The organism is Paenibacillus uliginis N3/975, from assembly GCF_900177425.1.
Taxonomy (GTDB): domain Bacteria; phylum Bacillota; class Bacilli; order Paenibacillales; family Paenibacillaceae; genus Paenibacillus_AQ; species Paenibacillus_AQ uliginis.
In genome coordinates, this window is the sequence record NZ_LT840184.1 from 1863096 (window position 1) to 1920766 (window position 57671).

General features: G+C 47.2%; 51 protein-coding genes, 1 rRNA gene and 1 riboswitch (2 of these 53 cut by a window edge). All 52 genes read left to right on the forward strand.

Annotation, left to right across the window (positions count from 1 at the left end; all coding sequences use genetic code 11):
* Window positions 1-39, forward strand: partial view of a hypothetical protein gene (locus B9N86_RS08805; protein WP_208918682.1) — the end only. The gene continues 195 nt to the left of window position 1, outside the view; 39 of the gene's 234 nt are visible here — the last part of the coding sequence; its start codon lies off the left edge, out of view; the stop codon is at window positions 37-39.
* 422 nt (window positions 40-461) lie between these two features.
* Window positions 462-1895 carry an SWIM zinc finger family protein gene (locus B9N86_RS08810; protein ID WP_208920175.1) on the forward strand — a complete coding sequence of 478 codons (1434 nt, stop codon included), beginning with the start codon at window positions 462-464 and terminating at the stop codon, window positions 1893-1895.
* Window positions 1896-1920: 25 nt separating this feature from the next.
* A complete protein-coding gene (locus tag B9N86_RS08815; protein WP_208918683.1) occupies window positions 1921-3786 on the forward strand; it encodes a HEAT repeat domain-containing protein in 1866 nt (621 codons plus the stop codon).
* Window positions 3787-3800: 14 nt separating this feature from the next.
* Window positions 3801-4904, forward strand: a complete 1104-nt coding sequence (locus B9N86_RS08820; protein WP_208918684.1) for an ATP-binding protein — start codon at window positions 3801-3803, stop codon at window positions 4902-4904.
* Complete coding sequence (locus B9N86_RS08825) at window positions 4901-7252, forward strand: DUF5682 family protein (RefSeq protein WP_208918685.1); 2352 nt, start codon at window positions 4901-4903, stop codon at window positions 7250-7252. The genes B9N86_RS08820 and B9N86_RS08825 overlap by 4 nt, the downstream gene beginning before the upstream one ends.
* Window positions 7253-7254: 2 nt before the next feature.
* Window positions 7255-8466, forward strand: coding sequence for a VWA domain-containing protein (locus B9N86_RS08830; protein WP_208918686.1), 1212 nt, complete (start codon window positions 7255-7257; stop codon window positions 8464-8466).
* Between the two features lie 27 nt (window positions 8467-8493).
* Window positions 8494-8934 (forward strand): GNAT family N-acetyltransferase, encoded by a 441-nt coding sequence (locus B9N86_RS08835; RefSeq protein ID WP_208918687.1) that lies wholly within the window; start codon window positions 8494-8496, stop codon window positions 8932-8934.
* 164 nt (window positions 8935-9098) lie between these two features.
* Window positions 9099-11396 (forward strand): helix-turn-helix domain-containing protein, encoded by a 2298-nt coding sequence (locus B9N86_RS08840; RefSeq protein WP_208918688.1) that lies wholly within the window; start codon window positions 9099-9101, stop codon window positions 11394-11396.
* 168 nt (window positions 11397-11564) lie between these two features.
* The gene (locus B9N86_RS08845) at window positions 11565-12470 is read left to right on the forward strand and encodes an ABC transporter permease (RefSeq protein WP_244563015.1); all 906 of its coding nucleotides are present in this window, start codon (window positions 11565-11567) and stop codon (window positions 12468-12470) included.
* A 13-nt stretch (window positions 12471-12483) separates the two neighbouring features.
* Window positions 12484-13380, forward strand: coding sequence for a carbohydrate ABC transporter permease (locus B9N86_RS08850; protein WP_208918689.1), 897 nt, complete (start codon window positions 12484-12486; stop codon window positions 13378-13380).
* 35 nt (window positions 13381-13415) lie between these two features.
* On the forward strand, window positions 13416-15086 hold the full coding sequence (locus tag B9N86_RS08855; RefSeq protein ID WP_208918690.1) for an ABC transporter substrate-binding protein: 1671 nt from the start codon (window positions 13416-13418) through the stop codon (window positions 15084-15086).
* 24 nt (window positions 15087-15110) lie between these two features.
* Complete coding sequence (locus tag B9N86_RS08860) at window positions 15111-16421, forward strand: alpha-L-fucosidase (protein WP_208918691.1); 1311 nt, start codon at window positions 15111-15113, stop codon at window positions 16419-16421.
* Window positions 16418-17290, forward strand: coding sequence for a sugar phosphate isomerase/epimerase family protein (locus tag B9N86_RS08865; protein ID WP_208918692.1), 873 nt, complete (start codon window positions 16418-16420; stop codon window positions 17288-17290). The genes B9N86_RS08860 and B9N86_RS08865 overlap by 4 nt, the downstream gene beginning before the upstream one ends.
* Window positions 17291-17529: 239 nt before the next feature.
* The gene (locus tag B9N86_RS08870) at window positions 17530-17994 is read left to right on the forward strand and encodes a GNAT family N-acetyltransferase (RefSeq protein ID WP_208918693.1); all 465 of its coding nucleotides are present in this window, start codon (window positions 17530-17532) and stop codon (window positions 17992-17994) included.
* 71 nt (window positions 17995-18065) lie between these two features.
* Window positions 18066-18584: a GNAT family N-acetyltransferase gene (locus tag B9N86_RS08875; RefSeq protein WP_208918694.1), complete on the forward strand. Its 519-nt coding sequence runs from the start codon at window positions 18066-18068 to the stop codon at window positions 18582-18584.
* A 221-nt stretch (window positions 18585-18805) separates the two neighbouring features.
* Window positions 18806-19405 (forward strand): superoxide dismutase family protein, encoded by a 600-nt coding sequence (locus B9N86_RS08880; RefSeq protein ID WP_208918695.1) that lies wholly within the window; start codon window positions 18806-18808, stop codon window positions 19403-19405.
* Between the two features lie 124 nt (window positions 19406-19529).
* Window positions 19530-19646 (forward strand): 5S ribosomal RNA (gene rrf, locus B9N86_RS08885).
* A 60-nt stretch (window positions 19647-19706) separates the two neighbouring features.
* On the forward strand, window positions 19707-20609 hold the full coding sequence (locus B9N86_RS08890; protein ID WP_208918696.1) for a hypothetical protein: 903 nt from the start codon (window positions 19707-19709) through the stop codon (window positions 20607-20609).
* 271 nt (window positions 20610-20880) lie between these two features.
* The gene (locus B9N86_RS08895; protein ID WP_208918697.1) at window positions 20881-21870 is read left to right on the forward strand and encodes a serine hydrolase domain-containing protein; all 990 of its coding nucleotides are present in this window, start codon (window positions 20881-20883) and stop codon (window positions 21868-21870) included.
* Between the two features lie 99 nt (window positions 21871-21969).
* Window positions 21970-22905, forward strand: coding sequence for a PhzF family phenazine biosynthesis isomerase (locus B9N86_RS08900; RefSeq protein WP_208918698.1), 936 nt, complete (start codon window positions 21970-21972; stop codon window positions 22903-22905).
* Window positions 22906-22977: 72 nt separating this feature from the next.
* Window positions 22978-23130, forward strand: a complete 153-nt coding sequence (locus tag B9N86_RS08905; protein WP_244563016.1) for a VOC family protein — start codon at window positions 22978-22980, stop codon at window positions 23128-23130.
* A gap of 76 nt (window positions 23131-23206) precedes the next feature.
* A riboswitch (adenosylcobalamin (AdoCbl) riboswitch) is annotated at window positions 23207-23358 on the forward strand.
* A gap of 139 nt (window positions 23359-23497) precedes the next feature.
* Window positions 23498-23635: a hypothetical protein gene (locus B9N86_RS08910; protein ID WP_208918699.1), complete on the forward strand. Its 138-nt coding sequence runs from the start codon at window positions 23498-23500 to the stop codon at window positions 23633-23635.
* A gap of 111 nt (window positions 23636-23746) precedes the next feature.
* On the forward strand, window positions 23747-24889 hold the full coding sequence (locus B9N86_RS08915; RefSeq protein WP_208918700.1) for a 1-propanol dehydrogenase PduQ: 1143 nt from the start codon (window positions 23747-23749) through the stop codon (window positions 24887-24889).
* A gap of 196 nt (window positions 24890-25085) precedes the next feature.
* Window positions 25086-25439 carry an ethanolamine utilization microcompartment protein EutS gene (eutS, locus tag B9N86_RS08920; protein ID WP_208918701.1) on the forward strand — a complete coding sequence of 118 codons (354 nt, stop codon included), beginning with the start codon at window positions 25086-25088 and terminating at the stop codon, window positions 25437-25439.
* Window positions 25440-25450: 11 nt separating this feature from the next.
* Complete coding sequence (locus tag B9N86_RS08925; protein ID WP_208918702.1) at window positions 25451-25882, forward strand: EutP/PduV family microcompartment system protein; 432 nt, start codon at window positions 25451-25453, stop codon at window positions 25880-25882.
* A gap of 71 nt (window positions 25883-25953) precedes the next feature.
* Window positions 25954-26526, forward strand: coding sequence for an ANTAR domain-containing response regulator (locus B9N86_RS08930; RefSeq protein ID WP_208918703.1), 573 nt, complete (start codon window positions 25954-25956; stop codon window positions 26524-26526).
* Complete coding sequence (locus tag B9N86_RS08935; RefSeq protein ID WP_208918704.1) at window positions 26519-27937, forward strand: sensor histidine kinase; 1419 nt, start codon at window positions 26519-26521, stop codon at window positions 27935-27937. Before B9N86_RS08930 ends, B9N86_RS08935 begins: the two co-directional genes overlap by 8 nt.
* A gap of 135 nt (window positions 27938-28072) precedes the next feature.
* Window positions 28073-29503 (forward strand): ethanolamine ammonia-lyase reactivating factor EutA, encoded by a 1431-nt coding sequence (gene eutA / locus B9N86_RS08940; protein ID WP_208918705.1) that lies wholly within the window; start codon window positions 28073-28075, stop codon window positions 29501-29503.
* Between the two features lie 29 nt (window positions 29504-29532).
* A complete protein-coding gene (locus tag B9N86_RS08945) occupies window positions 29533-30897 on the forward strand; it encodes an ethanolamine ammonia-lyase subunit EutB (protein WP_208918706.1) in 1365 nt (454 codons plus the stop codon).
* 18 nt (window positions 30898-30915) lie between these two features.
* Window positions 30916-31872, forward strand: coding sequence for an ethanolamine ammonia-lyase subunit EutC (eutC, locus tag B9N86_RS08950; protein ID WP_208918707.1), 957 nt, complete (start codon window positions 30916-30918; stop codon window positions 31870-31872).
* 21 nt (window positions 31873-31893) lie between these two features.
* Window positions 31894-32547, forward strand: a complete 654-nt coding sequence (gene eutL / locus B9N86_RS08955; RefSeq protein ID WP_208918708.1) for an ethanolamine utilization microcompartment protein EutL — start codon at window positions 31894-31896, stop codon at window positions 32545-32547.
* Between the two features lie 12 nt (window positions 32548-32559).
* On the forward strand, window positions 32560-33282 hold the full coding sequence (locus B9N86_RS30605) for a BMC domain-containing protein (protein ID WP_208918709.1): 723 nt from the start codon (window positions 32560-32562) through the stop codon (window positions 33280-33282).
* A 26-nt stretch (window positions 33283-33308) separates the two neighbouring features.
* Complete coding sequence (locus tag B9N86_RS08965; RefSeq protein ID WP_208918710.1) at window positions 33309-34775, forward strand: acetaldehyde dehydrogenase (acetylating); 1467 nt, start codon at window positions 33309-33311, stop codon at window positions 34773-34775.
* Between the two features lie 75 nt (window positions 34776-34850).
* Window positions 34851-35141 carry a BMC domain-containing protein gene (locus tag B9N86_RS08970; protein ID WP_021252529.1) on the forward strand — a complete coding sequence of 97 codons (291 nt, stop codon included), beginning with the start codon at window positions 34851-34853 and terminating at the stop codon, window positions 35139-35141.
* Window positions 35142-35274: 133 nt separating this feature from the next.
* Complete coding sequence (locus B9N86_RS08975; RefSeq protein ID WP_208918711.1) at window positions 35275-36075, forward strand: cobalamin adenosyltransferase; 801 nt, start codon at window positions 35275-35277, stop codon at window positions 36073-36075.
* A 10-nt stretch (window positions 36076-36085) separates the two neighbouring features.
* Entirely contained in the window at window positions 36086-36712 is a 627-nt protein-coding gene (eutD, locus tag B9N86_RS08980) for an ethanolamine utilization phosphate acetyltransferase EutD (protein ID WP_210190697.1), read from the forward strand.
* Between the two features lie 27 nt (window positions 36713-36739).
* A complete protein-coding gene (locus B9N86_RS08985; RefSeq protein ID WP_208918713.1) occupies window positions 36740-37444 on the forward strand; it encodes an ethanolamine utilization protein in 705 nt (234 codons plus the stop codon).
* Between the two features lie 15 nt (window positions 37445-37459).
* On the forward strand, window positions 37460-37735 hold the full coding sequence (locus B9N86_RS08990; protein ID WP_208918714.1) for a EutN/CcmL family microcompartment protein: 276 nt from the start codon (window positions 37460-37462) through the stop codon (window positions 37733-37735).
* The gene (locus B9N86_RS08995; protein WP_208918715.1) at window positions 37728-38270 is read left to right on the forward strand and encodes a BMC domain-containing protein; all 543 of its coding nucleotides are present in this window, start codon (window positions 37728-37730) and stop codon (window positions 38268-38270) included. The genes B9N86_RS08990 and B9N86_RS08995 overlap by 8 nt, the downstream gene beginning before the upstream one ends.
* Before the next feature lie 24 nt (window positions 38271-38294).
* Window positions 38295-39404 carry an ethanolamine utilization protein EutH gene (gene eutH, locus B9N86_RS09000; RefSeq protein WP_208918716.1) on the forward strand — a complete coding sequence of 370 codons (1110 nt, stop codon included), beginning with the start codon at window positions 38295-38297 and terminating at the stop codon, window positions 39402-39404.
* A 266-nt stretch (window positions 39405-39670) separates the two neighbouring features.
* Window positions 39671-41269 (forward strand): spore germination protein, encoded by a 1599-nt coding sequence (locus tag B9N86_RS09005; RefSeq protein WP_208918717.1) that lies wholly within the window; start codon window positions 39671-39673, stop codon window positions 41267-41269.
* Window positions 41270-41292: 23 nt separating this feature from the next.
* On the forward strand, window positions 41293-42495 hold the full coding sequence (locus tag B9N86_RS09010) for a Ger(x)C family spore germination protein (protein ID WP_208918718.1): 1203 nt from the start codon (window positions 41293-41295) through the stop codon (window positions 42493-42495).
* A gap of 6 nt (window positions 42496-42501) precedes the next feature.
* On the forward strand, window positions 42502-42744 hold the full coding sequence (locus B9N86_RS09015) for a hypothetical protein (RefSeq protein ID WP_208918719.1): 243 nt from the start codon (window positions 42502-42504) through the stop codon (window positions 42742-42744).
* Between the two features lie 14 nt (window positions 42745-42758).
* A complete protein-coding gene (locus tag B9N86_RS09020) occupies window positions 42759-43868 on the forward strand; it encodes a GerAB/ArcD/ProY family transporter (RefSeq protein WP_208918720.1) in 1110 nt (369 codons plus the stop codon).
* 135 nt (window positions 43869-44003) lie between these two features.
* Window positions 44004-47273 (forward strand): DEAD/DEAH box helicase, encoded by a 3270-nt coding sequence (locus tag B9N86_RS09025; protein ID WP_208918721.1) that lies wholly within the window; start codon window positions 44004-44006, stop codon window positions 47271-47273.
* Between the two features lie 34 nt (window positions 47274-47307).
* Window positions 47308-47838 (forward strand): HXXEE domain-containing protein, encoded by a 531-nt coding sequence (locus tag B9N86_RS09030; RefSeq protein ID WP_208918722.1) that lies wholly within the window; start codon window positions 47308-47310, stop codon window positions 47836-47838.
* 227 nt (window positions 47839-48065) lie between these two features.
* Window positions 48066-49454: an ABC transporter substrate-binding protein gene (locus B9N86_RS09035; RefSeq protein WP_208918723.1), complete on the forward strand. Its 1389-nt coding sequence runs from the start codon at window positions 48066-48068 to the stop codon at window positions 49452-49454.
* A 111-nt stretch (window positions 49455-49565) separates the two neighbouring features.
* On the forward strand, window positions 49566-52457 hold the full coding sequence (locus B9N86_RS09040; RefSeq protein ID WP_208918724.1) for an extracellular solute-binding protein: 2892 nt from the start codon (window positions 49566-49568) through the stop codon (window positions 52455-52457).
* A 15-nt stretch (window positions 52458-52472) separates the two neighbouring features.
* Window positions 52473-53417: a carbohydrate ABC transporter permease gene (locus tag B9N86_RS09045; RefSeq protein ID WP_208918725.1), complete on the forward strand. Its 945-nt coding sequence runs from the start codon at window positions 52473-52475 to the stop codon at window positions 53415-53417.
* Window positions 53414-54292 carry a carbohydrate ABC transporter permease gene (locus tag B9N86_RS09050; protein WP_208918726.1) on the forward strand — a complete coding sequence of 293 codons (879 nt, stop codon included), beginning with the start codon at window positions 53414-53416 and terminating at the stop codon, window positions 54290-54292. Before B9N86_RS09045 ends, B9N86_RS09050 begins: the two co-directional genes overlap by 4 nt.
* Before the next feature lie 19 nt (window positions 54293-54311).
* Window positions 54312-56375, forward strand: coding sequence for a YIP1 family protein (locus B9N86_RS09055; RefSeq protein WP_244563017.1), 2064 nt, complete (start codon window positions 54312-54314; stop codon window positions 56373-56375).
* Window positions 56376-56379: 4 nt separating this feature from the next.
* Window positions 56380-57671 carry the 5' portion of a DUF5696 domain-containing protein gene (locus B9N86_RS09060; protein ID WP_208918727.1) on the forward strand. 1282 nt of this gene lie beyond the right edge of the window, so the window shows 1292 of its 2574 coding nt (coding positions 1-1292); it begins with the start codon at window positions 56380-56382; its stop codon lies beyond the right edge, outside the window.

Genomic DNA, 57671 nt, shown 5'->3' on the forward strand with positions numbered 1-57671 from the left:
GTGACACTCGCGGACGGAGGTTCCGTTATTTGCACCTGATACCCCTGAATTCCTTTGATCGATGGAGAATAGCGGATCTCCTGTCCGCGTACACACCCAAAAAGTCAAAAATAGAGAAATAGTGGAACGTCAGTCCTTATGCATCAGCAAAAATAGTGTGTTAACGTAGCGGCAGCCAACTGACCGTCAACATTTAGAATTTACACGTAACCTGAGGGCTACCTTACAACGAATAAAGAGGGGCCATAGCTCATTGAATCTTTTGAGACAGTCCCTTTAATCCCTTTTGTAATACCGTGATTATCCATTCGAAGAAAGATAAGTCTGGAAAATAAGAATGAGTGTTCTTAAATAGGTCTTAAGAAGGGTACGGAGATTACCAGAGATTAGGTATGATTTAAGGTAAAGGATATTACTATTATTTATGTTCCAGTAGCGATTTGATGTAGGAGGGTATGAGTTTGGTTGAAATTACAGAGACATGGATTGATTCGCTTGCACCGAATAGTGCAGCCATTAAGAATGGGCAGGGCCTTGTTAAAAAGGGGCGGTTCTTGCAGCTGAATCACTCAGAGGATAAAGTCGTACTGTTCGGTACATGTGCGGGCAGCGGTAGCTCTCATTACCAACCGTCCGCTGATTTTGCGATACCTGAGAAACCGGTCATGCGCTGTACATGTCCTAGCAGACAGTTTCCCTGCAAGCATGTGCTTGGGCTGCTATATGCTTATGCAGATGGTGCAGCGTTTACGCCTGGTGTGGTGCCGGAAGATCTGGCGGCGAAGCGGGAGAAGGCTGAGAAACGGGAAGAGCGGAAGATCAAGGAAGCTGCAGAAGGGGTAGCACCCAAGCCCAAGAAGGTTAATAAATCCGCACTTAAAAAGAAAATCACCACTCAATTGGAGGGCTTAGACGTACTGGAGAAGCTGATCCACTCGCTTATCCGGAACGGGCTTGGCACCATGGATAAAAAAGAATTGAAGCTGATTAAAGATCATGTAAAGCAAATGGGCAACTATTACTTGTCAGGTGCTCAGAATGAGCTGCGCCGTTTGTCGCTGCTGTTGTCGGATTCAGAGGATCAAGAGACGGCCTATACATATGCTGCCGAGCAGCTTGCGGTCATGAACGCTTTTATTAAAAAGGGGCGACTCTATTTAACCGCGAAGCTGGAAGATCCGGAGATGGCGCTTGATCATGAATCGACGATCGAAGAGTGGCTAGGGCACGCGTGGCAGCTGACTGAGCTGCAAAGCTTCGGATTGGTTAGTGAGCAGGTGGAACTGATCCAGCTTTCTTTTCTCAGTTATGCGGATGATGCGCGTCAAGAGTATGTGGACATTGGATACTGGATTCAGAAGGACAGCGGAGAAATCCACCGTACGATTCAGTACCGTCCTTATAAAGCTGCAAAGCGGATGCGTGAGGATGACAGCTTCTTCGAAGTAGCTGCAATCCCTATGTTATACCGATACCCGGGTGATATGAACCGACGGGTGCGCTTTGAAGAGATGATCTCAAAGCCAGTGACAACACAGGATTTGGAGTGGATTAAAGCCTTTTCAGCCAATTCATATGCAGAGGCTGTTAAAAAGGTGAAGAATCAACTGAAAAATCCACTAAGTGATAAAAATCCGGTTATGCTGCTACAAGTTTCCCGGGTCTGCCAAAACACAGATGGGCAGTATGCCATTACTGATGGATCCGGTCAGTCGATTGGATTGGGAGATGTGTACTTAGAGCCTACGGTACCTTTGCTGCGATATCTTCCGGAGGAGAAATTGAGCGGGGTCTCCATGCTTGTTATGTTTGAGCATTGCCTTGTTACAGGCCGCCTGTTGGCACAACCGCTAACCATAATCACGGAGACGGAACTGATCCGGCTGCTGTACTAGAGCAGTTAACGAAAGGGGAACGACAATGAGTACAGCATTACTACAGGAGCTTAACCAGGAGGTTAGGCGTTTATATATTGCAGGAAGTGAACTGGCTGTCGACGATTTCCGACTGAAACGGCTGCTGCCGCAGTTCCAGCAGTTAGGAGAGCGGGCTCCTGTGTTTAAAAGATTGGGTGAATGCATTAGCGCGCTGATTGAACCTGCATCCGACAAGGACTCTCGCTCCGCACAGCTTCTTCAGGATTTGAACTTATTGCTCAGTTCGGTCTTGCATACGCAGGGAACAACGAACCCGGAAGGCGAGCTTACGCCTGTTAACAGCCGTCCTATTTCGCTGTCATCACATTTGTCATATCGTAAGCTTTCCGCTGTCCAAGTGGCTCTAACCACAAAAGGCGGCGGGCGATATGAGATCATCGTTGATGCTTGGAAGGAAGGTTTGTTTCAGGATCTCCGTCTCGTCCACCTTGCTATTGAAGCGTTGAATGATCCCTATGTAGAAATATCAGAGCTTGCTGGTAATCATATTTTGCCATCATATGGTCCCGAGATTGTCCCTTTCCTCGTTGAGAGTTTTGATCCGAAGGGTGGAAAGTCGGAATCCCGCAAGCTGCAGGTCATAGCGAAGACAGGCGGCAAGGATGTGCTTGATCTGATCTATCAAGCCACCGAAACGGGAACGGATGATGTGCGTTCTGCGGCTATCAAGCTGCTAGCAGGCTATGAGGAATATGAATCCGATCTGATTGAATGGAGCCGGAATAAGAAGAAAGTGATCCGTGAAGCCGCATATGATGCGCTTGCTGAGAACGGTTCAGATACGTCTGTGGAGAGGTTGTATGAAGCTTCCTTAGGAAAAGACAAAGAGTTGGTGAATCCAGTACTGGCTAAATGCAATTCCGCCCTGTTAACAGACTGGCTTGTCCGTGATTTATCTGCTGAGCTTCAATCTGTTTCTGAAGTGAAAGATGATAAACAGAAGATTGAGGAAATCTGGTCTAGGGTGAGGTTACTTCTATGGGCAATGGGTGATAAACAGAGTCTACAGCTGGAAGAGTTGTACCGGGATGTGCTCAACCAATATTCCTTGTATATGACCTCTTTAGGTTGGGGGTATCTTGTGAATGAAGCGGTAATCTATATGGGTCGGATCGATACCGAGGAAGCCAGGGAACTGCTTCATGAAAATGCGGAGCAAGATTTGAAGCATTTCAAACACAGTGATTCCTATGTTAATAAAGTGTTCAGTAAAACCCATCGTGTGCTCTCGCCTGAACGCTTATATGAACAGTATGAGGAAGTCCTGGTTCAAGGCTTTGCATCCTCTACTCTAAGCAAAGTGGCCAAAGAGCGGAAAAAATTGCTGGGCACCATTGGGGATTTGGTTATCCACCGGGAATACAGAGCTTATGAGGATATCGTGTCTTTTGCGGACAAAGGAAGCTACACCTATTATGTTGAGATGCTGCCGCAGGAGCAGATGGAAATGAGCTGGGATCATAGATGGCTGGAGCTTTTTATTGAGCAGGATGAATTTACACTAGTAAGCGCGTTTGCTCGGCAAGGACATAAGGCTGCGGAAGTGTATTTGCTGGAAAAGCTGAAGAACTCTCCCGAATTCCGCAACCGGTTCGCCAATCTGATAATCATGGGGTTGATTCGTTCGGGAATGAAGGACGAAAATTTATATGAAGCTTTGGTTACTGCCCTGGAAGATGAGCGGAACAAGGATTGTTATGAGATTGAACCCTTTATATTCAAGCAGCTATGTCGTCTACCATCCAGCTATTATGACCGCGTTCAAGCGATATTACCTAACTTTAAGGCTAATGCTGAAGATCAGCTTCAATATGTGCTACGGAATATGAAAGGCTTAGTCAGAACATAAAAGGAGTGGAATAGATGGCAGCAGGTCAAGAGCAATTACAGGATATCATGCGTCAACCCGCGGAAATATTGTTTCGTCATGAATTGGAGGCACTTCGTAAAGAGGACACCGGCAAAATCCCGGCAGGGTGGCAAATGTCACCTCAGTCTGTACTTAAATTCATTGTTGGCGGGAAAGCAGGAAAGACAGATATCACCCCTAAATATATTGGTAACAAACGGTTGATTGAGATGGCGATTGCGACACTGGTAACCGATCGAGCGCTATTGTTAATAGGAGAACCGGGAACCGCCAAATCATGGTTGTCAGAAAATCTGTCGGCAGCTATCTATGGGAATTCGGGTCTGGTTGTACAGGGAACAGCCGGAACCAGTGAGGAGCATGTCCGGTATTCTTGGAACTATGCGATGCTGCTTGCACAGGGACCAACACCTGAAGCACTGGTGCAAAGTCCTATCATGCGGGCTATGGAAGCAGGAGGAATTGCCCGTTTCGAGGAGATTTCCCGTTGTGCATCAGAGGTACAGGATGCTCTCATTTCCATTTTGTCCGAGAAGACGATATCAGTGCCTGAGCTTGGCAAAGAAATGAACGCCCGAAAAGGCTTCTCCATTATTGCGACCGCGAATACAAGAGATCGGGGGGTCAATGAGATGTCGACGGCGCTCAAGCGGCGGTTCAACATTATTGTTCTTCCTGCTCCTGCGGATCTGAATACAGAAATTGAAATCGTGAAAAAGCGTGTATCTGAGATTGCTGGCTCTTATGACTTGCAGGCTGCTGCTCCTGCAGATGAAGCACTGCTCAAGGTCGTTACGATATTCCGGGAGCTGCGCAGCGGTATGACCTTGGATAAAAAAGAGAAAGTGAAGTCTCCAGCAGGAGTTATTTCAACGGCGGAAGCCATTTCACTGCTGACGAACAGTATGGCTCTGGCAGCTAGCTTTGGCAGCGGTGAGCTGACGGATGAAGATCTGGCTGCAGGACTTCAAGGCGCGATTGTTAAGGATGACGATAAGGACCGGCTGGTGTGGAAGGAATATCTCGACAATATTATGAAGAAACGCGGGGCGCAGTGGCGGGGTCTGTACAATGCTTGCAAGGAGATAAACCAGTGAATGCTGCTGGCGTACATATTTTTGGAGTTCGGCATTTGTCTCCCGCCGGTGCTAAGCATTTATTAGATTTTCTGGACGATATCCGCCCAACGGCCGTGCTTATTGAAGGACCGTCTGATGCGACATCTGAAATCCGTCATCTGACCAACATGACGACCAAACCTCCCGTAGCCATACTGGCGTTTACCGAGGATTTACCTGTAAGGACTGTTCTGTGGCCTTTTGCGGTTTATTCTCCGGAGTATCAGGCAATGAAGTGGGCACAGAAACAGGGTGCTTATACCGCATTTATTGATCTGCCGTCATCGTCGGCGGTATGTATGCAGGATCTGCGTTCAAACGTAGTGAGAGATACCCCTGATGGGGGAGAAAATGAGGGAACATCTGCAGAGTCAGTTGCAGCAGAACCTATGGATGAAAGTCAGCCTGCGGAGAACTCGATATACGGTCAGATCGCTGAACTGGCCGGAGAATACGATTACGATATGTATTGGGAACGCAGTTATGAGCACAACCTGAATACCGGCGCTTATCAACAATCCATACTCGCTTTTTCGAAGCAAATGCGGGAGCTTTCGGAGGAGAAGGAACGGCGTGAAGATACATTGGAATATGCCTACAATGCCATCAGAGAGTCCTATATGCGTCGGCAAATTGTTGAAGTGATCGAAGCAGGGCATAAACCGGAACAAATTGTGGTCGTGTGCGGGGCATACCATGCTTCTGCCCTTACGGATCTGTCTGACCGGATGGACGATGAGGAATTGAAAAACCTGCCTTCCCGCGGAACAAAGCTGACGCTTATGCCTTATTCCTACTACAAGCTCTCATCCCTCTCAGGTTATGGTGCCGGAAATATAGCTCCTCAATATTTTGAGATGATGTGGGATCGGATGGTTCAAGGATCGTTTGCGGAATTGCCGCATCATTATTTGTCTATGGTTGCGGGTTCGATGAGAAAGAATGGAACGCATCGCTCAACAGCGGAAGTTATTGAAGCGGTTCGGCTCGCGGAGTCCCTCGCGGCTCTACATGGAGGTAGTGCACCGACACTTCGTGATTTGCGGGATGCGGCCCAGACTTTGCTTGGACGCGGGGAACTTGCGGTTGTTGCAGAGGAGCTTGCGCGGACGGACATCGGCACATCTATTGGGGAGCTTGCTGAAGGCGTCAGTCAAACACCGATACAGGATGACCTGAACCGCCAACTTAAGAGATTGAAGCTGGAGAAATATAAGTCGGTTGTAGCCAATGATCTGATACTGGACTTGCGCGAGAACCGGAGGGTAAAGTCGGAAGAGTCGGCCTATCTTGATCTGAACCGTTCTTTTCTGTTTCATCGATTGAAACTGCTCGGGATTGATTTTGTAAGTGCCAGGCCGAGCGGGCAAGAGCAGGCTGCATGGGCAGAACATTGGGTTGTAAAGTGGACGCCAGAGGTTGAGATTCAGATTGTGGAGTCGACGCTGCTCGGGGAGACGGTAGAAGTCGCCTCAGCTTATGTGCTTCAGCAGAAGCTGACGGACTGCAGTTCGATTGAGGAAGCCTCATCTCTGATCCGTATAGCTTATGAATGCGGGATGATACACCAGATGGAAGAAGGACGTCAGACCCTGCAGAGACTTGCTGTGGACAGTCGGGATGTGATGGGGATCGCCGCAGCATCCAGAGAACTGTCTATTCTTATCCGCTATGGCGGCATCAGGCGGATGGATACGCAGCCGCTTGTACCACTGCTGCAGCAGTTGTTTATGCGCGCTTGCTTATTTTTGCTGGATGGAAGTCAGTGCAGTGATGAAGTGTCGGGTTCGATGATTACCGCCTTAAATGAGCTGAATAGTGTGGCTATGGAGCATGTGGAGCAAGTGGATGAAGGGCTGTGGCTGCAGGAGCTGCAGCACTTGTCGGAGCGGGATGATCGAAATCCACGTCTATCAGGATATGCCTGCGCTATTTTGATGGAGCGAAATGCGATTTCGGCTCAGCAATGTGCGGAGGAAGTGTCGCGAAGATTGTCTCCCGGCATTCCGGCAGATCTTGGAGCAGGATGGTTCGAGGGTATGTCGATGCGCAATCGGTACGGGCTTCTATCGCGGCTCAGCCTGTGGGAGCAGCTGAATGAGTATATTTTATCTCTCGAGGATGATGAATTCACACGTGCGCTTGTTTTTTTGCGTCGGGCCTTCAGTACGTTCTCTCCGAAGGAGAAAACGATGATTGCCGAGCTGCTGGGTGAATTATGGGGTGTGAATTCAGAGCAGGCTGCCGAGATTCTGACCGGCGACTTGAAGGAGGAAGAAGTAAAGATGATTGACGATTTGAATGATTTTGATTTTGAGGATTTTTGACGATGAGTACGATGTCAGATCCCACGATGATATCACGATGGCGACTCATACTCGGCCAGTCGGCGGAAACACAGTTAGCGGGCTATAGCCCTGAAGGAAATATACAGCTGTCGGAGGAAGAGTTGATTATGGACCGGGCGCTGGCAGCCATTTATGATAATACGGATAGCGCAGCGGAAGCCGGAGGCGCGTCCTCTGGTCAGAGAGGAGCGGGACAAGGAAAATCAGCCCCCCGCCTCGCTCAGTGGTTAGGGGACGTTCGGTCATTTTTCCCGGAGGATGTCGTATCTATCATTCAGAATGATGCTATGGAGCGGAAGGGATGGAAGCAGCTGTTGTTTGAACCGGAGGTTCTGGCCACGGTCAAGCCGGACATTCAATTGGTTGGCACGCTGTTGTCACTGAAAGGCAAAATTCCCGAGAAGACGAAGGATACGGCTCGTTTGCTTGTAAAGGCAGTCGTGGATGAACTGGTCGAGCGGATGCAGGAAGATATCCGCCGAGCGATTACCGGCGCGTTGAACCGTAGGCAGCATACGCCCCTTCCTTCGCTCAGCGGCATAGACTGGAAGCGGACGATTCAGCGGAATTTGAAAAATTATGATTCTGACCGTAGACAGATCGTGCCGGAGAGATTTTACTATTTCGACCGGGCAAAGCGCAGCAAAGAGTGGACCGTCATTGTGGATATCGATCAGAGCGGATCGATGGCGGAATCCGTCATCTGGGCTTCGGTTATCGGCTCTATATTTGCAAGTATTCCGTCGCTGGACACCCGTGTGGTTGTATTTGATACGGAAGTCGTCGACTTGACTGAGCAGTGTGCCAATGATCCGGTGGATATGCTGTTCGGAATTCAGCTCGGCGGCGGTACGGATATTCATAAATCAGTAGCTTATTGTGAGCAGTTTATTGAAGAACCGAAGAAGACACTGTTTATTATCATCTCGGACCTGTACGAGGGCGGTAATCAGGCAGGTCTGATCCGGCGTATGCGTGAATTGCGGGAATCGGGAGTCAAAACGATGTGCCTGCTCGCGTTGTCCGATGAAGGCAAGCCATTCTACGATGAGGGGGTCGCTAAATCATTGTCTCGTGATGGTACGCCGTGTTTCGCATGCACTCCTGCGCTGCTCCCGCAGCTGGTGGAAGGAGCGCTTAAAGGGCAGGACCTGGCTGAGCTCGCGAAGCGGCTCGGCACAAAGGGAATTTAAATTGGTATAGCTAAGGGGCCAATGAAGATGATCGATTTGAAGTTAATTACGGATGAGAATAAAGAGGAATGCCTGCTTCTAAGGCCGCAGAAATTTCAAGAGAGATTTGTTGCTTCCAATGCAAACTCTTTAAAGAAAGCGGAGCAAGAGCCTACCTCTAGACCCTACGGTATTTATGCCGAGAATGTCATGGTTGGTTTTGCTTTATTTGATGAAGAGCTTTATCCTGACGACGGCTATTTCTGGATCTGCCGATTTATGATCGATGAAAGATACCAGCGGAAAGGGTACGGAAGAGCGGCACTTGGAGAAATTTTACGCAAAATGAAGAGCCATCCTACATGCACCAAGATTCGAATATCTCACGTGCCCGATAATTCTGTGGTGAATCATCTGTATAAACAATTTGGATTTGTGGAGACCGGAGAAGAGATCGACGGAGAGACCGTGCTGGATCTCATGGTCTGAACAAACGAATCAAACTAAGTCTGAAAAGGATCTGCCCAAGGACTTTATATCCTGGGGCTAGATCCTTTTTATTTTCGTTAAAACAGCACCTCGCTTGCTACTGACGGCGCTCAATAACTTTGTTATATTGAGAATACCGCTAGCTCTGAGAAGGAGGAAAATCAGTGAAAGATACGTCCGGCAAACAAGCATCATTACTTATCCGTTTTTTTGTTCCTTATGCGCTAATTCTGTTCAGCGCGCTGCTTGTCGGCTGGTTCGCCTATAATAAGACCTCCGACCTTGTCGAGAGCGAGACGATGAAGAGCAGTACCGCCGTATTAGGCCAAATCCGGGAAGCATTGGACCGGCGTCTTGCCGAAATCGAGACAATTGCGCGGCAGATGTCCAGTGAACCGAAGGTACAATCTTTTCAATTCGTTAAAGACCCTTTCGGAGGCAAGAATCCATACAGTTTATGGGACTTGGAGAAAAGCCTGTTTGACTACCGTATGTTCAATCATTTTATTGTGGATTACTATGTTGCTTTCAAAAACAATGGGATGTTTATCTCCCCACGAAAAGTATATACGATGAAGCAGTTTTATGACCTGCAGCTTCATTATGACGGTCTTACGCAGGAAGAGTGGCGGAGCCGGCTGTTTGACACCTATCACTATAAAACCTATATGCCGGGTACCCCGGTCGTATATGAAGGGAAACATTATTCCGTTGTGAGCTTTATGCAATCTTTTGGGCTTAAAGGCAGCGGGGGGGTAATCACGGTTCTCATCAACAATGAGCAGATTCAAGAGATGCTTCGAAACATCGATTCTGAACAGGGAGGATTCGCCTATATTGCTGACCAGAACGGAAACTTGATCAGCCACATCGGATTGGACGAAGATTCGATTAATTTGAAAGCGCTTCCCACAAAAGGGGGCTTCTCCCAGCTGACATGGAATGGTCAGGAAATGCTTGTGACCGAGACCACATCTGCTTATAACGGGTGGACGTATGTATCCGCACAGCCGAAAGCGGTTGTACTCGAAAAAGCGTATTACATTAAAGAGCTTACGTTAACCGTATTTCTGCTTGCGCTTATTCTGGGCCTCATGATCGCAGCCTATTTTGCTTACCGGAGCAGTCGCCCGTTTCTCAAACTGTTGCAAATGCTTCCGGTTTCCCGCACGGAGGACAACCCTCATGTACTTCGTAACACGGTGGATTATATCCGCAGCTCGGTATCTGATCTGATCGAAAGGCATGATGCTCTGAAAGGACGGCTTGACGAGCAGCTTCCGCAAATGCGGAGTGTTTTTTTCGATAGGCTACTTAAAGGAGGATATACCTCTATGCAGGATGTAGAGGCGGCTTTGGAGCATTCGCGGATCGATCTCCGTAGTTCGCAGTATGCTGTCGTTATTTTGCGTCTCCGTGGCTACCATGCTCCTTATAATGAAGAAATATTGACAGAGATGGATATCGTGAAGCTGGGTATCCGTGACCGGATTGAGGAGTCTTTACATCACTGTGTCATCGTGCATGATTTAGGAGAGAACTTGTTGGCGCTAATGCTGCATGATACAGAAATCAACTCGGATGATTTTATGATTAAGATGAGGTCACTGCTGAGAGAAATTTATGAAGATCTTACAGGAGAAACGGGTGCTGGACTTTATTTGGCTGCTGGCGGCGTACAGACCCGGCTGACGGAGTTGTACCGGTCTTTCAGTGAAGCCAAATTTGTTCTGCAGCATGCCAGTTGGCATGAGAGTGATCCGATTCTTTACCATGAGGATATAGAATTAACGGTTCCCAGCTATTTTTATCCTTCAGATGTGGAGTTACGATTGATTCAGCTTGTAAAGTCGGGCAACAAAGCGGAAACAGAACAGCATCTTCAACAAATTCAGGAGAAAAATGCGGGGGATCGGCAGCTGCCGTTGGTCGTGGAAAGGTTGTTTGCTCATGAATTATGCGGCACATTGATAAAGTGCTGTGAACAAGCTGCGGGTGCTGACATAGCCGAAGAAGCGGAAACGGTATTAAAAGCTTCGGATCCGGTGCTTCCTCCTGCCGAGGCCATCGAAATGTTATGTGCTTCCCTGCTGAGTCTGTGCCTTAAGAACGAAGAGCGAAAAAAAAGCCATAATGATGATTTAACAAATCGTCTGATTGCTTATATCGATGTGCATTATCCGGAAAGTGAATTATGCTTGACCGTATTGGCTCGTGAAGCGCGTACCTCAGAGGCGTACGTGTCGTATTTCTTCAAGGAACAAACAGGACTTAATTTCTCCGATTACTTGGAGAACATTCGCATGCGAGAGGCCAAGCGGCTCTTATTAGAGAGTGGTAAGCCAGTCAGCGAAATTGCGGCCTCTGTTGGCTACTTATCGCTAAATACGTTCAGCCGGGCGTTCAAGCGTGCCAATGGCATCAGCGCGACGGAATATAGGCGAAATCATGAGGCTGGATAAGGTATTTTCTAAAGAAAAGTTAAGTTCATGAATGCTGAATAATGGAGATTCTAAAGAACGGAATAACTTTAAAAATGAGATGATTTACGCAAAAACCAAACCCATCTATACTTCAAATCACCGGACCGGTCGGGTTGACCATTTTATAGATTGGGGTGATAGGCACTGATGGGCTGGAAGAATATAAGAGTCAAATGGCAGCTGTACGCACTCTTCTCACTGCCGCTGTTGTACATTATCATTTTTAAGTACGTGCCTATGTACGGAGCGTCGATTGCCTTTAAAGAATTTAATGTAACCAAGGGAATCGGAGGGAGCGCGTGGGTAGGTTTCGCTCATTTTGAGCGGTTCTTCCACTCACACGAGTTCTGGAGACTGCTGCGGAATACTCTATCCATTAGCTTTTACACGCTGATTGCCAGTTTTCCGTTCCCGATTCTGCTTGCGCTAGGACTGAATTATGTAAGAAACAAGAGATTCAAAAACATGGTTCAGATGGTGACGTACGCACCATATTTTATTTCACTCGTTGTTCTTGTCGGTCTGCTCCTTCAGTTTCTGGATCCTAGAACAGGGCTGATTAACACCATTCTTGGTTGGATCGGCATCGGACCGTTTCATTTTATGGCGGAGGCGTCCTGGTTTCAGTCTATCTATGTCTGGTCTCATGTATGGCAAAATGTCGGATTTTCCTGCATCATATTTTTGGCAACGCTTGCAGGGATTGATCCTGCACTACATGAAGCGGCTGTTATCGACGGAGCAACCAAAGTGCAGCGTATGCGGCATATTGATCTGCCGGGCATTATGCCGATCGCGGTTATTTTGCTCATACTGAACACGGGGCAAATGCTGGAAACAGGCTTTGAAAAAATACTGCTTATGCAAAATGCGCTGAATTTGCGTTCGTCGGAAGTCATTGATACGTATGTGTACAAGGTCGGATTGGTCTCTCAGGCCATGAACTTTTCATACGCCACAGCGATCGGTCTGTTCAAAGCGGTCATTGGATTCATTCTGCTGCTAATTGTTAATCAAACAGCCAAACGGCTTAAACAGGAAAGCTTATGGTAGGGGGGCGAAACATATGCAATCGAAGACAATAAAAGAATCGGGCTCCGACCGCCTGTTTACGATCTTTAATTATGTCATGCTCTCCATTGTTCTCATCGTTGTTCTTTATCCGCTAATTTATGTTGTAAGCGCTTCATTCAGCTCGAGCAGTGCGGTGCTGTCCGGTAAAGTGTGGCTTTGGCCCGTTGAACCGACGCTGGAAGGCTATAAAGCTGTATTTAAAAATGCCATGGTCGTCAAAGGCTTTATGAACACCATTTTTTACACATTGGCCGGTACTGCCATTAACTTGGTGCTTACCGTCATGGCGGCATACCCGCTCTCACGCAAAGACTTCAAGGGACGTAATGTCTTTATGCTGCTGTTCGTATTCACGATGCTGTTTAACGGAGGACTCATACCGACTTATCTGATCGTGAAGGATCTTAACATGATCGACACCGTGTGGGCCATGTTGATCCCGGCGGCACTGTCCGTGTGGAATGTCATTATTATGCGTACTTATTTCCAGACGACGATTCCTAGTGAACTGCTGGAAGCGTCCCAATTGGATGGATGCTCGGATTTCCGCTTTTTGCGAAGTATTGTACTACCGCTCTCGGGTCCCATTCTGGCAGTCATTGCATTGTTCTACGCTGTCGGACATTGGAATCAATATTTCAACGCCATGATTTATCTGAAACGGGCGGATTTGTATCCGCTGCAACTGGTGCTACGCGATATTCTCGTTCAGAACGAGGTTAATATCGAAATGCTCGGTGATGCCAAGACCGCAGCAGCCCGCCAAGGTTTGCGGGAATTGCTGAAATATTCACTGATTGTAGTGACCTCGGTTCCGCTGCTTGTTGTGTATCCGTTTCTTCAGAAGTTTTTTGTTAAAGGCGTTATGATCGGTTCCATAAAAGGATAACGTTCCATTTCCATTTGAAATCAGGGAGGGTCATTATGAAAAAAAGATTAAAGGTAGCATTCAGCGCATTTACGGCACTCAGCATTCTGCTGGCCGGCTGCTCAGGAGGTACGGATAAGGCTGGAACGGATAAAGAGAAGGACAGCGCAGCGCAGGCGGTAAAGCTGTCGGAGCCAGGTTCCTACCCTCTTGTAGCGGAGAAGGAGACCTTGAAGGTCATGGTTAGAGGAAACCCATTGGTCGAAAATTTTGCAACGAATGAATTTACGAAGTGGTACGAAGAGAAGACGAATGTGCATATTGAATGGGAGGTTGTACCGGAGCAAAGTATGCAGGAGAAGCTGAATCTTGTGCTGGCAAGTGAGGATTATCCGGATGTCATTATGGGGCTGAACATTTCTCCTTCGCAGCAGATGATTTACGGCTCACAGGGTGCTTTTATACCGCTGAATGATTTGATTGAGAAGCAGGGAACACAGACGAAAAAAATGTTCCAGGATTACCCAGAAATTAAATCGACGATTACCGCGCTCGACGGCAACATCTACGCCCTTCCAGAAATCAACGATTGTTACCACTGCTCCATGAGCCAGAAAATGTGGATTTATGAGCCATGGCTCAAAAAGCTGAATCTTGAAATGCCGAAAACGACAGACGATCTGTACAATGTGCTGAAAGCATTTAAAGAGCAGGATCCGAACGGGAACGGAAAGGCGGATGAAATTCCGCTGTCCATTTCGCCAAAATCATGGAGATCCTCGATCGATGCGTTCCTTATGAACTCTTTTATCTACAACCCGGTTTACGGATCAAGCTATAAACATATTTTTGTTAAAGACGGGAAAATGGACGTGGCTTATAACAAACCGGAGTGGAAGGAAGGGCTTCGTTATATGAATAAGCTGTATCAGGATGGTCTGATCGCTCCGGAGTCGTTCACGCAGGATGATAACCAACTGATTCAGATTGGCGAAAATCCGGATACGGTAATTCTGGGCGCGTCTACAGGAGGACATCAGGGTGTCTTCACCCAACTGCTGGGTGATAGTGGACGATGGAGTGAGTATAAGGCGGTTCCTCCATTAAAGGGTCCCAGCGGTGTTCAGTATGCAGCTAACGATACAACGGCTTTAACACCGGGTGCCTTTGTTATTACGAAAAAAGCGAAAAATCCAGAGCTTGCCTTGCGCTGGGCTGACGGTTTATATGAAAAAGAGCATACGCTTCGCAGCGTTTATGGACGTCCGAATGAGGAGTGGCGTGATGCAAAAGAAGGGGAGAAAGGAATTAACGGTGAACAGGCTGTATGGTCCGAACTGAAATCTTTCGGTACCGTTCAGAACGTAAACTGGGCTCAGACAGGACCAGCTATGCGTACCAATGAATTCCGTCTGAGTGCGGTAGCAAAAGGTGACGATGATTTAGAGGTAATTCTGTACAACGAGACGAAGAATAAATATGAACCATATGAGCCGAAGGATGTTTCCACGGTACCGCCTCTCTTCTTGACCAATGAGCAGGCTTCAGAGGTTGCAGATCTGGCTAAAACTGTAAACGATTACGTAGACGAAATGATCGCACGTTTTGTCATCGGAGATGCTGATTTGGACAGCGAATGGGACGGATATGTTCAGCAGTTAGAGGCCATGAATCTCGCACGCTACTTGGAAATTTACCAGCAAGCTTATGATGCAAAAAGCAAATAACAGCAGATGGAGGGATTTTAATCAATGAATCCGAGATTTAATAGAACCGCTACGCTCATGAACGACCGTTTCGGGCTGTTTATTCACTGGGGACTGTACGCCATATCGGCAAGAGGAGAATGGGTAAGGAGCCAGGAGCGCATCTCAAATGAACAATATCAGTCTTATTTCGAGGAATTTGATCCATCACGCTATGATCCGCGCAGCTGGGCAAAGGCCGCAAAAGCCGCAGGTCAGAAATACGCGGTAATGACAACCAAGCATCATGATGGCTTCTGCCTGTTTGACAGCAAGCTGACGGAATACAAGGCGACTAACACACCTGCGGGAAGAGATTTGATTCGGGAATACGTTGATGCATTCCGTGAGGAAGGCATTGCCGTCGGATTTTATTACTCTATCATCGACTGGTATCATGACGACTATCCGGCCTACGGTGACCGCATTCACCCGATGCGCGGGGTTGAGTCTTTCAAAGATAAGGAACAAGATTTCAATCGCTATCTAGACTATATGCATGGTCAAGTGAAAGAACTGCTAACGAATTATGGGACAATCGATATCATGTGGTTTGATTTCTCTTATGACGATATGACCGGAGAAAAATGGCGGGCGACAGAGCTGATGGAAACGATCCGATCCTTGCAGCCGGATATTGTCATTGATAACCGGCTCGGCGGTAACATTATGGCAGCTGAACCGGAAGTATATGCTGGTGATTTTTATTCACCTGAACAGATTATTCCTCCTCGCGGGATTGTGAATGAGCTTGGAGAGCCCGTACCTTGGGAGGCATGCATTACGCTGAACGGAAACTGGGGTTACCATGCCACTGACAATGCATATAAGTCACCACGCCAGGTTGTAAGGGCACTAGTGGAATGTGTCAGCAAGAACGGAAACCTGCTGCTGAATGTCGGACCCGATGCGGAAGGGGAAATACCTCAGGAATCACTTGAGATTTTATCCAAGGTCGGCGAATGGATACGCCGTAATGGAGACAGCATTTATGGCTGCGGAATAGCGGAGCTGGATAAGCCGGAATGGGGGCGTTATACACAGCGGGGAAATAAGTTGTATGCCCACGTCTTTGATCGCGGCATTGGCCCTATTTATTTCCAGGGATTGAAGGGAAGAATCAAAAAAGCGCGTCTGCTCTCGGACGGAAGTGAGCTTCGAGTGGAGACGCCTTGGATGGCGGAGCAGTATTCCGACACGGGAAGCGGTGCTTTTATCCACCTGGCTGGCGGAGAACTTCCGGATGAGCTGGATACTGTCATCGAACTCGAACTGATCGATAATGAGTCTGCTGCTCAGGGCGGTGAACAGTCATGAGAGTGGGGGTCAGCACCTATAGTCTCTTGAACGCAATTAAATCGGGAGAGATGACGGTACTGGATGTGATTGACTGGATCGCTGAAAACGGTGGGGAGCATATGGAAATTGTTCCTTATGGCTTCACTCTGGAGGATCAACCCGAGCTTGCGGATGCTGTTCGGGAGCGTGCAGCAAAGGTCGGAATTGGGTTGTCCAATTATTCGATGCCTGCGAATTTTGTGCAGGAGGGAGAAGAGGCCTTTGAGACTGAGATGGAGCGGGTTAAGCGTCATGTGGATACCGTTCACAGGCTTGGCATGAAGCATATGCGTCATGATGTAACGTTATTTACCCTTCCGCCGGAGAAGCATGGTATCAATTACCTAGAGGACAACTTGGAACAGATCGTGAAGGGATGCCGGATCATTGCTGATTATGCCGCTCAGTTCGGCATTACAACAACGATTGAGAACCATGGAGTCAGTGTTCAGGCCAGCGACCGGGTACAGCGCGTGCTGCAGGCGGTTGACCGTCCGAACTTCAAGACGACTCTCGATATAGGCAATTTCTTATGTGTCGATGAACAGCCGCTCATCGGTGTGAAACGCAACTTAACATACGCCTCACTTATCCATGTGAAGGATTTTTATATTCGTCCGTTCGATCAGAACCCGGGCGGCGGTGACTGGTTCCGTACGTCACACGGCAACTATTTGCGCGGTTCCATCTTTGGTCAGGGGGATATCGATGTACGCAGAGTGCTGCGCATGATCAAGAAATCCGGTTATGATGGAGATATCACACTGGAATTCGAAGGCATGGAAGAGTGCCGCGAAGGTACACGGATTGGTCTCGAAAATCTGAGACGTATTTGGGATGAAGTGTAATCACTTAAGCTAGCTAGGATGGGCTTCTGCTATTATAGTTTGATTATATTAAGCGGATTATTTTAAAATTATGGGCTAACCGAGAATTCTTGGTTAGCCTGTTGGTTTTGTTGCGATCTATGAAAGAATGGAATATTTAAAGAAATCCTTCATGATGTATAATTTAGGAAATGATGATGGACATACATATCGAATAGATGCCGATAAACCTGACTGAAGGAAGTAGGGGGATGAATGATATGAAAATTCGTTTGGCAACCGCGAAAGATATCGATCAGCTAGTTAGAATGAGGTGGGATTTCACCAACGAATATAACGAAGTTAAGATAGCGGAAGAGCATTACGAAGATTTTTATGAAGAGTGCAGGGTGTTTTTGGATCAAGCTATTCAGGGGGATAAATGGTTTATCTGGGTGGCTGAAGCGAATGGAAAGATTTTATCGCACATCTTTATCGAATTAATAGATAAAGTGCCTAGACCGGGAAGAAAGACAGAGCCTTTTGCCTATATGACAAATGTGTATACACTCCCTGAACACCGGGGCAAGGGGCTGGGGAGTCAGCTGCATAAAGAGATTGAAAGCTGGTCAAGAGACGGGAATCATGAATTTATTATCGTATGGCCTAGTGATTGGAGTATAGAATTTTACAAGCGCAGCGGCTACAAGCACTGTGTAGAACCGATGGAGCTTATGCTGGAGTAGTTTGTGCAGGTGAGCTTTGGGGAAGAAGAAACCGATCAGTCGGCATCATATCGAAGAAAGAGGAAGCGAGTATGGAGAATGGGATCACTATATCCGAAGTAACATCTATGAATGCTGTGATGGTGGAAGAACTTTCAGATTTGTTGATTCGCGTAGTGGAAGATGGGGCTTGGATCGGTTTTCTGGCGCCTGTTGAAGAGGAAGAAGCCAGAATTTATTGGGAGAGTGTGACGGAAATTAGTGTAATGATGTTCACTGCTTCTATGGCCGGAAAAATAGTTGGCACGATACAACTGCATTTGGCAATGAAGCGCAACGCCTCCCACCGTGCAGAAATCGCGAAACTGATGGTACACCCGGATTATCGAAAAAGAGGCATCGCAAGACTTCTTATGCATACGGCAGAGCAGAGAGCAGTGATCGAAGGAAGAGCTTTAATCGTTTTGGATACACGAGCAGGTGATCTATCAAATCTGTTATATCAATCGATGGATTATACGGAAGGAGGCCGCATTCCCCATTTTGCCAAATCATCAAATGGAAGTTTGGATGAAACCGTGTTGTATTATAAGTTGTTAACTAAAGAATAAGAAAATCCTTCATGATTTCAGATACATCTTATTGGAACAATGCGGTCACACACCGTGGTTAGAGAATCTTGAAAAGAGAAAATTTTTAGATGTTTTGTGTCAGAGGAATTGGATCTTACATGACCTCCCTCCATGTCGAAAGTGCTAAATCACCTGTAACAACGGTTTATTTTCCCCAAAATGGGGCATAGGTGAGAGTACTACAGACAGGAGGCGATGAAATGAAGAAAAGAACGTACCAAATTCTTGCCGGGGCAATATTGATTTCAGCCTTTTTCTTTGCTGCAGCTCCCAATTCACTCACTCACAATAGCACAACTAATGTTCCGGATCGTATGGTTACTGAAATGATAGACAAACCGGTATTTCGGGAAGAATCCACAAATTCGGTTTCTGTTAAGCTGTTTAACGCAGCGGGTGAACCTACAGGGTTTGCTTCATTTGAACAGGTGGACGATGGTGTGAAAGTGAAGATTGCCGCCTCCGGTCTGACTCCAGGCAAGCATGGATTCCATGTGCATGAGAACGCAATCCAGTCGTTTGATTTCAAGTCTGCTGGCGGGCACTTCAATCCGACGGATAAACACCATGGCCTTGAACACCCGCAAGGAAGTCACGTTGGCGATATGCCAAATTTGGTAGTTGAAAAAGATGGTACGGTTAAAACCGAACTGCTGATTAAACATGCAACGCTAGATAAGAATCAGGCTAATTCCTTGCTTGGACGATCGCTCATAATCCATGAAGACGAAGACGATGGTAAAACCGATCCCGCAGGTAATTCCGGTAATAGAATAATGGGCGGGAACATCCCTAAATAACGGATCAGAATTGTTCCAAGAATATGTAAAAGAAAAGGGCTTATCCTATTTGATTCAACATGAACTTTCGCATTCAGTTTTCAGGGTATAACATTGAACTTCATATTGGCACAAGCCAATGCTGTTTGGTGGCGATGGCGGAGTGGTTCTACGCGTACCCATCCCGAACACGACCGTTAAGCCCTCCAGCGCCGATGGTACTTGGATCGCAGGATCCCGGGAGAGTAGGACGCTGCCAAGCACACAAAGAGCACTGTCGAGAATACTCGATGGTGGTCTTTGTGCACAATCGGATAAGAAGATGGTTCAGATAGACAAAACGATAGCCGCAAAGCTGCAAAAAGTGGTCAAGCAATTTGCGGGGAAAGAGATAAAGTTTCAGAATGTTGGCGAGATGGTAATTGATTCGAATAAAGTGAACGCAAAGGTTGAATCGGTAGACGGAAAATATGAGATCGAATATAGTACTAAAACAGGTGAAGTATGGTCGGTTTGCGGATCGATCTCAATCGATAAAATCAGTAAAAAGGATCAGGATAAGGCCCTTCAAGAGCTAAAAAGGATATATCCAAACAAAACATATGTATTTGAAAAAGAAGTGAAAGCGGTCCGAGAGTATGATAACAAGAAGGCTAAATTTAAAGAAGAAACATGGTATACGTTTAGGGGGGAAAACTTTGACATCAGTCTAATTAAAAACTCGCTAACAACTCGATCTTTTGGAGCCATGATTAAATTTGACGCGAAAGAACTTGAACCGAAATTGCTAAAAACGGCTTCAGAAGCGGTGAAAATGGTTTTAGATCAAGATTTTAATTTGACGACAGAGGCTAAACTTATACCTGGCGAATTTGACTATAAAAACAATCTCTCGCTATATAAGTGGGCACTGGAAGGAAACGATGTGTTAGTTGAGATAGAAGCAAAGTCGGATAAGGTACTTAATGTAATTCATGAAACACGTCATAAGCAAAAGGTAACGACCAACAAAGAGATTACGGAAAAAGATGCAAAAGAAGTGATTGCTCCGATGGCCAAGAAGTTGTTCAATATCGACATTACGGGATATGAAGTGAAGTGGGATAACTTATTTAAAGATTACCGCTTCGTCAAGGGCGAAGAAACGATGGTGAGAGCTGCATTGGATGCCGACAAAAATGTGGTGTACATAAAATCGGGGAGTAGAGCAGCAGCGGGGAATTAGACGTTCTAGATAACCAAAATGCAAACAAAAAGAATGAAATGTCTTCATTCTAATTTCCGCCAGATTCACCATGGATACAAGTAAATAGCTTCCATTTTTAAAAGCATTGGGAATCATAAGAATACAATTAGGGGCTGTCTAGAAAGTGCAGTGAAAACTGATTTCTGACAGCCCCTTTTCTTATATTTTCCATAGTTATCTACCCTCATTTACAATTTATGGGATATAATTGGTCTGCGTAAGTTAAGGTGAAACGGAGGTAGAGGTGGATATGACCGAGCAGCTGGCACACATCGTAGACACTTACCATAAGGAGCATTTTTTAAGCGGGAACATTCTGATCACTAGAAGTGGAAAAGAGTTGTTTAGCCGTTCATATGGGCAAGCCAGTATCCAGTTAGGAATACCTAATCAACCGGATACCAAGTTTCATATTGCCTCGGTAACAAAGATGTTTATTGCCGCAGCTACACTTCATTATTGTGAGCAGGGGCTTATAAATCTGGAAGAACACCCGGGTAAGTACTTGGACGGCTTCACCATTCTCCATCCTGATATTAGAATTCATCATCTGCTGAGCCACTCTTCTGGCCTGCAAGATATATACCGAGTTCCGGATATCAGATATGAAATGAACCGATTAACACATGAGAACAAGTCTTTTTTGGATTACTTATGCAGTATGAATCAAGATTTTCAACCGGGTGAGCGCTGGAGCTATAACAGCACCGGTTTTATTATGCTGGGCTACATATTAGAAGCCGTTTCAGGCAAGCCATATGAACAAGCATTTGAAGAATTATTTTTCACCCCTCTACATATGAAATCCACCCGAGTAGATAATCCGATGAGCATTAACGTAGGGAGAGCATACGGACACACGTCGGAAAACAATGAACTGATGCATGCGCACAACGATAAGTTGTGCGGTATCGATGCTCCGGGTGAATTTTACTCTACCACACGTGACCTGGACATTTGGTGTGACGCCCTGTTTCAAGGAAAACTTCTGAGTCGAAGCAGCCTTGAAACTATGTTTACTCCCTATTATATAACCACCTTTGATCCTGATCTGCATTATGGTTATGGCTGGTTTTTGGGATCTGATTTTAACCTGATCGGCGGAGGGACTCCTGGATTTCGCTCAGAAATCTGGCATTACCCTGGGCTGGACACACGGATCATAATGCTGTGGAATTATGAAAAGGTAGATTCCCATCGATTATTTCACCAAATCAAACCTCTAGTTCTTCAGCTGTGATATGAATCAATAATCGATACCTGTTCAATAAAATATATGACCTAGTTTTGTATTGATCCTTAAACTTGGGCCGGGTCTAAATGTGAAGGTGGGGAGTCTGTGGTGAGAGTTACCGTGTATCATGTTGACGCATTCTCTGTCATAGCCAATCAGGGAAATCCGGCAGGAGTTGTTCTGGATGCCGATCAATTGAAGCCTGGTGATATGCAGAAGATCGCTTTTCAGGTTGGATTTAATGAGACGGTTTTTGTATTGAAATCTGAGATCGCTGACCTGAAATTGAAGTATTATACCCCAGGGCATGAAATCAATCTGTGCGGGCATGCAACCATAGCATCATTATACTGCTTGAAAACACGAGGTTTTTTCGAAGGCCGGGATTCAATCCAGATAGAAACCAATGGTGGCATACTTCCCATTTCATTTAACGCTGAGGATCACCTAATAATAGGCATGAAGCAGCAGAAGCCGGAATTTATTCCTTTTGGTGGAGATACCCGAAAACTAGCAGAGTCCATGGGATTAACTGAAGACTGTTTGGATGTCACGAAGCCCATTGTTTATGGTAGTACAGGAATTTGGACTTTATTAGTTCCAATAAGGCAATTGGATAGTTTCAAAATCATGAAGCCAAACAATAAACAGTTTCCTGAAATATTAGCCCAGAACCCCAAAGCGTCTGTACATCCTTTTTGTTTTGAAACCTATGACGAGAATGCGTTTATGCATGCGAGACATTTTTCATCCCCTTACTCTGGTACAGTTGAAGATCCGGTAACAGGTACGGCCTCGGGCGTGATGGGCGCTTACTATTTAACCTATATAGATCAAGATTTGAATGATATTCAATTTATCGTAGAGCAGGGGCAAGAGATCAATAGGGATGGAAAAGTGCATGTACACGCCATACGACAAAATGAGATGGATATTTTTATTTCAGGCACAGCGGTCTTGGTTAAAGAGTTTGAAGTGGAATATCCCCTTTTATACGAATGTGATAACAGTTTTGATAACATTTTATGGAGGATGACATAGGATGAGTAAAATTCAATCTTCAGTAAAGGTGTTGCTTGGGATACATACGCCTATATCGATACACATACCGAGTTGGACGAGCTATATGAAGAATTGAAGCTTAAGGGTGCCCAATTTACTCAGGAACCTGTATTGACGGAAATGGGTTGGGGAGCATGGAAGGAATTTGCCGTCAGTGATCCTGATAACTATGTTATTGGTTTCGGCTCCGGTAAAAAACAATAATGGAATTTATTTTTGCATATTGCCAACCCGAATGTTTATGCTATAATAATGTCGAATGGACACCCATTCACGTCATACACAATAGAAAAAGTTATAGGTAATGGAAGTTTGGTGAAAATCCAACGCGGTCCCGCCACTGTGATAGATCGAATGTTCGATCTTAAGTCAGGTCGTTTGCCTAGTAACTTTGTCTGGCCAGTCATTTCGAGGCGAAAGTGACTGGTTTACAAGTCTAGTGACGTATAACGCCTCACTAGGCTTTTTTACGTTGCAAGATAGGCTGCCGACACTGCTGTCGGCAAGGCCAGGTGCTCGCCGCCGAACATATACAATGAGGTATAACAACAAGCAAGCGGGAGGTTCTTCAATGATGAAGAACAATATGCACAATGGCGTGCATGTCCCTTTTTTTATAATGAACCTCTCACTTGCCGAGAATGGCAGACAAGATTCGGTTGACGAGTATCCGAATTACGTTGTACAGTGGAGATGGACAATTAAATGATTGCTGCACAATGGCGTGCACATTATATAACAAGCAAAGAGGCTTTGAAGGGATTTACTCCTTTTAGAGGCCTCTTTTTTTGTTGTCAATTACTCCTTGGAGGTGCCTTACATGGACAAAATATCGATTAAAACCGACATCTATCTGGGACAAGGTGCGCTGGATCGCCTGACGGATTGGAGAAATAGACGGATCTTCGTTGTAACAGACCCGTTTATAATCAAGTCGGGTATGATTAACATGCTGTTTGAACGGCTGCATGACAGCAACGAACAATACATTTTCAGCAACATCGTACCCGATCCTCCAGTTGAAGTCGTAACTGAGGGCGTTGAAGCACTCGGAGCATTCCAAGCTGACCTGATCATCGCGATTGGTGGGGGCTCTGCAATTGATGCGGCCAAGGCGATGAAGCTTTTCGCTCAAAAAATATTGAAACAGCACGATATTCCGTTCGTAGCGATTCCGACAACAAGCGGAACGGGCTCAGAAGTGACGTCTTTCTCCGTCATCAGCGACAAGGAGAAGAACATCAAGTATCCGCTGGTGTCCGATGACATGTTGCCGCAAGAAGCCATCTTGGACCCTGAACTGGTCAAGAGCGTGCCTAACTTTATCACTGCAGACACAGGAATGGATGTACTGACCCATGCGATTGAAGCGTATGTATCCACCAAGGCAAACGATATTTCCGATGCGCTGGCTGAGAAGGCAATCAAGCTAGTCTTTGCCTATTTGCCAAGAGCCTATAATGACGGTAATGATCTCGAAGCACGAGAGAAAATGCACAATGCTTCTTGTCTGGCTGGTATGGCGTTTAATATTACGTCGCTCGGGCTTAATCATGGGATCGCTCATGTGGCTGGAGCTAAATTCAAGATTGCGCACGGGCGTATGAATTCACTGCTTCTGACGCATGTCATTGAATTCAATGCCGATTACAAACCGGGTTATGGTAGAGAAGAGAGTAGTGCAGTAGCGGCAAGATATGCTGAAATCTCCAAAAGCTTGGGGCTATCGGCTCCTAATGCAAAGAGCGGCGTTCGTAGTCTGGTGCAGGCGATCAAGCAGCTTCAGAAGCAATTGCAGATGCCGCAAACGCTGAGAGAGTGCGGCGTGGAAATATCTACGCTTGAAAAGATGAGAGAGGGAATTGCAGAAGGAGCGCTACAAGACGGCTGTACGGCCACGAATCCACGCGTTCCTGCCGCAGCAGATATTGTTGAAATTTTGAACAAAATGTTTCAATCCTGAATCTGGAGTTAAGTTTCGTTCGTAATGATATTGACATTGTTTGCAGGTTAAAATATAGTGAAAGTAACACAACGGCGTGTTGCATACAAATAAAAGCGAAGAGGCTTCTTAAAAATTCCGCGTGAACTTTTTAAGGGGTCTTTATGTTTTTTTACAACTATATGTGTCTTTTTCTTTCATGAGATGGGATGATGGTATGGATCAACACAGCGAAAAACAACGTGTCATTCAAGAGTATGTGCCAGGGAAACAGGTAACGCTGGCTCATATTATCGCGAACCCTAATCCGGATATTTACAAGAAGCTGGGCTTGGGAAGCGATGCGAGGGATGCCATTGGCATTATGACTATTACGCCGAGCGAAGCATCTATTATTTCGGCCGACATTGCAACCAAAGCAGCCGGCGTGCAGATCGGCTTCGTTGATCGCTTCAGTGGTTCACTCGTTATTACGGGTGATGTATCATCCGTGGAATCTGCGGTGAGCGAAGTGTTGCTTGGTTTGCAGAACATTCTCGGATTTTCGGCTGCGAAGATTACGAGAACGTAGGGGATCGTGCTATGAGGAAAATTATATTTGCCGGAAGCACCGGATCGGGCAAGACGACATTGTGCCAGCGCTTGCATGGACAAGAGATTGCCTATAAGAAGACGCAAGCCGTTGAGAATTTTGAACAAGCTATTGATACGCCCGGGGAATGTATTGAGAACCGGTATTTATACAAAATGTTACTTGTCACAAGCGTTGATGCGGATGTTATCGGGCTAGTGCAAGATTGTACAAAGGAAGAAAGTTATTTTCCACCAGCCTTCGCAACGATGTTTGCCAAGCCGGTCATTGGAATTGTAACCAAGGTGGAACTGGCTAAGACGGATAAGGACATCGCGGAAGCGAGATCCTTCTTGCAAGCGGCGGGCGTTGAGCGAATTTTTGAGGTTTCGTCCGTGCAGCATGTGGGCGTGGATGAGCTGCAAGCTTATTTGGAAGCGTAAGCGGTTCATCTATGTAATAGAGGATTCACGAGATACAAGCAAATATCGGTAGACAACGAGGTGCATGACGCATGAATGGAAAAATTGTGATAGTCGACGACGAACCTATTACAAGAATGGATATTCGTGAGATGCTTGAAGAGGCGGACTACAATGTAGTAGGTGAAGCTTCTGATGGTTTTGAGGCCATTGAATTATGCAAAAAGCATCTGCCCGATTTGGTCATTCTGGATGTTCAAATGCCTATTCTGGATGGGCTAAAGGCGGGTAAACGAATCATATCGGAGCAACTGGCCGGCGGAGTTATTCTCTTGACCGCATTCAGTGATAAACAAACGATTGAAAAAGCATCCTCTATCGGTGCGCTTGGTTATCTTGTGAAACCGCTTGATGAAAAATCGTTTATTCCTATGGTTGAAGTGACAATTGCAAAAGGTAAGGAAGTACGCAAGCTGGAACAAGATTTGTCGAAGCTGTCGCAAAAGATGGAAGAACGAAAAGTAGTTGAGAAAGCGAAAGGGATCCTGATGAAGGAGAACGGCTGTACCGAAGAGGAAGCCTATCAAACCTTGCGCAAACTCAGTATGGATCGACGATGTCCGATGATGGAAATTGCAACTACGATCGTCATTTCCTATGATTGATTTCCAAGAACAAATTATGCATCATTGCAAGCGTCATACGGGATTGAGCGACGCCGACATCGCCCGGATTACGGAAATGGCTGAGTCGTTCGAAAAGTCTCATGGGCAGGATGACGTATTCATCGACGTGCTGTCCAGCGTGGAGAATGAGGCAGTTGTGGTGTACCACTATCGTCCGGGCGTGGGCAAATCGCTGTATGGTCGCTCGGTTGTTGGTGAGAAAGCGCTGCGCGAGAACGAACCCGGTGTCCTGAGGACGTTGGAAACCGGCGTGATGTCACAGGGGCTCGTCGCTAATACTCAGGAAAATCATCTGGTCAGGCAAACGGTATATCCGATCAAGAATCAAGAGAGTGTTATTGCGGTCGTCATTTATGAAAAAGATGTGAGCGATAACATTCAAGCCCACTTCAATGTGACACAGTACGAAGATAGCGAGATGTCTTTCATGCTGACCGCCATGCTGCGTTTCGAAGACTCGATCATCAACCAGTTGGAAGATGCCGTTCTGGTGTTCGACAAGCACGGATTTTTGAAGATGAAAAACAAGAAGGCAGACATGTACTATCGGCAACTTGGTTATTTGGAGGATATTCAAGGATTGCATTATGACAACTTGTCGCTGGATCAGACGATGTTCTCTGGCGTGATGAAGCAGCGCTCTATCTCTAGAAGTTGTCCATTGACGACAGATGTGAAGGCAGCTGACCGCTATTATCAAGTGAAACGACTGTTTATTGAAGAGCGGGATCTGTGCATAGGCGTTATCTTGCATGATGTTACCGAGATTAAAGACAAGGAAGCACAGATCGTCTCCAAATCGGTGGCTATTCGAGAGATTCACCACCGGGTGAAAAACAATTTGCAGACGGTGGCTTCGTTGCTCCGCATTCAAGGCCGTCAATGTGAGAGTCCAGAAGCCAAAAAATGTTTAAATGACAGTGTCAGTCGGGTGCTCGCTATTGCGGCGACCCATGAACTGTTATCAATGGAGATCGAAGCGCAGGTAGATCTACTTGATGTCATTCGGCTCATGGCTTCGAACATTCAGCGCTGCTTTGTCGATTGCAATGCGATCGATATCAAGATAACGGCTGCGCAAAGCATCTACTTGGACAGTGACCGTACTGTTGCGATTGCGCTTATTGTAAACGAGCTGCTGCATAATAGCTATGAGCATGCATTTGGCGATTGCACGGACGGCACGATTACGGTGACTGTACAGCTGGAAGGCGAGTTGGTTACAGTCGGCGTAGTCGATGACGGAGTTGGATTCGCCGTTAAAGAAGGTTCGTACAAAAGCTTGGGGTTGTCGATTGTCCGCAGCTATGTGAAGGACAAGCTCAAAGGCAAGCTCGCGATTGTATCGGGCGGTGACGGTACGGCTGTTACGTTTACGTTCAAAAAATAAATATAATCGGGCTACAAGGGTGTAGTCTAATAAGCAATGAGGCTTAAAGTTAACCATTTCCGGTCAACCGGGAGGTTATTACTTTAAGCCTTTTTATGTTTATGTTCTGGAAATCAAGCGATGGGGGTGAGAGAAGTGAACGAGCAATTGCTAAGTGTTGGCATCGATATGGGGACATCTACAACCCAACTCGTGTTGTCGAAGCTCCATATTCAGAACATGGCATCCTCTTTTTCGGTGCCACGCTTGGTCATTACGGATAAAGAAGTGGTCTATCGCAGCGATATTTGTTTCACGCCCGTGCTTGAAGATAATCGGATCGATATGCAGCAGATCCAGATCTTTGTGCAGGAGCAGTACGAGAAGGCAGGCATCATAAAGGATGAGATTCAGACAGGTGCCGTCATTATTACTGGTGAGACCGCTCGCAAGGAAAACGCGAATGAAGTGCTGCTGTCGTTAAGCGGCTTTGCCGGAGACTTTGTGGTCGCTACCGCGGGTCCGGATCTGGAAAGCATTATTGCCGCCAAAGGAGCGGGTGCCCATACGTACTCCAAAGAGCATTCCACCTCCATTGTTAATATCGACATTGGCGGCGGCACGAGCAATCTGGCGCTGTTCGCTAACGGCGAGTTGCTGGACACGGGATGTCTAGACATCGGAGGCCGCCTGATCAAGGTTGACCAGGGAACACATGAAATCACCTATGTAGCACCAAAGATCAAGAAGCTCGCAGAACGACGGGGATTGAAATTGGCTTTGGGGCAGCGGGTAACCCCGGTTGATCTGGAACCGATTATCGCCGAGATGGTGAAGCTGCTCGAAGAAAGTGTCGGCCTCCTGCCGCCAAGTGACTTCTACGATACTATCGTCACGAACAAAGGGCTGAAGCTGAATCGGTCGATTCCATGCATCTCCTTCTCCGGAGGGGTGGCCGACTACATTTATCAGGAAGCGTCGGGCGATGTGTTCCAGTATGGAGATATCGGGATATTGCTTGGAAGAGCAATTGCCGCTTCTCCGTTGACGCAGCAGATGACAGTAGCGCGTTCAGCCGAGACCATTCGGGCTACCGTCGTAGGGGCCGGTTCCCACACGACCGAGATCAGCGGAAGCACGATCACCTATACGGAAGAGAGCTTTCCGATCAAGAATATTCCGATTCTGAAACTTGCTGTAATGGATGAGTCGGGAAGCAGTGATGTGCTGGCGCAAGCCATTGCCGACAAGCTGAATTGGTTCAAGTTGAACAATGATCTGCAGCGGGTTGCCATTGCACTGGAAGGGAAGAACAGTCCGAGCTTCCAAGAGGTGCAGAAATATGCCCAAGGATTGTACAAAGGAATGTCAGAACTGCTGCAGCTAGAATACCCGCTCATTGTGATTGTCCATCACGATATGGCGAAGGTGCTGGGGCAGACGCTGTATGGCTTGCTTGATTATAAGAAGGATGTCGTCTGCATCGACAGCGTTCAAGTTGACAATGGCGACTATATCGACATCGGCAAGCCGATTGCGAACGGCAAAGTATTGCCCGTCGTCATTAAAACGCTTGTGTTTCACTAATTGAGTTGTATTTGAAAGGAGGAGCTTTTGTGATTTTAAAAACTAAACTATTTGGCCGAGTCTATCAATTCAATACGCTGATGGAAGTTATGGCGAAAGCAAACGAGGAAAAATCAGGGGATATGCTGGCTGGACTTGGGGCTACTTCATCAGAAGAGCGAGTTGCCGCCAAGGTGGTACTGTCCCAAATTACATTGAAGGACTTGCGCAACAATCCAGCGGTACCTTATGAGGTGGATGAGGTTACCCGCATTATTCAGGATCAGGTGAATGAACTCATTTATAGCGAAATTCAGAACTGGACAGTGGAAGAGCTGCGGGAGTGGATTTTGAACGAGAACACAACCGAAGCCGACATTAAGCGTGTGTCCCGTGGGCTTACGGCCGAGATGGTGGCCGCAGTCGCCAAGATTATGTCCAACCTTGACCTGATGTACGGGGCGAAGAAGATCCGAATTACGGCGAGCGCAAATACGACGATTGGCCGTCCGGGCACCTTGTCAGCACGGTTGCAGCCGAATCACCCAACCGACGATCCTGATGGAATCATGGCTTCCTTGATGGAAGGTTTGACCTTTGGTATCGGGGATGCGGTATTAGGGCTCAACCCGGTGGATGATTCTGTGGAGAGCGTGACACGCGTCCTGAAGCGGTTCGAAGAGTTCCGGCAGAAGTGGGAGATTCCGACGCAAACTTGCGTGCTGGCCCACGTTACCACTCAGATGGAAGCCGTTAAGCGAGGCGCGCCAACAGGCCTCATCTTCCAATCGATCGCAGGCTCGGAGAAAGGCAACGCAGCGTTCGGTTTTAATGCAGCAACAATCGAGGAAGCACAGCAGCTTGTGCTGCAACACGGTCAGGTAGCCGGTCCGAACGTAATGTATTTCGAAACAGGTCAAGGTTCGGAGCTGTCTTCTGAAGCTCATCACGGAATCGACCAAGTGACGATGGAAGCACGCTGCTATGGCTTTGCGAAGAAATATAACCCATTCCTTGTCAATACCGTGGTTGGGTTCATCGGTCCTGAATATTTGTACGATGCGAAGCAAGTTATTCGCGCTGGACTGGAAGATCACTTCATGGGTAAGCTGTCGGGCATTTCCATGGGCTGCGACGCTTGCTACACGAACCATATGAAGGCTGATCAAAACGACTTGGAAAACTTGGCGGTTCTCCTGTCCACGGCAGGCTGCAATTTCTTCATGGGTATCCCACATGGGGACGATGTCATGCTCAACTATCAGACAACCGGATATCACGAGACCGCGACGCTGCGTGAATTACTCGGCTTGCGTCCAATCCGAGAGTTTGAACAGTGGATGGAAAAAATGGGCTTCATCGAAAATGGCAAGCTGACTAAAAGAGCTGGGGACGCGTCAGTGTTTCTCAAGTAAGGGAAGGAGGAAGCTCTCATGAACGAAAAAGATCTGAAATCGATGATTGAATCGATTTTGAACGAAATGGTAGGAAACAAGTCAGAGCAGGAAGCAGTAGCAGTGGAACCTGCACAAACTGAAGCTCCTGTGGTGCAAACAGAGGAAACGAAGCCGAACGTAGGCGGGCTTGTGCAGGCAAACATGTCAGCAGAAGAGCAAACGGACGATGGCGAATGTTTGGATGACATTACGGAGATCGACCTTCGCAAGTTGCTGCTCGTTCCTGAACCAGCGGATCGCGAAGGGTACATGAAAATGAAGGAAAAGACGCCAGCCCGTCTTGGAGTATGGCGTGCAGGCCCGCGTTACAAGACGATTACGTCGCTTCGATTCCGCGCTGACCATGCCGCTGCTCAAGATGCTGTGTTCTCCTATGTGTCTGAGGAGTTCGTAAAGGAAATGAATCTTGTGCCGGTGGAAACAAAGTGCCGGGACAAAGATGAATACATTACACGCCCGGATTTGGGCCGTCAGTTCTCTGCAGATACCATCGAGCACATCAAGAAGCATACGGCTAAGCAGGCCAAAGTGCAGATTATGGTTGGTGACGGCTTAAGTTCAGCTGCGATTGAAGCCAATCTGCGCGACATCGTGCCAGCCATTACGCAAGGGCTCAAAATGTATGGCTTCGAGGTAGGCAATATATTGTTCGTCAAGCATTGCCGTGTTCCTTCGATGGATGTGATTGGCGATGTAACTGAAGCGGACGTGGTTTGCCTGTTGGTCGGCGAACGTCCTGGACTCGTTACAGCAGAATCAATGAGCGCCTATATCGCATATAAACCGACTGTGGGTATGCCAGAAGCGAGACGTACAGTTATCTCCAACATTCACTCAGGCGGAACACCTGCGGTGGAAGCAGGCGCGCATATTGCTGAACTGATCAAGACGATGATTGACCGCAAAGCATCAGGTATTGATTTGAAATTATAGGGAAGGCAAGGAGGCGCTCGTATGAGAAACGAACCGATTCATGCACATGTGCTCGGCATAAAGCTCATTTCCAACGTAAGCATGGATATGGCAAGCAAGCTGGAGCTGAAGCCGTACCATAAAAGCTTGGGGATCATTACCGCAGACATCGATGATGTCACTTATGCGGCATTAGATGAAGCAACAAAATCAGCAGCAGTAGATGTCGTCTATGCAAGAAGTATGTATGCCGGATCGGCTAATGCTTCGACGAAGCTGGCGGGCGAGGTTATCGGGATTTTGGCTGGACCAAGCCCCGAGGAAGTTCGCAGCGGCTTGAACGCTGTTGTTGATTTTATCGAGAGTGGCGCTCATTTTGTTAGCGCCAATGAGGATGACAGCATTACTTATTTCGCCCATTGCGTTTCGCGCACTGGAACGTATTTGTCCCAGACCGCTGGCATCAAAGAAGGCGAGTCACTGGCGTATCTGATCGCTCCTCCTCTGGAAGCGATGTACGCGATCGATGCGGCGCTGAAGGCCGCCGATGTGTCGATTGCAGCCTTCTTCGGCCCACCTTCCGAAACCAACTTCGCTGGCGCACTACTGACGGGCAGCCAGTCGGCCTGCAAGGCAGCATGTGATGCATTTGCGGACGCTGTCCAATTCGTCGCAGATAACCCGACGAGTTATTAAGGGTAGCGGCAAATGAGACATAGCGCGTTAGGGTTGGTTGAAGTAAGAGGGTATCTGGGAGCAGTCGCTGCAGCGGATGCTGCCTTGAAGGCGGCAAGCGTTGCTTGCATCGGCGTGGAGATTATCAAGGGCGGATTGGTGACGGTCAAGTTAAGCGGTGACGTGGGAGCCGTGCAAGCTGCCGTGGAAGCGGGAGCAGAAGCGGCTACTCAACTGGATGTGCTGGTGACAAGACATGTGATTGCACGATTGCATGAAGAGACGGCCGCAATGGTCGCGAATCCGGTTGACACAGACGGAAGTCAAAAACATCAAGAAGACGCTGCAAAAGTCTCTGCTGGAGATCACGCAGGGAGTTCGATCACTGAAGAAGTATCTGCAACCTCCGCAGCTGTAGAATCGGATACGGCTGGTGCAAGCGTGGAAACTGCGGCAAAAAAGGCCGTTGAAGCCACGAAGGCTAAGGTGGAGCAGGCTGCTGTGTCGAAGAAACCTGCCGTTGCAGAGGATTCACAAGCTAATACGGCGGAACTGGCATCCGCTGCTGCGATCAAGGAAGCCGACGAAGTCAAGCCGGCTTCCGCTCAGACGGACGCCGTGCCTGCAGTCAACATAGCAGCAACTGTGGAGAAGCCAACCGGTGCACAGAAAAACCAGAACAATAGCAACAATTCGCATGTGAAGCCAGCACCGGCAGCGAAGCGAACCAAGAACAAGAAAAAAGCCAGTTCGTAAAAATGTAACGGAGAGAAGGAGTATTGATGGAAACATTGGATAAAGACCTAAGATCCATTCAAGAAGTCCGAGATCTAATCAAGAAGGCCAAGGAGGCACAAGCCCAATTGGCCGACATGACGCAAGAACAGATTGACGCAATCGTCAAAGCGGTTGCCGATGCCGGCTACAAGCATCGCGAGAAGCTCGCGAAGATGGCCAATGAGGAAACAGGCTTTGGCCGCTGGCAGGATAAGATCGTCAAGAATGCATTTGCTTCGAAGCATGTGTATGAGTCGATCAAGGATATGAAAACAGTTGGTGTCCTGAAGGATGACAAAGCGCATAAGGTGATGGAGGTAGCTGTACCTGTCGGCGTCATTGCTGGCTTGATTCCGTCCACCAACCCAACATCGACTGTTATCTATAAGGCGCTCATTGCGCTCAAGTCCGGGAACAGCATCGTGTTCTCCCCACATCCGAATGCGCTGAAGAGCATTCTGGAAACGGTGAAGGTGATCAGTGAAGCAGCTGTACAAGCTGGATGCCCTGAGGGTGCTATTGGAGTCATGACAGTTCCGACGATTCAAGGAACCGATCAATTGATGAAGCACAACGATGTTGCCTTGATTCTCGCTACTGGCGGAACGGCAATGGTCAAAGCGGCTTATTCATCCGGTACACCAGCAATCGGCGTTGGTCCGGGTAACGGTCCAGCCTTTATCGAAAAGAGTGCAAACATTCCGCTTGCCGTTAAACGCATTATGGATTCCAAAACGTTTGACAACGGCACGATTTGCGCATCGGAGCAATCGGTTGTAGTTGAAGCATGCAGCAAGGAAGCGGTTGTTGCTGAATTCAAAAAGCAAGGAGCTTATTTCCTTACTGAAGAAGAAGCAGCTCAGCTCGGTAAATTCATCATGCGCGCAAACGGCACGATGAACCCGCAAATTGTGGGCCGCAGCGTAGAGCACATCGCCAAGTTGGCGAACCTGAATATCCCAGCGGGTACGCGTGTGCTGATTGCTGAAGAAACTCGTGTCGGAGCAAAGGTTCCATATTCACGCGAGAAGCTGGCCCCGATTCTGGCCTTCTACACTGAAGACAGTTGGGAAGCGGCATGCGAGCGCTGCATCGAGATTTTGAATGGAGAGGGCGCCGGACATACGATGGTCATTCATTCGGAGAATGAAGAGGTCGTACGGCAGTTCGCTCTGAAGAAGCCGGTATCCCGCTTGTTGGTAAATACACCGGGTACACTTGGCGGCATCGGTGCAACGACAGCACTCGCACCGGCGCTTACGCTAGGATGCGGTGCAGTTGGTGGAAGCTCGACATCCGACAACATCAACCCGTTCAATCTGCTTAACATCCGCAGAGTGGCATATGGGCTTATGGAAATGGAAGACTTGGCGGAGCAGCCAGTATCGCAGCTCGAAGCGGCAAGCATCGATCTTGGTGATAAAGAACAGTTAATCAACATGATCGTAAATCGCATTCTCGAAAAAATGTAAGTACAGAGGTAATACCAACTAACGTTGATTCAAAAATTTAACATAAACAAAACAAATACTAGGAGGAATTTTATCATGGCAAACGCAAACGCATTGGGAATGGTGGAAACAAAAGGTTTGGTAGGTGCAATCGAAGCAGCAGACGCAATGGTGAAAGCAGCTAACGTTACATTGATCGGCAAGGAGCAAATCGGTGCAGGTCTCGTAACTGTTATGGTTCGCGGTGATGTAGGAGCTGTTAAGGCAGCTACAGATGCAGGCGCAGCAGCAGCAGAGCGTGTAGGCGAATTGTTGTCCGTACATGTGATTCCAAGACCACATTCGGAAGTGGATGCAATTCTTCCTAAGACAAAGATCGTAGAATAATTGCTGATTCCGGACAAGCCTAAAGACTAGGATGGAAGTAGGGTGCGGTTCAATGCCGTGCCCTGCGCTCCACCTGTCGTAATTACCCCATCGCCAGCGGATCAGACGACCGCGTGTATAAGGATGTGAGAATATGGCTGTGATTACGGAAAGCGAATTGCGTAAGCACTTTCGAAATCAGAATTTGAAAGATGTTGCCGTATTTGAAACAGCGGCAGGGACGATTTTGACACCATCGGCCAAAAGCTTTTTGACCGATCATCAGATTGAGCTTCGCTATGTGAAGGCTCCTGAGACCGCAGTGGATACGCCGGCTCCAAAGAAGGAAGTTAAGCTTCAAATCACTAAGAACTTGGACACTGAACCACAAACCGAAGGAAAAAAACGGTTTCGAACGCTATATGGCGGTTTTCTGGAAACGAAGCCAGAGCATATGACGCATTTATATGGGAATATGCTTGTGTTTAAAGACCATCCTCGGATATTATTCCGCGGCAAGTTGGATTCATTAGAAACCAAACTATTAGAAGCACAAATCAGCTGTTTTAAGCTGAACATGACCAAGCTGGTCGAAGATTTGGAAGAAATACTGCAATTCGTACGGCGAATCGTACGGTGTGAAGTGTTAAGCGAAAGTATAGAGGAATTTCACTTGCTTGGGATGACGCCAAAGGAACTGCGCGAGCAGTCTCATTTTCCCAAGAAGTATTTTGGATTGGAACATTTTCAACCCAGCTATGAAATGGGCGAAGCGGTTGTTGTCATAAATGCGTTGCGCACATTGACGAGGGAAACGGAACTGCTGGCTTACCAAGCCTTTAAGAAGGAACATGGAGAGGCCGACCGTGAGGATATCATCCGGTCACTGAACCGGCTGTCTTCAATGTTCTGGATTATCATGTTCCGGATTCGTGTAGGACAGTACAATTCATGAGGTGAGAATGGTGGATAACCAACTGGTAGAGAGCATCGTAAATGAAGTAATTAAGCGGGTGCAGGAAGAAGCTTGCTTCGAGGTTGAAGCATCTGGTAAGCATGTGCATTTGAGCCGTAAGGACATTGATGCCTTGTTCGGTGAGGGCTATCAATTGACCAAAGCGAAGGAACTTTCCCAACCGGGACAATATGCTTGCAAAGAGCGCGTTACGCTAATTGGGCCAAAAGGTTCGCTGCATAATGTTGTTGTGCTTGGACCGGAACGTAAAGAATCACAAGTTGAAGTGTCCCTTACGGATGCTGTTGTACTTGGAGTACCCGTTCCTGTGAAAGAAAGCGGCAAGCTGGAAGGAACGCCAGGAATCATCATAGCTTCAGGTAGCAATATGATTCGTCTGGATCGTGGTTTAATCGCAGCTCAGCGGCATATTCATGTCAAAGCAGAGGATGCGGAGAAATTAAACGTGACGAACGGCGAAATCGTACAAGTGAAGGTAAACGGCAAGCGCCCGCTTATTTTCGACGACGTGCTGGTTCGTGTCAGCCCTAACTATGAAACATACATGCATATCGATTATGACGAGGCAAACGCATGTGGTTTTACGAAGGGCACCAAGGGAAAAATTTTGAAATAGAGCATCTAGGTTTAGGGGTGTGAAAAAATGAACGTAGAAGCTCTGGATCGAGCTGCAATTATTGAAGCCGTTACGGCTGAAGTGATGAAGAGGCTACAGCAGGCACAATCGAATGAACCAACAACCGTACCTGTGCTCAAGAAGCAGGCAGTATTGCTGACCGTGGAACCGGTACCGGAATTGGAGAGCATGCTGAATCAACACTATGAGGTGCGATATTACGACGAGTCGCTCAGAGATTGCGATGTACTGATCATTCCGAAGCTGTGCCTTCAGTTGCTGTCCAATCTTGGCAACGGCATAAGCGCGGGCCAGCGTGAACGGTTCGTGCTGACCATGCTGTTGAAAGGAAGACAGGTTATCGCTCTGGAAGAGGGTCTTCTTTACCGGAAATACAAGTCAACAGCACCTGTCTTATTGTACAAACAGTATGACGGATTCGTAGACAAACTGAGCAGCTACGGCATTCAGATGGTCAAAGAGTCGGGGCTGCTGATGGCTTGTCAGCAAGATGGACGATCGGAGGATATTCAGCAATCGTCTCCCGCTATTGAACATGCTGAAGTGCTCCTACAGCCGGAAGTGCTGACCCGCAAAGTCATTACCGAAGCCGAACTGAAAAAGTATCGTCTCCAAAACCGGAAAGAGATTGTGATCGATCGGCACAGTATTATTACGCCGCTCGCTCAGGATTATTTGCGTATGCAGCAGATGCAGGTACACAGAAGATAACGGTGAGGTGAACCTATGATCATGGGACAAGTTATGGGCAGCCTATGGGCTACCCGCAAAGACAATAAGCTGAACGGTCTGACCTTCCTGGTGGTCAAGCCATTATCGTATAACGATGCACCCGTAGAGCGCGACTATTTCGTTGCTGCGGATAACGCGGGAGCAGGCATCGGGGACACCGTACTCGTGACGATGGGAAGCGCTGCCCGAACATCGTTCGCCAATTCGGACGTACCTGTTGACGCAGTTATTGTGGGAATCGTCGATTCTATCGAGGTAGCCCATGAGTAGTGCGATTGGTGTTGTTGAACTGCGCAGCATAAGTAAAGGATACGAGACGGCAGATCACATGCTGAAGACATCTCCTGTCAACATACATCATTTAAAGCCGATTTGCCCGGGAAAGTTCCTCATAATCATGAGCGGCGATACGGCAGACGTGCAGGAAGCGATGGATACAGCTAAGGTGGCGGCGGGTGAATTCCGAATAACCGATTTTGTGCTGCATGGCGTTCATCCTGACATCATAGAGGGCTTGAAGCGACGTTATTCTTCCCAGTCTGTGGACACCATCGGAATCGTGGAAACATCGACGGTTTCTTCCGGAATTTATGCGTTAAATGAAGCTTTGAAGCAATGCGATATCCGTGTGAAAAAAATGAATCTCGGCATGGCGATTGGCGGCAAGTTTCTCGCTGTGTTCACGGGAAGTGTCAGCGACGTCGAGCAGGGGATGAAGGTGTTTGTCTCCTCCATAGATCAGAAACGGATTATTCACAATACCGTGCTGCGTTCCCCGTCCGAGGAAATCAAACAACATTTCTGATAGTAAGAATGGAGGAGCACGTTCGTGGAAATAAATGAAATCATCATTTACGGCATGGTTATTTTCATGATTCTCGGTGCCATTGATAAGGCAATCGGGTACAAATTCGGGTTGGGCCACCAATTCGATGAAGGGATTATGGCCATGGGTTCGCTCACGCTGGCGATGGTAGGGATCATCTCCCTGTCTCCGGTATTGGCCAAGCTGTTAAGCCCGGTTGTCGTTCCGCTGTATACTGCGCTGGGAGCGGATCCTGCGATGTTCGCAACCACGTTGTTAGCTAACGACATGGGTGGTTATTCACTCGCTATGGAGCTGGCTCAGAATCCTGAGGCAGGCTTGTTTGCCGGTACTATTTTGGGTGCAATGCTGGGACCAACGATTGTATTTATCATTCCAGTTGCGCTTGGCATCATCAAAAAGGAAGACCATAAATTTATGGCCACCGGTGTGTTGGCTGGAATTGTCACGATTCCTCTTGGATGCTTGATCGGGGGCCTTGTGGCAGGATTCTCCATCGGAATGATTTTATCCAATCTGGTGCCAATCATCCTGTTCGCGGTGCTCATCGTGCTTGGCTTGTGGAAATTCCCGCAAGGCATGATCAAAGGTTTCACTATCTTTGGACAGTTCATTGTTATCGTTGCAACACTGGGACTTGCTGTTGGTATTACACAACAGCTGACGGATATCACGATTATTCCTGGTATGGCTCCACTTGAGGAAGGTATCCAAATTGTCGGCGATATTGCCATTGTGCTGGCTGGTGCCTTTGCTATGGTATTTGTTATTACGAAGGTATTTAACAAACCGCTGATGAAGCTGGGCAAGCTGCTCGGCATGAATGAGATTGCAGCAGCGGGTTTGGTAGCTACACTCGCCAACGTCATCCCGATGTTTGGCATGATGAAAGACATGGACGCCCGAGGCAAGGTCATCAATGTGGCCTTTGCCGTGTCCGCCGCATTTGTGTTCGGTGATCACCTTGGCTTTACAGCAGGGGTAGCCAAAGAGATGATTTTCCCAATGATTGTCGGGAAAATCGTTGGCGGGATTACCGCGATATTCGTTGCTGTCTATCTGTCTAAAAAGATGGCGGCCGAACCGAAGGTTGAACAGCAAGAGGCTGTATAAGACCTGGGATTTAGCCTAATCGGCTTGAATCCGTTGAATAATGGTTCATCTCCTAAGGGATTCTCATACTTTGTGTCTCGTATGCCGAGCAATCGGCTGCGGGGCATTTTTTTTATACCTCAAACCATGTCCTCGAAACTACATACAAATTGCTCGGCTGAACCGGAATGAGTGAAAATGAATTTCCTATTCCTCTGTTTCTGGGGTTTATCAAAAGCTACTACGGTAATAATGGGGATAAAGATGACTGCGAGAGGAAGAACATCATGATATTTCGGAAAAGAAGCCCTCATAAGATCAAAAAATCCCTTGCCATAAATAGCGAGGTTGAGACGGATCCTCCTGCCGACGTGCTCAGCAAGAGCGTGGAGCAAAACCTTCAGAAAATTCAAGAGACCCTTGGCAATAGCACCGATCTCATTATAAGGAAATTTCCATACGCGCCTGCTGGCGGCCGAACCGTTGCAATCTTGTTTACCGACGGGCTGGCAGAAGGAAAAGTCGTAAACGACTATATTATGGAATCATTAATGCAAAAAGAAGAAGGAGATGATTCCGATCCCATTGATCGGGAGTCTGATTCCTCATCAGATATTTTTCAGACTTTAAAAGATGAAGCCCTGACTTTTGGCGACATCCGTGATCTTTCGAACTTTGAAGCCTTATATCACTCGCTGCTATCCGGAGATGCAATTATTCTCATCGATGGCGAGTCGAAGGGAATAGCAGCGAGTGCGCGAGGGTGGAGAGATCGCGGTGTTGGTGAACCTGCCGTGGAGAATGTGGTCCGAGGTCCGCGTGAAGGCTTCTCGGAAGTCCTGCGTACCAATACAGCCTTGATCCGGCGTAAAATTAAGGATCCCCGTCTGTGGCTAGAATCCAAACAAATTGGCCGAGTCACTCAAACGGATATAGGCATTATGTATATCAAGGGTATAGCGAACGACAAAATCGTAGAAGAAGTTCATGCCCGGCTGGATCGCATCGACATTGATGCCATTCTGGAGAGCGGATATATCGAGGAATTGATTCAGGACGAAACGATGACTCCCTTCCCGACCGTGTATAACTCCGAGCGGCCTGATGTCATTGCAGCTGAGCTACTGGAAGGAAAAGTGGCAATCCTGGTCGATGGTACTCCGTTTGTGCTTATGGTCCCAGCGCCGTTTGTTTCCTTCATGAATGCTGCGGAAGATTACTATCAACGGGCAGATATCAGCAGTTTTGTCCGCTTGCTTCGTTATGGCGGGGCCTTTATCGCCTTGCTGGCTCCATCACTCTATATCGCCATTACCACATTTCACCAGGAAATGTTGCCGACTAATTTGCTGATCGGGCTCGCAGCGCAGCGGGAAAACGTTCCTTTTCCCGCCTTCATCGAAGCGCTCATGATGGAGGTTACCTTTGAGATTCTGCGTGAAGCTGGCGTCCGCATGCCGAAGTACATTGGAGCAGCCGTCTCCATTGTAGGCACGCTGGTTATCGGGCAAGCGGCCGTTGAGGCCGGAATTATCTCCGCCGCAATGGTCATTGTCGTCTCAATCACAGCCATATCAAGCTTTGTGCTGCCTGCCTACAACATGTCCATCGCTTTTCGGATGATGCGTTTTCCTTTCATGGGAATCGCTGCTTCCTTCGGATTGTACGGCATTTTCGTAGGTTGCATCGCTCTTGTTCTGCATCTTTGCAGCTTGCGAACCTTCGGCGTGCCTTATATGGCGCCGCTTGCACCTTTGATTCCCAGTGACAACAAGGATGCGCTCTTCCGGTTTCCTCACAGCCTGTTGCTTACCCGTCCGCGATTGACCAATCAGAAAAATATCAAGCGGGAAAACAGCGCTACTTCCCGTAAATCACAAAAGTAAACATCGAAAGGAGGCAGAGGAGGATGAAACGATACGTACTCAGTCTGTTCTTGTTCCTTATTCTGACCTCTTTTCTGACAGGATGCTGGAATCGCCGGGAACTAAATGAGCTCGCCATCGCGGTCGGGATGGGGCTCGATAAAGTGGGAGAACAATACCGGGTATCGGTTCAGGTGGTGAATCCTAAAGAAGTGGCTTCCAGTAAAGGGCAAGGCTTATCTCCTGCCATCTTGTATACGATGGAGGGCGACACCATATTGGAAGCCGTGCGGAGGATGAGCACCCTCAGTGCGCGAAAAATTTATTTTTCCCACCTGAGGATGCTCCTGATCGGTGAATCCCTTGCCCGGGAAGGAATGGCAGAAAGCTTGGATCTCCTGCTCCGGGATCAAGAAATCCGGAGCGATTTTTACCTTGTGGTGACTCAGAACAGTTCTGCGGAAGAGGTGCTAAAAGTCATGACGCCACTGGAGAGTGTACCGGCAAACAAACTATTTACCACACTGGAGACATCCGAGAAATACTGGTCTCCCAGTTTGACGGAAACGCTGGATGAAACGATCAAGGCTCTTATCGAAGAAGGTAGGCACCCTGTCCTGTCCGGACTTCGAATCGTTGGAGACTCAGAGGTCGGAACTTCAAAGAAAAATGTTGAAAATATCGATATCCCCACCGAACTGAAAGAGTCGGGGCTTGCCGCTTTTAAGCAAGACAAATTGATTGGCTGGTTAAACGAGGAAGAGAGCAAGGGTTATAACTATATCCGCGGGAATGTCAAAAGCACGGCCGGCCATGTGGACTGTCTGGGGGGAGGCAAGGTTACTACAGAGGTCGTTCGGACAAAATCGGAGATAAAAGGCCGCGTTGTACAGGGGCAGCCTCAGGTGAATGTCACCCTCCAAGCGGAGCAAAATATCGCCGCAGTGGAGTGCAGAAACTTGGAACTGATCAAGACAGAAACGATTCGACGGATTGAAAAAGAGGCGGAAGCCGAAATCATATCGCTGATGGAGTCAGCAATCAAGAAGGCGCAGAACTCTATCGGCGCGGATATTTTCGGATTCGGTGAAGCGATTCGACGGGCCGATCCGAAAGCATGGAAGAAAATGAAAGAGGACTGGGATGAGCGCTATTTTTCAGATTTACCGGTTCATATCAAGGTCAAAGTCAAAATTCGACGAATCGGAACGGTTGGAGATTCATTTCTGAACAATACGAAGGAGTAGCTTAACATGCTCGCTATTGCGGTTATCATTGCGGTTGGGGCTCTCATTGTCTGGCTGGAGGTCCCCCCGTTAATCAAAAAAAAACAAAAAAAGGAACTTTGGGTATTCTCCATCCTGCTGCTCTTCGGTGTCGTGAGCAGTATTATTGTCAATATAAATCGCGATATTCCCAGCCCTCTGGAATGGATCACTGTAATGTTTAAACCGCTCAGTGATCTGTTGGCCGCAATCGGTCTAATCGTTAAATGAACTGAGGTGAACTTATGCAAGAACCGGTCAAAATTTCAGCAAGACAATTTACGATCTTAACGATTTTTTTCTCAATCGGCAGCGCTATTCTGGTCATTCCATCGAGCGTAGCTTATATAGCCAAGCAAGATGCTTGGATCGCCTCCCTCATTGGCGTGGCCTGCGGGCTCTGTCTAACCGTGTTGTACAATATCTTAGCCGGGCTGTATCCCCAGATGAATCTGATTCAAATCATGGAGAAAGCTTTGGGCAAATGGCTGGGAAAAGTTCTATCTCTGCTGATCATCATTACTTTAATCATCATTGTTCCCGGAGTATTACATTATGTCGGAAATTTCTTGACGACTCAGATAATGCCCGAAACGCCGGTACAAGCTGTAAATATTCTATTTGCCATTGTGGTGGTCATGGGCGTAAGACTCGGTCTGGAAACGCTGGCCCGCTCGGCCGAGTTGATGTTCCCTTGGTTTATACTGCTTTACGTTTCTTTAGTTGTTTTAGTTGCGTCCCAGATCAAATTGGAGAATGTTCAGCCTGTGTTCGAACGGGGAGTCGGCCCCATTTGGCCAGCAGTTCTTTCCTTCGTCTCATTAGTATTTCTCCCACACTTTTTGATGCTGATGATTCATTCATCTTCCGTGAATCAGCCTCGGGAAGCCCGAAAAGCTTTTCTTCTGGGAAGCTTGATTGGCGGGCTTGTGATTGCTTTGATCGTGGCATTATCGATATTGGTATTTGGCCCCGAGATTATTTCACATAGTTTTTTTCCCAGTTACCTGCTAGCTCAAAAAATTAATATCGGCAACTTTTTGCAACGAATTGAAGTGATTATGGCGATCATGTGGTTCATATCACTCTACTTTAGATTGACCCTGTATCTGTACTTCATGGCGCTCGCCCTGACCTACATATTCAATCTAAGTGACTATCGGCCGTTGGTACTGCCTCTGGGCATCCTTCTGGTGGCTATATCGGTCATCGTTTACCCCAATGTCGCCTACCAGCAGAACTTCGATTCTCGAATATGGGTTCCTTATATATTGACTATTGGATTGCTGCTGCCCTTGCTGCTGCTTCTGATCCATGGGTTACGAAAGTTGGCTGGGAACAAAAAGAAAAAATGATCTGCTCATCCCGGGCAACCATAAGCCCAGAAGACAGCCACTCTTCAGTGGCTCTTACTGGGCTTATTCTGTTATATTAGATTTGGCAACCCATACCGGCTTGTCCAATTGATCAGGTAAAAGAAAGGATTCGGGATGAGCTTTCCAATAAATGAACAAGTCATCCAATCGTTGTGCGGACGCACCTCTTTTAACAAAGGAGTAATGTACGCTCGGTCTGGCAAAGTTTCGATTACAAGTTATAATCCAAGTGATTCTGTTTTTTATGCGAGGGTCGATGGTGACCAGAATTGCGATGTAGAAGTGAAGATTTATGGTAATGGAGAAGTGGAGGCGGCATGTACCTGCTCGTCTTTTTTTTCATTTGATAAGCATTGCAAACATACAGCCGCCGTACTGCTGCATATATTACATATTCAAATAGAGGGGGATTTGTATTCAGAAATGCGCTCTTCTGATGAGGAAACAGGCGTTTCGGATGTAGATATTATGCTTACGAAGACGATGTTGGAACTCTTTGAAGACAAGCACCAGCGTTCAAGCCGTGCCCAGACCTATTTTGATACTAGAACGGTACTTGATGTTGAGCTTGTATGCCGAGTAATCTCTTATGGATACTGGAAATATAGGTTTGGCATTGAGATGAAGATCGGTTCCAAGCGAATGTATATCGTACAAAACATTCGGCAATTTCTGGATCGGGTTCAGCGTAAAGAGAGTTATGCTTTTTCGAAGCATTTCACGTACGATCCTGAGCTTCATAGCTTTAGAAAAGAGGATGATGATATCATCCAGCAGTTTATTGAAATATGCAGCAGAGAGTATATGTACCGTGAGACATCAAGCCCGTTCGCAAATGTTCAGCCGAGTAAGTTGAATGGTGAGCGGATGTTATTAATTCCTCCGTATGTCTGGGGAGATTTGTATCCGCTGCTCGTAAAAGCACCATCCATAAAGCTGGAGCAGGATGGGGTTACATATGATGGTTTCGGTTTGAGTGATGGCGCGATTCCGCTTCATTTTGAGTTTGACCAAGTCCGTGAGGAGACTGAAGGCTATCAGCTGCACGTACAAGGGCTGGAGAATATGATGGTTTTGGAAGCGTATGAGCTGGTCCTTGCGGAAGGGAAGCTGTGGAAGCTGCCTGGGGATCAATGCGCAAAACTCTCGGATATGAAACATATGCTTGAGAACTCAGGCAGGAACACTATGGGTATCCTTCCGGAACAGATGGAACCTTTTATGGAAAAGGTCATTCCAGGATTAAGAAAGCTCGGCAGCGTCGGTGTTTCTCAGGTCGTCTCTAACCGGATCGTGCAGACGCCACTTGCAGCACGCTTGTATCTGGATCGGGTAAAGGACCGGCTGTTGGCGGGTCTTGAATTTCAATACGGCGATATTATTATCAATCCTCTTCAGGAAACGTACCAACAGCGGGGCGAAGGCCGGATTCTGATGCGTAACGGAGATCAGGAAAACCGAATTATGGAGCTTATGGAACAAAGCCGTTTCAGTAAGACAGAGGGCGGATATTTTCTGGATGACGAGGATGATGAGTACGATTTTCTGTATCATGTTGTTCCGCAGTTGGAACAGTTGTTGAAGGTCTATGCTACCTCTGCGGTGAAGGTACGGCTGTTTAAAGGAGCTATTCCTCCTAAAGTGACGGTAAGCATGGATGAACGGACGGAATGGCTGCAGTTTAAGTTTGATATGGATGGAATACCAGAGGCGGAAGTACGCAAGCTTCTGAAGTCTCTGGAAGAGAAACGCAAGTTTCACAAGCTGCCGGACGGTGCTCTAATGCCGTTGGAAAGCACAGAATTTCAGGAAATGCTTCATTTTATGAATGGGATAGGGATCAATCTATCGGATCTGAATGGTGCCGAAATGCGTTTGCCTGCCGTTCGTGCACTGTATTTCATGGATTTCGATAGTCATGGGAATTCCATAAAGCTAGAAAAGTCTTTAAGACGACTTCTGGAGCATGTTCGAAATCCAGATCATTTGGACTTCCCGGTACCCGAAAGATTGTCTCATATCCTCAGGGAGTACCAGGTATACGGTTATCAGTGGATGAAGACGTTGGCGTTTTACCGGTTTGGAGGCATCCTGGCGGATGATATGGGTCTTGGAAAAACATTGCAGAGCATTGCGTTTATCGTTTCGGTTCTGTCTGAGATTCGAGAACGTAAGCAACCCGCACTGGTTGTTACTCCAGCATCACTCATGTATAACTGGAAGAATGAGCTGGAAAGGTTTGCGCCTGAGGTTCATGTCGTCATAGCTGATGGCACGAAAAGTGAGCGGACATCCACTCTGCAGAATACCGAACGGGTAGATGTTGTAATTACTTCTTACCCGCTGCTTCGTAGAGATATTACTCTTTATACAGTGAAATCGTTTCATACGGTAATTTTGGATGAAGCTCAGACGTTCAAGAATCATGCTACCCAGACGGCACACGCCGTAAAAGCAATTGATGCGATGTACCATTTTGCACTTACCGGAACGCCGGTAGAGAATAAAATGGAAGAGCTATGGACCATATTCGATACTGTGTTTCCACAATTGTTTCCGGAAAGGAGGGCCTTTAATGAGCTTTCTAGGGAAACAGTGGCAAAGCGTATCCGGCCATTTCTGCTGCGACGGCTGAAGTCAGATGTATTGAAGGAGCTGCCTGATAAGATTGAGACTCTTCAAGCTTCCGAGCTGCTGCCGGAGCAGAAGAAGCTGTATGCCGCTTATCTGGCCAAGCTGCAACATGAAGCCTTGAAGCATTTGAACGAGAAGGGATTTCAAAAGAACCGTATCAAGATTCTTGCCGGCTTAACCAGACTTCGTCAGTTGTGCTGTCATCCCTCGTTGTTTGTGGAGGGGTATGAGGGTAGTTCTGCCAAGTTCGAGCAGCTGATGGAAATTGTAGAAGAGTGCCGGAATGCAGGAAAGCGAATGCTCATTTTTTCGCAGTTCACAGAGATGTTGGGCCTCATTGGTCGTGAGCTAGGAGATCAGGGTGTCTCATTTTTTTATCTGGACGGCCAGACGCCAGCTGCGGAGCGGGTTACTCTATGCAGCAGATTTAATGAAGGGGAGAGGGATTTGTTCCTGGTCTCTCTGAAAGCAGGTGGTACTGGACTGAATTTGACTGGCGCAGATACGGTGATTTTGTACGACTTGTGGTGGAATCCAGCCGTAGAGCAGCAAGCGGCAGATCGTGCACACCGTATTGGCCAGAAGAAGATTGTTCAGGTGATCCGTCTTGTTGCACAAGGTACCGTGGAAGACAAGATGTACGAGCTTCAGCAGAAGAAGAAAGATTTAATCGAGGAAATTATTCAACCTGGAGAGGAAGTATTGACAGCACTTACGGAACAGGAGATCCGGGAAATATTGATGATCTAAGCAGTTCATTAGATCTGGGTCTGGAGGAGAAAATATGCCGGAATTGCTAATGGAAATGAGTATACCAACATTAGTATGGTTGTTTATTGTTGCATTTCTAATTCATGATCTCGAAGAGATTATCTGGGTCGGCCCTTGGATTGAGAAGAATAGGACGGAAGTCATCACGAAAGTGCCGGGTTTCATGAAGAAGAGACTAGAGAACCTGTTCCGAATTAACAGCAGTCAATTTGCTGTTGCCGTACTCTTGGAGCTGATTGTGTTTATCCCGTTTACGTTTATGGCTGCAGAGCAGGGGAAGTTTTTAGTGTTTCTGGCCTTTAACAGTTTATTTTTCATACATGTGTTTACTCATCTTGGTCAAAGTATTTATTTAAGAAGATATACGCCTGGGGTTGTTACCGCTGTAATCATCACACTACCGTATGGCCTGTTCTTGTTTTACCGCTTGCTCTCTGATGGATTGGTAACGTGGAGTCAGGTTTTGTGGAGCATTCCTTTAGGGCTGCTTATGGTACCGGTCGTCTTGGTTGGGCATAAGCTCGGCAAAAAAGTTGTGAAATAACTGTATGAGTCTGTGTGGCCGTTTATGAACACAACAGCATTGTGGTACCTCATATTACAGAGGCTGCGATGCTGTTTTTTTATTTTGAAAAATAAAGATGAGTTTCCCTAATAAAAGCCTTTTATCCATTTTGAAATAAAACGGGAATAGTACAAAGTTCTAAATAATAAAAGTAGTGATACACGGTACGATTTAAGTCACTTTAACCAAGATGGAGGGGCTTTGATATGAGAAAGATCCATTTGTTGGCCACAATTATGGTAGCGTTTACACTCCTGTTTGTGTCGGCGTGCAGCAGCTCAAACCCCCCGGCAAATCCAAAGCCTGAGAGCGGAGGAACGAAGACAGCGGAGACACCACCGCCGCCGGAGAAAAAAGAACAGGAACCGCCGGTGAAAGAAGAACGGAAAATTGATATGAACGGCGAGACGCTTAAAATCCTGCACTGGATCGACGGTCCGAAAGAAGACACACCGGAAGGGGCTTTGGCGCTTGAGAAATGGAAAGAGGCGGAGAAGAAATATAACGTCAAAATTGTATGGGAGAAGGTACCTTGGGGAGAGAACATCCAAATGGTCACGAACGCAGCTCTCTCCGGCGAATCGGTAGCGGATATTGTGCCACTTGACTACTATTTTGCCGTTCCTGCAATCAATCAGGGATTATTCATGCCGGTGGATGATTTCTTTGATTTTAATGATCCCAAATGGCCGGAGGGCATGAAGAAGCATGGTATGGTCAACGGTAAAATGTACGGTTTCACTTCCAATATCAATAATGTATCCGGTGTTTATTACAATAAAACATTGTTTGAACGTGAAGGACTGCCTGATCCGCATGAGCTGGTCGCTCAAGACAAATGGAATTGGGACGCATTTCTGGATATCGCTAAAAAAGCCACCAAAGATACTGACGGTGATGGGGTGATCGATCAGTACGGGATAACCAACGACGGAGGTGTACTTACACGGATTCTGGTTCATTCCAATGGTGCTGCCTTGATTGAGGAAAAGGACGGCAAGCATGTATTTGCCTACAACAATCCGAATGTGCTGGAAGCTCTGCGCTTCTTGTACGATTTGTACAACACGCACAAAGTGATCGCCCCGAAAGTCGGCGATAACGAACATACTGACTCTCAAACCTATTTTAATACAGGCAAAGCTGCCATGGTGACTGGTGAACTGTGGGAAGGTGCAACCCGGACGAATATGACGGATGAGCAAGGCTTCGTATTTTTCCCGAAAGGACCAAAGGCAACACAGTATCAAGGCAGTGTGGAAAACTATGTTCAATTCTACATTCCGGCGAACGTGAAGCGTGCCGAAGAAAAGGCATATATATGGGATCAAATCCAGATGTGGGATCGTGTAGATCAAGTCAACCGAGAGGATGCGGAAAAGCAGCTTCTGGCTGATGAGGAAGATGTAGAAGCAATGCTGGAGCTGATTAAATACTCCCAGCCTGTATTCCTACCACTGAACGGCGTTCTGGGAGAAATACCAAGGTCAATTATAAAGGGAGAGTCACCAGAGACCATACTTGAAAGAAATAAACAGGTTGCCCAAGATGGTATCGACAAACACCTGAATACAATAAAAGAATCTGCAAAATAAAGTGGAATGTTGAAATCGTGTCCATAGCACAGAAGAGAGGTTGTAACGCGGGAGGGAATCCCGTAAGGGATTCCCTCCTTTTATCTATTTGATGAGGAATGAGGGTTTTGCATGCGGAAGGTAACTAGGAAGACCAAGGCGATCACCGCTGCTCTGCTGGCCCTGGTCATCGTCTTAACCGTTATTTTTGCTGCTTCAAGTAACGAAGCTTCAAGCAGTGTATTGGAGCCTATTAAAGTGTCGCCCGAGGCGTTAATGAATAATTCTGCGGTATTGAAAGCTGCATCCGGAGGCAGATATGAGACTTATCTGGCCGAGTACGGGAGTCAGCCCAGACCCGCCTCTGCTCAAACGATAGAAGCTGAGTCCTTTGCTGCCGCAGAAGGAATGGAAGTACGAAACATAACCTCCTATGAGGGATCGGAAACCCCCGTCATACAGACAGAAGATACAGGGGCCGTTCATTGGGACGTCCTTGTGGAAGAGGAAGGGCTGTATCATATTGGACTGCGCTATTTTCCGGTCAAAGGAAACAGCTCTCCGATCGAAAGGGAACTGTTGATTGATGGAAAGGCACCTTTTGATGAAGCGTCCAGGCTTGTGTTTTCCCGCGTCTGGCGAAACGAATTGTCCGAAGTGGATCAAGACTCCAGAGGGAACGACCTTAGACCAAGGCAGATCGAGAGCCCAGAGTGGCAGGACAGTGTCATCCGGGACTCGGAAGGTTATTATAAAGAGCCCTTTTCGTTTTATTTATCAAAAGGTAACCATCGAATTACACTGGTCTCTTTGCGAGAACCGATGATTATAGACTACTTGAAAATTTATCAGGAGAAAGAAATACCCGCCTATCTTGAGGTGGAACAGAATTATGTGAAGCAGGGTTACAGTAAAACAAGCGGACAGTTCATTAAATTTCAAGGAGAGAGCGCTTCGCTGAAGTCCAATCCTTCCTTATACCCACTGAATGACCGATCTAGCCCCGGAACTGAGCCATATCATGTTTCCAAAATCCGAATGAACACGATCGGTGGTGTCAACTGGAAGGTGCCTGGACAGTGGATCTCTTGGGATGTTGACATCCCTGAGGACGGGCTGTATGAATTTGGGCTCCGATACAAGCAGAATGCCGTTCGAGGAATTAGAGTCGTCCGTACATTAACGATTGACGGCAGTGTGCCGTTCAAGGAGGCAGAGGCGATTCCGTTCAATTACGATGGAGCCTGGCAGATGGGCTCACCCGGTGAAGACGGTAAGCCCTATTTGTTTTACTTGACGAAAGGGAAGCACGAAATCAAGCTGGAGCTTTCTATAGGTGAATTAACGGACACTATTCGAATGGTCCGATCCACCATACAGCAGTTGAACGCGTTGTATCTCAAGATCATCATGATTACATCAACAGTACCGGACCCGTTTCGGGATTATGAACTCGACAAGAAAATTCCCGAGCTTCAGGACGTCTTTATGAAACAGAGTGAGCTGCTGTCCAAGGCAGCGGATCAGATGGATCAAATGGTCGGAGGGACGAGCGGAAGCACTGCCATTCTCCGGACGACATCGTTTCAGCTCAGCGATCTTGGAAGTCGACCGGAGACATTGAATTCGCGTCTGAAACAGTTCAAAGACAACGTCACCGCGCTGGGAACATGGCTTTTATCGGTTAGCCATCAACCGCTCGAGATTGATTATTTATATTTTAAATCACCAGATGTAAAGACACCGGCTGTCAGTACCGGCTTTGTGAGCAAATCAGTCCATGAGGTTATGTCTTTCACTAAATCTTTCTCAGAAAATTACAACCATGTCAGTAACGGCAATAAAAAAGATAAGGAGGTCACGGTCTGGATCGCCGCCGGACGGGATCAGGCGCAGCTCCTCCGTTCCATGATTGATAACTCCTTTACACCACAAACTGGTATTTCAGTCAATCTGCAGTTGGTAAACCCCGCGGTTGTACTTCCGGCAACCCTGGCAGGCAAAGGACCGGATATTGCTCTGACTCAAGGGGACGTGATCAACTTCGCATTACGGAACGCACTGCAGGATTTAACGGTTTTTCCCGAGTTTGAGAAAGTTAAGAGCCGGTTTATGGACAGTGCTTTTACCGGATTTAAGTATAAAAACGGGATTTACGCGATTCCGGAAACACAATCATTCCCGATGCTGTTCTATCGTAAAGATATACTGGATGAACTGAATCTTAAAGTTCCGGAAACGTGGGAAGATATGTATAAGATCATACCGGAACTCCAAAAGCACAATATGGATCTTGCCCTGCCGACTAATATTGTGTTTGACACCATGCTTTATCAAAATGGCGGCCAGTATTATCAGGATAACGGTATTGCCACGGATCTGGATTCGGAAATTGGTATCAACACATTTCAGAAATGGACGGAGCTGTATACGAACTATAAGCTGCCAATCGAGTTTGATTTTATTAATCGCTTCCGAACCGGTGAAATGCCGCTTGGCATAGCCGATTACACGACGTATAACTTCCTGACAATATTTGCACCGGAAATCAGGGGTCAGTGGAATTTCTCCGCGCTACCAGGCACCTTGGGAAGGGACGGCATCGTACGTCACGATACACTCAGCACCTCAACCGGCACCGTCATGTTTAAAAATGCGGTCAATAAAGAGGCTGGCTGGGAATTTATCAAATGGTGGACCGATGCGGAACCTCAGGTAACGTTCGGACGTGAAATGGAAGCAATCCTCGGAGAATCAGCTAGGTATGCGGCAGCAAATATCGAAGCGCTGAAACAGCTGCCTTGGTCGGCAAGAGAGCTTAAGCAGCTGACAGACGAGTTGAAGTGGGTGGTTGGCAGACCAGCGGTGCCGGGTGGCTATTCATTGGATCGCCACGTATATAATGCTTTTTATGAGGTATATACCGACGGAAGCGAGCCGCGAGAAACGCTTGAAAATTACGTTCGGACGATCAACCAGGAAATCACCATAAAACGTCAGGAGTTCGGTCTGCCGACGAAGTAGGAAGAAGGGATATCCATGGTGCAGCTAGTGAAGAAAAATAAAGTAGCGGCGCATTCGAGGCGGCGGGAAGGCGGAGTATGGAAGGAAGTGAAACGAAACAAAGCCATCTATGCAATGCTCACGCCTTACTTCCTGATCTTTTTTACATTTACAGTTCTACCTGTTGTATTGTCTCTTCTCGTCAGCTTCACCAATTTCAATATGCTGGAATTTCCGAAATGGGTCGGCTGGCGGAATTATGCGCAGCTGTTCGTGCGTGATGACGTGTTTCTGATTGCGCTAAAAAACACGCTCTTGTTTGCTGCTATTACCGGTCCGATCAGCTATATCGCATGTTTTGTGCTGGCTTGGGTGATCAATGAGTTTCCGCCTAAATTGAGGGCAATCGCGACACTGGTTTTTTATGCTCCGGCCTTGTCCGGCAGTGCTTACATCGTATGGACCTTGCTGTTCAGCAGCGATTCGTACGGGTACATCAATGCGTTTTTGCTGAAGTGGCATCTCATTTTGGAACCGATTCTTTGGCTCAAGACACCGAAGTATATTCTTCCCATCATTATTATCGTACAGCTGTGGCTGAGTCTTGGAACAAGTTTCTTAGCGTTTATTGCCGGTCTCCAGAGTATGGATAAAACGCTGCATGAAGCGGGAGCGATTGACGGTATACGCAATCGGTGGCAGGAGTTGTGGTTCATCACACTGCCTTCGATGAAACCCATGCTACTGTTCGGGGCGGTTATTCAGATTACGGCTTCGTTTGCAGTCGCCGAAGTGGCAACTGCGCTGGCAGGATTCCCAAGCGTCAAATATGCAGGTCATACGATTGTTACGCATCTGATGGATTACGGCTCCATCCGGTTTGAGATGGGATATGCCTCATCCATCGCCACGGTTCTGTTCGTCATGATGCTGGGTTCTAACCTGATCGTCCGAAAACTCCTTACAAAGGTCGGTGAATGACCGTGGTGCAAATCACCTTAAGGAAAAAGAGGCTTGGCCGCTCCCTGGCGGGTGACATCGTACTGTTCGGCTTGCTTGCATTAGTCGGCTGTTTCATGGCTCTTCCGCTTGTATTTGTCATCAGTAATGCCTTCAAGCCGATTAACGAAATATTAAAATTCCCGCCAGACTTTTTCGTGCGGAATCCTACGTTCACGAACTTCTATGATCTGTACCATCTGCTAGCAGGATCTTGGGTTCCGCTCACACGGTATATTTACAACACCTTCTTCATTGCCTTTGTGGGCACAGCCGGGCATGTCATCATTGCATCCATGGCAGCCTATCCGCTTGCTAAACGAAAATTTCCCGGCAAAACGTTTCTGTTCACGGTTGTAGTGCTGTCGCTTATGTTCTCGGCGACAGTAACCCAAATAACGAACTATATGACGATGTCTTGGCTCGGATTTCTGGATACGCACTGGGCGGTCATCATCCCAGCCATCGGATCTTCGCTAGGTCTGTATCTCATGAAGCAGTACATGGAACAGATTCCGGATGCGCTGCTGGAGGCAGCGGAGGTTGACGGCTGCAGCGAGTTCCGTATTTTTTGGAGCATTGTCATGCCTGTTGTTAAGCCAGCGTGGCTCACACTTATCATTTTCTCGTTTCAGGGTTTGTGGGGAGCTGGCGGTGCAGCAGGATCTATGTACATTTACAGCGAGCAGCTGAAGACGATTGATTATGCATTTTCACAAATATTGTCGGGTGGCATCATTCGAACCGGTCCGTCCATGGCTGCAACGCTGTTGATGCTGAGCGTCCCGATACTCATTTTCATAATTTCGCAGAGCAGTGTCATTCAGACGATGTCGACTTCCGGGATGAAAGATTGAGGGGAAGGGGGAAGCCACGGTGAGACGATATCGAATAATGCTGCTGATCCCGCTGCTTGCCATGATGCTTGGCATCCCGGCCACGGCATTTGCCGTCCCGTATGAAGGCTACAACTATTCCTGGTGGGGGGACCCTGAACCGGCTCCGGCTCCGTATTTGCCTGTGCGGCAAATCAGCGGTAACGAGCTTTCGTCCGGTCCGTTTAATGCGCCTGAGGACATCTACATTACGCCGAATCAAGAAATCTATGTTGCGGACACCGGCAATCACCGCATCGTTATTTTGAACTCGGAAATGAAGGTAAGAAAGGTGATTGACAGCTTTCAGAACTCAGGTACGAAAGACACATTTTCAGCTCCTCAGGGCTTATTTGTTCATCCCAACGGTCATTTGTTCGTCGCGGACACGGGCAATAAACGTGTAGTGGAGTTATCGAAGGATGGAGAATTGATTCGGGTGATTGGGGCGCCGGAAAGTGATGTGCTGGGCAGCAATTTCGTTTATGAACCGAGCAAGCTGGTCGGTGACTCGGCGGGAAGATTGTATGTTGTGGGGAAAGGTATTTTTAACGGAATTATGCAGTTTGACTCCGGTGGTAAATTCACGGGGTTTATGGGTGTGAACAACGTGAAGTACAGCCCAGTCGAGTTATTCTGGAAACGGGTGATGACAACGGAGCAGCGCTCCAAAATGGTGCTGTTTATCCCGGTTGAATTCGGTAATGTGGACATCGACAGCGAAGGCTTCATTTACGCGACGACCCGGGAGGCATTCTCGGACGCGCCGGTCAAACGTCTGAATCCTTCAGGAAGCGATGTTCTGAAGCGAACGGGCTATCATCCGCCTAAAGGAGATATCCGTTTCAATATCGGAGGAACCCGGAGTGGAACCTCTTCCATCACGAGTGTGGCGATTGATCGTAATGGAATTTACAGCATTCTAGACAACACCCGCGGACGGATCTTTACCTATGATCGTGAAGGAAAGCTGATGTACATTTACGGTCTTCTTGGCGAGCAGGTTGGCACCTTCAAGACACCCGCAGATATCGATATGCTCGGCGACAAGATGGTTGTACTCGACAAAGGATTTAATCATCTCGTGATATTTGAACCGACCCGTTACGGTCAAGTCATCCGGGATGCGGTCATTTTAAACGATACAGGCGAGGAAGAACAATCGGTTGAAAAATGGCGTGAAGCGCTCAGCCTCAACAGCAATTTGGAATTGGCTTATCTCGGAATCGGCAAGGCAGAGCTACGGCAAGGTAACAATTACGAGGCGATGACCAACTTCGAACTCGGTATGCATAAAGAATATTATTCCAGGGCGTTCGAGCGGTACCGGAAAGATTTCATGTGGGAGCATTTCGGGATCATTATCACCGGGTTTATAGTTGTAGTATTGTTTTTCGTTGCAGTTAAGCTACGCTTAAAGCGGAAGAAGGGTAAGCCAGGGGTGACCGGAATGGCCTGGTATACGATCTTTCATCCGTTCAACGGGTTTTGGGAGCTGAAGATCGAGAAGAAAGGGCGCACTTGGTTTGCGCTGCTGCTTCTCCTCCTGTTATCACTCGCATATGTGCTAAAGAGACAGTTTACCGGCTTTATATTTAATCCGGTAGCAGGTACTGCAGCCAGCGTAAACACGCTTGATGAGATCAAGTTCATCGTTCTTCCGTTTTTCTTGTACTGTATCGCGAACTGGTCACTTACCACGCTGATGGACGGCGAAGGCAAGTTCAAGGAAATCGTCATCGCTACGGCATATGCGCTTATTCCGCTAATTTTGCTGCAGGTTCCTCTAATTCTTTTATCCAACGTTATGACCATTCAGGAGAGTGCCTTTTACTCACTCCTTGAATCAGCAGGGTATCTATGGTTTTTCGTTTTATTGTTTGTGGGTATGCTGACGGTTCATCAATACAGTGTAACCAAGACAGTTATAACGATAATTCTAACGATGATAGTGATCGGAATTATTATATTCCTTGGACTGTTGTTCTTCAGCCTTGCTCAGCAGATGCTCTCTTTCTTTACGACCATATATAAAGAAGTAATATTCAGAATGGGGGAGGGGTAATATCGTGAGTAATGTAACTGGATGGCGCCGTTTGGCGGTATTAGCCCTTCTACTGGTCATAATGACTGTTACAGCTTGTAAATCGTCACCGGATGGGTCGGTTCAGCCGGTCGGAGATGACACTCGAACCAAAAAAGTGAGTTTAACACCGGATACTGCTCTCAAAGTGCTAACGGCCGCGGATCAAGTTAAGCCCCAAATCCCAGGGCTTGATCCGGTATTGGAGAATGATTACCTTCGCCTGTATATCAGTAAGGAAACCGCGGAGATCGCCGTACTGGATAAACGAAGCGGGCAGGTGTGGCGGTCTAATCCGGACAGCTCTGGGGATAAATTGGCATCGCCTTATCTGAAAGGAAAGCTGTCCTCTCAAATCTCCTTTGTTTATTTAACCCGCAATGGACAGAACAAGGATTATGACAGCTTTAACAACAGTGTCAAATTCAAGCAGTTTGAAATTCAAGTTACGGAAATGAACGTAACAGTCACCTATCAATTTGGTGATCCGAATAAGGGATTGGAGTCGGTCCCTCTTATGGTTAGCAAGGAGAGATTCGAAGAACGGTTGCTAAGCCGGCTGGATGATCCGGAAGATCAAGAGCAGTTGAAAATACGTTACAAATTCAATGAAAGCCAGAATGTATATGAACGGCGGGAAATACCAAAAGCGGTGGTCAAAAAGCTGCTTGCCTTGTTCGAAAAAATGGAATACACGGAAGACGATCTAGCCATCGACAACGGTGAAGGAGGCGAGGGAGGAGCGGAAAGTGAAACCGAAGGGGGAAATCCGAAGTTTTCGGTAGCTCTTTCTTATACGCTGGATGGAGATCACCTCGTTGCTTCGGTTGATACGAATACTTTGAAGGAGGAAACGCCTCCTTACCGGGTTCATACCCTCAGTCTTCTCGAGAATTTCGGGGCTGCAGGTAAAGAGGATGAAGGATATATTTTTTTGCCGGACGGATCAGGCACTTTAATTCCGCTCAATAGCGGCAGGAAGCTGGCGCAGCCGATTCAGATGCCGGTATATGGTGAAGACAGCGCGAAATATGTGAAGGAGAAGTTCAACAGTATTTTTCCCAACCGCCTGCCGGTATTCGGTATGAAAAAAAACGATGCCGCGTTTCTGGCCGTTATTGAAGAGGGGGACGGTCTGGCTTGGCTGTCTGCTGATATTAGCGGGAGATTGCATGAATTCAACACCGTTTCCAGTCAGTTCATCATTTTGCCCAAAGATGAGGTTCGTCTGAGTAATAACGAAATTATGCATAAAACACCGAGAGAAACATATCGGGG

Excerpts from the sequence above, each read along its gene's own strand:
- B9N86_RS08815 (WP_208918683.1), top strand. The coding sequence starts at position 1,921 with ATGAGTACAGCATTACTACAGGAGCTTAACCAGGAGGTTAGGCGTTTA.
- B9N86_RS08820 (WP_208918684.1), top strand. The coding sequence starts at position 3,801 with ATGGCAGCAGGTCAAGAGCAATTACAGGATATCATGCGTCAACCCGCG.
- B9N86_RS08830 (WP_208918686.1), top strand. The coding sequence starts at position 7,255 with ATGAGTACGATGTCAGATCCCACGATGATATCACGATGGCGACTCATA.
- B9N86_RS08835 (WP_208918687.1), top strand. The coding sequence starts at position 8,494 with ATGATCGATTTGAAGTTAATTACGGATGAGAATAAAGAGGAATGCCTG.
- B9N86_RS08845 (WP_244563015.1), top strand. The coding sequence starts at position 11,565 with ATGGGCTGGAAGAATATAAGAGTCAAATGGCAGCTGTACGCACTCTTC.
- B9N86_RS08850 (WP_208918689.1), top strand. The coding sequence starts at position 12,484 with ATGCAATCGAAGACAATAAAAGAATCGGGCTCCGACCGCCTGTTTACG.
- B9N86_RS08855 (WP_208918690.1), top strand. The coding sequence starts at position 13,416 with ATGAAAAAAAGATTAAAGGTAGCATTCAGCGCATTTACGGCACTCAGC.
- B9N86_RS08860 (WP_208918691.1), top strand. The coding sequence starts at position 15,111 with ATGAATCCGAGATTTAATAGAACCGCTACGCTCATGAACGACCGTTTC.
- B9N86_RS08865 (WP_208918692.1), top strand. The coding sequence starts at position 16,418 with ATGAGAGTGGGGGTCAGCACCTATAGTCTCTTGAACGCAATTAAATCG.
- B9N86_RS08870 (WP_208918693.1), top strand. The coding sequence starts at position 17,530 with ATGAAAATTCGTTTGGCAACCGCGAAAGATATCGATCAGCTAGTTAGA.
- B9N86_RS08875 (WP_208918694.1), top strand. The coding sequence starts at position 18,066 with ATGGAGAATGGGATCACTATATCCGAAGTAACATCTATGAATGCTGTG.
- B9N86_RS08880 (WP_208918695.1), top strand. The coding sequence starts at position 18,806 with ATGAAGAAAAGAACGTACCAAATTCTTGCCGGGGCAATATTGATTTCA.
- B9N86_RS08890 (WP_208918696.1), top strand. The coding sequence starts at position 19,707 with ATGGTTCAGATAGACAAAACGATAGCCGCAAAGCTGCAAAAAGTGGTC.
- B9N86_RS08895 (WP_208918697.1), top strand. The coding sequence starts at position 20,881 with ATGACCGAGCAGCTGGCACACATCGTAGACACTTACCATAAGGAGCAT.
- B9N86_RS08910 (WP_208918699.1), top strand. The coding sequence starts at position 23,498 with ATGATGAAGAACAATATGCACAATGGCGTGCATGTCCCTTTTTTTATA.
- B9N86_RS08915 (WP_208918700.1), top strand. The coding sequence starts at position 23,747 with ATGGACAAAATATCGATTAAAACCGACATCTATCTGGGACAAGGTGCG.
- eutS (WP_208918701.1), top strand. The coding sequence starts at position 25,086 with ATGGATCAACACAGCGAAAAACAACGTGTCATTCAAGAGTATGTGCCA.
- B9N86_RS08925 (WP_208918702.1), top strand. The coding sequence starts at position 25,451 with ATGAGGAAAATTATATTTGCCGGAAGCACCGGATCGGGCAAGACGACA.
- B9N86_RS08930 (WP_208918703.1), top strand. The coding sequence starts at position 25,954 with ATGAATGGAAAAATTGTGATAGTCGACGACGAACCTATTACAAGAATG.
- B9N86_RS08935 (WP_208918704.1), top strand. The coding sequence starts at position 26,519 with ATGATTGATTTCCAAGAACAAATTATGCATCATTGCAAGCGTCATACG.
- eutC (WP_208918707.1), top strand. The coding sequence starts at position 30,916 with ATGAACGAAAAAGATCTGAAATCGATGATTGAATCGATTTTGAACGAA.
- eutL (WP_208918708.1), top strand. The coding sequence starts at position 31,894 with ATGAGAAACGAACCGATTCATGCACATGTGCTCGGCATAAAGCTCATT.
- B9N86_RS30605 (WP_208918709.1), top strand. The coding sequence starts at position 32,560 with ATGAGACATAGCGCGTTAGGGTTGGTTGAAGTAAGAGGGTATCTGGGA.
- B9N86_RS08965 (WP_208918710.1), top strand. The coding sequence starts at position 33,309 with ATGGAAACATTGGATAAAGACCTAAGATCCATTCAAGAAGTCCGAGAT.
- B9N86_RS08970 (WP_021252529.1), top strand. The coding sequence starts at position 34,851 with ATGGCAAACGCAAACGCATTGGGAATGGTGGAAACAAAAGGTTTGGTA.
- B9N86_RS08975 (WP_208918711.1), top strand. The coding sequence starts at position 35,275 with ATGGCTGTGATTACGGAAAGCGAATTGCGTAAGCACTTTCGAAATCAG.
- B9N86_RS08985 (WP_208918713.1), top strand. The coding sequence starts at position 36,740 with ATGAACGTAGAAGCTCTGGATCGAGCTGCAATTATTGAAGCCGTTACG.
- B9N86_RS08990 (WP_208918714.1), top strand. The coding sequence starts at position 37,460 with ATGATCATGGGACAAGTTATGGGCAGCCTATGGGCTACCCGCAAAGAC.
- B9N86_RS08995 (WP_208918715.1), top strand. The coding sequence starts at position 37,728 with ATGAGTAGTGCGATTGGTGTTGTTGAACTGCGCAGCATAAGTAAAGGA.
- B9N86_RS09005 (WP_208918717.1), top strand. The coding sequence starts at position 39,671 with ATGATATTTCGGAAAAGAAGCCCTCATAAGATCAAAAAATCCCTTGCC.
- B9N86_RS09010 (WP_208918718.1), top strand. The coding sequence starts at position 41,293 with ATGAAACGATACGTACTCAGTCTGTTCTTGTTCCTTATTCTGACCTCT.
- B9N86_RS09015 (WP_208918719.1), top strand. The coding sequence starts at position 42,502 with ATGCTCGCTATTGCGGTTATCATTGCGGTTGGGGCTCTCATTGTCTGG.
- B9N86_RS09020 (WP_208918720.1), top strand. The coding sequence starts at position 42,759 with ATGCAAGAACCGGTCAAAATTTCAGCAAGACAATTTACGATCTTAACG.
- B9N86_RS09025 (WP_208918721.1), top strand. The coding sequence starts at position 44,004 with ATGAGCTTTCCAATAAATGAACAAGTCATCCAATCGTTGTGCGGACGC.
- B9N86_RS09030 (WP_208918722.1), top strand. The coding sequence starts at position 47,308 with ATGCCGGAATTGCTAATGGAAATGAGTATACCAACATTAGTATGGTTG.
- B9N86_RS09035 (WP_208918723.1), top strand. The coding sequence starts at position 48,066 with ATGAGAAAGATCCATTTGTTGGCCACAATTATGGTAGCGTTTACACTC.
- B9N86_RS09040 (WP_208918724.1), top strand. The coding sequence starts at position 49,566 with ATGCGGAAGGTAACTAGGAAGACCAAGGCGATCACCGCTGCTCTGCTG.
- B9N86_RS09045 (WP_208918725.1), top strand. The coding sequence starts at position 52,473 with ATGGTGCAGCTAGTGAAGAAAAATAAAGTAGCGGCGCATTCGAGGCGG.
- B9N86_RS09050 (WP_208918726.1), top strand. The coding sequence starts at position 53,414 with ATGACCGTGGTGCAAATCACCTTAAGGAAAAAGAGGCTTGGCCGCTCC.